Origin of the sequence: Sutcliffiella halmapala (assembly GCF_002019665.1) — a bacterium.
Classification (GTDB): Bacteria; Bacillota; Bacilli; order Bacillales; family Bacillaceae_I; genus Sutcliffiella_A; species Sutcliffiella_A halmapala.
Window position 1 is genome coordinate 4627844 of the sequence record NZ_KV917375.1, and the last position, 56365, is coordinate 4684208.

Below are 56365 nucleotides of genomic sequence, written 5' to 3' on the forward strand. Positions count from 1 at the left end.
CCCACCTGACACTGTCTCCCAGCCCGATAAGGGCTGCGGGTTAGAATTTCAATACAGCCAGGGTAGTATCCCACCGACGCCTCCACCGAAGCTAGCGCTCCGGCTTCTCAGGCTCCTACCTATCCTGTACAAGCTGTACCAAAATTCAATATCAGGCTACAGTAAAGCTCCACGGGGTCTTTCCGTCCTGTCGCGGGTAACCTGCATCTTCACAGGTACTATAATTTCACCGAGTCTCTGGTTGAGACAGTGCCCAGATCGTTACGCCTTTCGTGCGGGTCGGAACTTACCCGACAAGGAATTTCGCTACCTTAGGACCGTTATAGTTACGGCCGCCGTTTACTGGGGCTTCGGTTCAAAGCTTCGCTTGCGCTAACCTCTCCCCTTAACCTTCCAGCACCGGGCAGGCGTCAGCCCCTATACTTCGCCTTACGGCTTCGCAGAGACCTGTGTTTTTGCTAAACAGTCGCCTGGGCCTATTCACTGCGGCTCTCTCGGGCTTTAACACCCTAACAGAGCACCCCTTCTCCCGAAGTTACGGGGTCATTTTGCCGAGTTCCTTAACCAGAGTTCTCTCGCTCACCTTAGGATTCTCTCCTCGCCTACCTGTGTCGGTTTGCGGTACGGGCACCATACTCCTCGCTAGAGGCTTTTCTTGGCAGTGTGAAATCAGGAACTTCGGTACTATATTTCCCTCGCCATCACAGCTCAGCCTTATATGAGAAGCGGATTTGCCTACTTCTCAGCCTTGCTGCTTGGACGCGCATATCCAACAGCGCGCTTACCCTATCCTTCTGCGTCCCCCCATTGCTCAAACGGAGTGGAGGTGGTACAGGAATATCAACCTGTTATCCATCGCCTACGCCTTTCGGCCTCGGCTTAGGTCCCGACTAACCCTGAGCGGACGAGCCTTCCTCAGGAAACCTTAGGCATTCGGTGGAAGGGATTCTCACCCTTCTTTCGCTACTCATACCGGCATTCTCACTTCTAAGCGCTCCACCAGTCCTTCCGGTCTAGCTTCAACGCCCTTAGAACGCTCTCCTACCACTGTTCAAAGAACAGTCCGCAGCTTCGGTGATACGTTTAGCCCCGGTACATTTTCGGCGCAGAGTCACTCGACCAGTGAGCTATTACGCACTCTTTAAATGGTGGCTGCTTCTAAGCCAACATCCTGGTTGTCTAAGCAACTCCACATCCTTTTCCACTTAACGTATACTTTGGGACCTTAGCTGGCGGTCTGGGCTGTTTCCCTCTTGACTACGGATCTTATCACTCGCAGTCTGACTCCCATAGATAAGTCTTTGGCATTCGGAGTTTGACTGAATTCGGTAATCCGATGAGGACCCCTAGTCCAATCAGTGCTCTACCTCCAAGACTCTAACATATGAGGCTAGCCCTAAAGCTATTTCGGAGAGAACCAGCTATCTCCAGGTTCGATTGGCATTTCACCCCTACCCACACCTCATCCGCTCACTTTTCAACGTGAGTCGGTTCGGGCCTCCATTCAGTGTTACCTGAACTTCACCCTGGACATGGGTAGATCACCTGGTTTCGGGTCTACGACCACGTACTCATTCGCCCTATTCAGACTCGCTTTCGCTACGGCTCCGTCTCATCGACTTAACCTTGCACGGGATCGTAACTCGCCGGTTCATTCTACAAAAGGCACGCTATCACCCATTAACGGGCTCTAACTACTTGTAGGCACACGGTTTCAGGATCTATTTCACTCCCCTTCCGGGGTGCTTTTCACCTTTCCCTCACGGTACTGGTTCACTATCGGTCACTAGGGAGTATTTAGCCTTGGGAGATGGTCCTCCCTGCTTCCGACGGGATTTCTCGTGTCCCGCCGTACTCAGGATCCACTCAGGAGGGAACGAAGTTTCAACTACAGGGTTTTTACCTTCTACGACGGACCTTTCCAGGTCGCTTCATTTACCCCGTTCCTTTGTAACTCCATGTTGAGTGTCCTACAACCCCAAGAGGCAAGCCTCTTGGTTTGGGCTAATTCCGTTTCGCTCGCCGCTACTCAGGAAATCGCATTTGCTTTCTCTTCCTCCGGGTACTAAGATGTTTCAGTTCCCCGGGTCTGCCTTCAGTACCCTATGTATTCAGGTAAAGATACTACTCCATTACGAGTAGTGGGTTTCCCCATTCGGAAATCTCCGGATCAAAGCTTACTTACAGCTCCCCGAAGCATATCGGTGTTAGTCCCGTCCTTCATCGGCTCCTAGTGCCAAGGCATCCACCGTGCGCCCTTAATAACTTAACCGTTGACAAACTTAATTGTCGTGTTTTTCGATAACAGCGATGTTATCTAAAAGAAAATTACTAAGATGAACGATACTTGTGAATGTATCTTGATATTACTTACGTTATCTAGTTTTCAAAGAACATACATAGCGACTGATTTCCATCATATTAAGGAGGAATTTCAGTGCGTATATAATCATTTGAGAGAATGCTCTCTCAAAACTAAACAAAACAAACAGCGTCTTTTTCCTTAGAAAGGAGGTGATCCAGCCGCACCTTCCGATACGGCTACCTTGTTACGACTTCACCCCAATCATCTGTCCCACCTTAGGCGGCTGGCTCCAAAAGGTTACCCCACCGACTTCGGGTGTTACAAACTCTCGTGGTGTGACGGGCGGTGTGTACAAGGCCCGGGAACGTATTCACCGCGGCATGCTGATCCGCGATTACTAGCGATTCCGGCTTCATGCAGGCGAGTTGCAGCCTGCAATCCGAACTGAGAACGGTTTTCTGGGATTGGCTCGACCTCGCGGTTTTGCTGCCCTTTGTACCGTCCATTGTAGCACGTGTGTAGCCCAGGTCATAAGGGGCATGATGATTTGACGTCATCCCCACCTTCCTCCGGTTTGTCACCGGCAGTCACCTTAGAGTGCCCAACTGAATGCTGGCAACTAAGATCAAGGGTTGCGCTCGTTGCGGGACTTAACCCAACATCTCACGACACGAGCTGACGACAACCATGCACCACCTGTCACTCTGTCCCCCGAAGGGGAACGCCCTATCTCTAGGGTTGGCAGAGGATGTCAAGACCTGGTAAGGTTCTTCGCGTTGCTTCGAATTAAACCACATGCTCCACCGCTTGTGCGGGCCCCCGTCAATTCCTTTGAGTTTCAGTCTTGCGACCGTACTCCCCAGGCGGAGTGCTTAATGCGTTAGCTGCAGCACTAAAGGGCGGAAACCCTCTAACACTTAGCACTCATCGTTTACGGCGTGGACTACCAGGGTATCTAATCCTGTTTGCTCCCCACGCTTTCGCGCCTCAGTGTCAGTTACAGACCAGAAAGTCGCCTTCGCCACTGGTGTTCCTCCAAATCTCTACGCATTTCACCGCTACACTTGGAATTCCACTTTCCTCTTCTGCACTCAAGTTCCCCAGTTTCCAATGACCCTCCACGGTTGAGCCGTGGGCTTTCACATCAGACTTAAGAAACCACCTGCGCGCGCTTTACGCCCAATAATTCCGGACAACGCTTGCCACCTACGTATTACCGCGGCTGCTGGCACGTAGTTAGCCGTGGCTTTCTGGTTAGGTACCGTCAAGGTGCGAGCAGTTACTCTCGCACTTGTTCTTCCCTAACAACAGAGCTTTACGACCCGAAGGCCTTCATCACTCACGCGGCGTTGCTCCATCAGACTTTCGTCCATTGTGGAAGATTCCCTACTGCTGCCTCCCGTAGGAGTCTGGGCCGTGTCTCAGTCCCAGTGTGGCCGATCACCCTCTCAGGTCGGCTACGCATCGTTGCCTTGGTGAGCCGTTACCTCACCAACTAGCTAATGCGCCGCGGGCCCATCCATAAGCGATAGCCGAAACCATCTTTCAATAAAGAACCAGGAGGTTCTTTATATTATCCGGTATTAGCTCCGGTTTCCCGAAGTTATCCCAGTCTTAAGGGCAGGTTGCCCACGTGTTACTCACCCGTCCGCCGCTAACTTACAAAAGCAAGCTTTTGTAAGTCCGCTCGACTTGCATGTATTAGGCACGCCGCCAGCGTTCGTCCTGAGCCAGGATCAAACTCTCCAATAAAGAGTTTGAGCATTTGCTCAAAATTTAACTAGCTTGTGTTACTTTTTCGTTCTTTGTTAATCATTATAGATTAACGTGGACGCTGTTGTTTTGTTTAGTTTTCAAAGATCATTTCAATCGCTTAGTCGCTCAGAGGCGACTTTATTAATATAACATGTTTCATTGTTTCGTGTCAACATGTTTTTTTATTTTCTGTCTTGCGAGCGTTTGTCTCTCGCAGCGACAAGTAATAATATATCATGGATCTCAAATAACCGTCAACCACTTTTTCAAAAAAATATAAAAAACTACTTTCATGTTGAAATTAAGCTTGAAAGTTAAGCTCCATCTATCTAATTTCTTCAATATAACAAAAAAGAAAACCTTCGTATAGGTCCCACTCCCTTCTCCTACAATCGATAGGTATCAGGGAATGCAGGAAGTTCGTAGTTCGCTTTCGTTACGCAAAGTGCAAACTATTTATTACTGCTGGTATACAGTTCTCAACTTATACACCCTTAGCAGCTTCAATTTCCTTATAATGTTTCCCTTTCCCAATTAACAGCCCTAGAACGAATATACTTTATGCATTCAGTCGGCGGAGCAACTCTCTTGAATATATTATAAAGAATTTTATAGCGTTCCTCCATGGCATGCTTTACTATCCTATCTATACGTTTATCTTCAAAATCGTGAAGCAGTTCCTCTAACTCTCTTTTTAACAAGTACTCCAATTCTTTTACTTCTTTATTATTGAACAACATTCCAATCATTTTTTCACCTCAAGTTAAAAATCGTTATATTGTATTTTTTTCCATAAAACTATTTTTTATGAAACATTTTCTCGAATTTTTTTATCATAAGTTTTGTCCCATTGAATATTTATTAGTAGATACCGTGGACAAGGGGGAAAAGTATGAATTTTTTCTATGTGATTAACGGAAGAAAGTTCAAGCAATTATCAATCATCATTTTGGCATCTTTCTTTACCGCTGGGATCTTATATATAGAGAATTTTTCTAATCTACCGGTATTTTCAGCGAAGGATGTTCCAAAAGCGATTTATAAAGGAGAAGGGAAAATAAAAGAGGTCGCTTTATCGTTTGATATCAGCTGGGGAGATGAAAAGGCGCTTCCTATCCTCGATACGTTAAAAGAAAATAATGTTGTAGGCGTTACATTCTTCTTGTCTGCTTCTTGGGCAGAGAGACATCCCGAAATCGTTAAACGAATAGTAGAGGATGGTCACGAAATAGGTAGCATGGGGTATGCTTATGAAAACTATAAGGATTTAGAGGACTTAAAGATGAAAAGGGATATATTAAAGTCATTGGAGGTTTTTGAGAAACTTGGGGTTAAAGAGGTTTCTTTACTACGCCCTCCTAAAGGGGATTTTGATAAGAGAGTCTTAAAAATCGCTAATTCATTAGGGTTTACAATTGTGCATTGGAGCATCGATTCTCATGATTTAATTAATCCCGGGAAAGAAATTATTGTGGATAATGTGACAAAGCATATAAGCAATGGGGATATCGTTCTTCTCCATGCATCAGATTCCGCCAAACAAACAGAGGATGCCCTACCTGAAATCATTCAACATATTAAAAACAAAGGATTAGAAATTAGCTCAGTAACGGAGCTAATAAATAATACGAAAGCAGAAAGCAAAGAAATTCAATAAAAAAGGCGTCCTTCAATATTTAGAAGGACGCCTCTTTTTATTTTGCAGTAACTGCTTTTCCTCTCGGTTGATTAAGCTTATGTAAAATCAACATCTGATAGGAATTACATGCTAGCAGTGGGAACAACATAAGCAAAAGCCACGCTGGTTCATTTTCACGAAGTACCGGGAACCATTCAACCGTTGTTACTACTACCATGAAAAATAACGCTGGAATAAATGCATGTCGATTCGTTTGTGCTTTTTTTACAAATGCCACCATTAACCCATAAATCAGTAGGAAAATGGGGAATGCAAAGTAAGGAAACAAGGAATCCCCTTCATTTGCAAATGCAATATATCGGAAATACACTAAATCGAATAAAACAAAGATAATCAAGACTACTTGTACAGTACTCCAATACGATTTGAAAATACCTAAACCAAAACGATGGAGCGTTAGATAGGCAAAGAAGCCCATTTGACTGATGACGCTAAAGATTAATCCGATCCCGATATACCAAAACGTGACAGATAAGAGCTCCATCACATCTCCGGAAGCAACTATTTCACTATGTTTATGCCAATCCACAACGAAAGCTACAATAACTGTACTAATTCCACCAACAAATAATGTGGAGAGAAATAATCGAACCCAATTACGACTGTTCACTTTTCTTTTCCTCCATTAAAAACAGATTAAAGACACCAATTATGATTGTATCAATTGACGAGTGAAAAATCTATATTGTGCCACATTCAAATTTGTATATTTCATTAAAAATGTCACATATTAAGTGTATGCAAAACCTGTTGAAAGGAGTTTTCTAATGAAAAACTACCTTTTGCCGTTCCTTTTTATCTGTTTCGCACTTTCTGGGTGTGCACAGGGGGAAAATGGTAGCGGCCAAATGGATTATGAAGAAACCAAAAAAATGGTTGTGGATATATTAAAGACAGACGATGGTAAAAAAGCCATTGAAGAGATTATGACCGACGAAAAAATGAAGCAGAACTTTGTATTAGACCAAGAAATTGTTACAGGTGCTATTCAACAAACACTTGATAGTGAAAAAGGTGCAAAGTTCTGGAAGAAGACATTTGAGGATCCAAAGTTTGCCGAGACATTTGCAAAAAGTATGCAAAAAGAGCACGAAAAGCTTATTAAGGATTTAATGAAAGATCCCGAATATCAAGGCTTAATGGTTCAAGTGTTACAAGATCCAGAAATGGAAAAACAAATGGTAGCTGTTTTAAGTGGCAAGGAATTCCGTACACACCTACAAAAGGTTATTACGGAAACCTTTGAAAGTCCTCTATTTAAAGCAAAACTTCAAGCTCTCCTTCTAAAAGGTGCCGAAGAGATGCAAAGTGGCCAAAAAGAGCAAGGTGGAGGCTCTGAAGAAGGCAGCGGAAGTGAAGGTGGAGAAGAATCTGCTAACGGCGGAGGAGAAGAATAACTACTAACACAAAAGGCAGACCTAATTTAGGTCTGCCTTTCATTTATGTTAACTCTACTACTTTAGACGCTATGTCTAAATATATTTTCCCTAGGTCATGATCATTTTGATAAATAGATGGCGCAAAGTCTTCCTCGCTCCAATCCGGCTGTTGAAGAGGTAATTGTCCGAGCAGTGGAGCTTGAAGCTCTTCTGATAACTTTTTCCCTCCACCTTGACCGAATACATACTCTTTTTCACCCGTCTTTTTGCTTTCAAAATATGCCATATTTTCGATAACACCAATAACTTCATGATTGGTTTTTAGCGCCATCGCGCCTGCACGTGCCGCTACAAAAGCTGCCGTTGGATGTGGAGTAGTTACGATTAGCTCTTTACATGCTGGTAACATGGAATGAACATCAAGCGCGACATCTCCCGTTCCTGGTGGTAGATCCAACAATAGATAGTCTAGATCTCCCCATTCCACCTCATTAAAGAAGCTGTTTAACATTTTCCCAAGCATCGGCCCTCTCCATATTACAGGCGAATTATCTTCCACGAAGAAGCCCATTGAAATTACTTGTACCCCAAAACGTTCTACTGGAATGATTTTTTCGCCGCGAACAACTGGACGCTTCGTTATCCCCATCATATCCGGTACACTAAAGCCGTAAATATCCGCATCAATAAGTCCTACTTTTTTTCCAAGGCGAGCTAATGAAACCGCTAAGTTTACAGATACCGTTGATTTACCAACGCCACCTTTTCCACTGGCAATAGCCAAGAAAGTTGTTTTATTACTTGAAAGTAACGTCTCTTCCTGTTGGGTTGTGGTTGTTGCGCCGAACTTGTCGACCACTTCTTTTGGAAGCTCTGTAAAACGCAGTCCTACCGTTGCCGCTCCTGCCTCTTTTAAAAGATTAACGACGGTACCTTGCAATTGCATTTGCTCAGCTGTACCAGTTTTGGCTAATGCAATCTTCACGCTAACATGATTCTTTTCTTCCTTTATAGAAATCTCTTCTATCGCATTCGTCTCTTCAAATGTTCTATGTAAAATTGGATCTTGAAGTTCTTTTAATAGTTGTACCACCTTTGATTCTGTTAACACCATTGACCCCACCCCTGCACATTATAGTCTTTATAAGAATGAATTCGTTTACACTCTTAGTATAACATATCTCCATTTCGAAGAGTGTAGATTACACAAATGCTTAAAGCATGAAAGAACCCCCTATTATTCAGGAGGATCTTCCGGGTCTTCTTCTAATGTATAATGCCGTAATATCCCATTGTAAATGGATGCTGCGAGGGTCCTTTGATAGTCTTCCGTACTTAACAACGCCCGTTCAGACGGATTAGATAAAAATCCTACCTCCACTAGTGCTCCAGGGATTTTCGCTTGCTTTAATATATAAATACCGTTTATCGATTTTGCCAGTCGGTCCGTATTCTCTAAGTTGATACGCAGCTCATCTTGGATAAACCGAGCGACTCGTTCATTTTCTTTTGACTCGGAACGCTGATAAAAGGTTTGAGCACCTTTCCATCTTGGGGAGGGAATCGCATTTAAATGAATGCTAATAAATAAATCTCCATCCGACTCATTTACCATCTCTACACGTTTTCGTAAATCCTCTACCTTTCGTCTACTGTAACCCTTAGTATTCGGATTCGCGAGGTCTACATCCTCTTCTCGCGTCATTAATACTAGCGCACCTTGTTCCTGTAGATAGTCCTTTAAATACAGAGAAACTTGCAGCGCCACGTCTTTTTCTAAAATATCTCCACCGACAGCACCTCCATCCGGACCGCCGTGACCTGGATCGAGAATAATTATCTTTCCACTTAGTGGGAGATTCCATTGTTCCCATGTTTTTTCATTAAAGACTTGAAATTGAAATAAAAATAAAAGGGTAAGGCCTGCCGTCATAAAAGCCCAGAACTTCCACCTTCGCATATGTATCCCTCCCGCATGTCCGCTCTTTAACACTATATGGGACAAGAAGGAAGTTTATGATAATTAGTGAAGCCTCAAGCGATACCTTTTTTCACCTTTATGAAATCCCTCTCGCCACCAATAATCAATAAAGGACTCACAAGTGAGATAAAAGGATTCATGTACCAGATCATTATCGCCGATAGAACCCCAATATAGAAAATAATCGTATAACGTATCAATCAAGTATTTCTCTTCCACATGGCAACGCGTTTTCACCTTTTCTACTGATTCGCCATAATAACCAAATTTGCTATAGGATGCACCAAGAAGATAAGCTTCAATTGCAACATCTAAACAGCCTTCTTCAATCGCAGTTATTTGTTGTTGTTTGTTTTTTAAGTATGGGGAGAAAAAATCCTTTACCTTTGTTCTCAATACTTCCAAAGATATTTCGCGAAGCATTTTACGTTCATATTTCATCTGTTTTTCTCTTCGCTTTTCTTTAAAGGTTGTTAGTACCGTCATTTCCTTCACACCCTTTCCTTCATTAGTTTCCTAAGGGGGATGTCCTTTCATGCGTGAAATGAATGAGTACGTTTTTCCAAGTAAGAAAATGGATGCGGAGGTAAGTTTCCGAATTACGAGGGAATACAAAGAGGAGATTACTTTAAAAAGGAGGGACGGCTTTCATGACATATCGTAGAAGCTTTCACTCCCCTGTACTATCAGAAACTCCCCGATCCCCCATTTCCACCATTTGTTGTTTAGCAAGCTCCACAATCGTATCTAACTCGACTAAAAACTCTTCCTTATCCACCTCGGAACTAAACTCTGTGTTTTGAATTAGTTCATCGGTATACCTTTTGAGCTCCAACAGACGAGCTTCTATTTCGGTATCGGTAAATTCCTTTAGCTTTTGCTCCGAATCCTTTAACTTTACTTGTAACTCTTCCTTCAAGCGACTTGTTTGTTTTTCTTGCTCTATCGCAATTGTCTCCTCGATCCTGGTGATTGATTCGTTCTTTTTCTTATCAAACCAACTTGTAAGCAGAGAGCCAATGTCTTGATTAGCAAAAGCGATGTTCATGCTCCCCCCAATGAGTATACAAATAAAAAGTGCCCCAACTGAGAGTTTAAAGAAAAATCCTCTTCGCTTGCTCATTCCTTTCCCTCCTAAAGTTAGGACTCCACCGCGGCGAAGCCCTAACCATATAACTTGTCCCTTTAATTTCCTAATCCAGAAACGACTGCATCTAAGCTTGCTTTTGCCTCATCCTCAAGCTCCTGGGCCTTCGCTATGATAATTGCCTGTTGCTCTTCTAAAAGACCAGCTGTAATAACTTTTATCGCCTCCCGTAAGTCGCCTACCTTCCAATTAATTTGACTCTGGAGATTCCGTGTACTAATTTCCGTTTCTCGGTCGAGCTCTGCCAAAAGTTCTCGTTTCGCAGTGTCAATTGCTTCTTGTAATTCACTCACCGCATTTTCTTTGGCAGCATTAAGCTGCTGGGTAACCTCATTTACCGCTACTTCCCCGGCTGAAGCTGTATAGGATGCATAATCAGCACCTGCCGCTAATAACGCCTCATCCCCCAGCCTATTAATCGCCAGATACCCTTCAAGAAAGACTTCACTGTAAAATTGATAATTCATGTTTTCCAACAATTCTTCTTTCTTAGCTTCGAGTGAATGAATATGAGCCTCTTTTGCCGTTGTTATCTCTGCGTCCACCCTGTTGATTTGTTGATTTTTTGTCGTATTAATAGCGACTGCCGCTTTTTCCTTCAACCCTTCATTTTCACTGCCCCATTGTTCAAAGGCTTCTTCTGCTTGATTTAACGACTCCGCCTGCACAGTTGCCTTTGTCTCATTGAATACTCCATCATACCAACTCTTTAACGAACCGCCTGCATCACTATTAGCAAAAGCAAAGCCAGCTCCTGACAATATCCCTATCGCTACTGCACCCGCAATCAACTTCTTTTTCATGGTCATCTTTTATCTCCCTCTCTTTTTCCTATTTTTTCAAAACTTTCTCTACTTACACTTATTCGCCTATCAATTCTGTTAAAAATTCCGCTAGCTCATTTTCCATTTCTATATGGATGGTTCCTTCCTTCCTTTCTGTATAGTGAATAAGAGCACCTTGTTTTAAATGCTCTTTCGTTTTTGACAAATCATTTAGGTAATTTTCTAGATGGATGAGTATTTCTTCTTGTGTTTTTGTGGTTGAAGTCTCGAGGATGGAATGAAGCTCCTGATCTTTATGAGTGAAGTCTGTAAAATGAAAACTGTTCATAAAAACTGATAATGTAGAGGTGGTTAAATCTAATTTCTGTTGCAAGTTCGTTTGGAGCCAGTGCGAAAGATTATTATCTGGGCCATGTGCTTTGACATATATATTGGCGAATCCAAAAAGGAAACCGGTACTCCCAAAAACTAGCACAACCTTTTTCCATTTCATCTTATCCCCTCCAAGCTATAATGGGATGCTTTGAAAACCTCCTCCCTCCTAGTAGAAAAAGATACAAATTCGAATTTTCATTATTAAGAACAACCTAGTTTTAGTATAGGACAAGCCTGTTGATTAAAAAAGTTCCCTATTACCTATTTTGTTTAATTTTGTAAATAGTCGTTTTTTGAAAAATTACCAACTTTTCACTTATTAATTCTTCGCTTTAAAGAACATTTTTACCTATTATAGGGTGTCTATCCTTTTAGTCATTGGGAATAAAGTCGGGTGGAGGAAGGAAATTTGAGAAGAGTGGATTAAAGGATCCCCAACACCAAAAAAAGACCCCCAACCAAATCGGTTGAGAGTCTTTGAAACGTAATAGAAATTAACGTTTTGAGAACTGAGGTGCACGACGCGCGCCTTTAAGTCCGTATTTTTTACGCTCTTTCATACGTGCGTCACGAGTTAATAGACCCGCACGTTTTAAAGAAGCACGGAACTCAGGATCAGCTTGTAATAATGCACGAGCGATTCCGTGACGGATTGCACCAGCTTGACCAGTGTAACCACCACCGTTAACGTTTACTAATACATCATAGTTACCTTCTGTTTCAGTAACTGCTAATGGTTGTTTAACAACGTTACGTAGAGCTTCGAATGGAATATAGTTTTCGATATCACGATCGTTGATTACGATTTGTCCGTTCCCAGGAACTAGACGTACGCGAGCAACGGAGCTTTTACGACGACCTGTGCCGTAGTATTGTACTTGTGCCAAAGTTATACCCTCCCTTTTAATTAACCGCGAAGTTCGTAAACTTCAGGTTGTTGTGCTTGGTGTGGATGCTCACTACCAGCATATACGTTTAATTTTTTAGCCATTTGACGACCAAGACTTCCTTTTGGAAGCATGCCTTTGATTGCAAGTTCTAACATCTTTGTAGGATAGTTAGTACGCATTTCTAAAGCCGTTCTTTGCTTTAATCCACCTGGGTGCATAGTGTGACGGTAGTAGATCTTTCCGTTTAACTTGTTACCAGTTAAGTGAATTTTTTCTGCGTTAATGATAATTACATGATCTCCAGTATCTACATTTGGAGTAAATGTTGGTTTATGTTTACCACGTAAAATGGTTGCAACTTCACTTGCAAGACGACCTAAAGTTTTACCTTCAGCATCTACCACGTACCATTTACGATTGATTTCGCTAGCTTTCGCCATAAACGTTGTACGCATTGATTTCCCTCCTAAAAAATAAATCTTTTATTTTTCGTATCATATATTTTATTCTACACGATGAAACTCTTCCGGGGCTTAATCGTGGGGTTAAAATACATACCATGTGATATCTTATAACTTTTCTTTCATATTGTCAAGAAAATGTTACACCAGGATTAGTTGTCATTGTAAATCACGCTCCACAAATATAAACCTTGAGCTGGTGCCGTTTTCCCAGCGGCCTTTCTATCCTGCTCCTGGAGAATTTCCAAAATTTCCTTTGGCTGTTTTTTTCCTTGTCCAACTTCTAATAATGTTCCTACAATTATCCGCACCATATTGTATAAAAAACCATTGCCTACTACGCGAAACACTAGCTCATCGTCCATTACGCATGCTTCTAATTCATAAATTGTTCGTACCTTATCCACTACCTCTGTCTTAACAGAACAAAAGCTGGTGAAATCATGTGTCCCTAGTAAGAATTTTGTCGCTTCTTGAATCGCATCCACATCCAATTTATAAGGGTAGTGAAAGACATGATGGCGAGTAAACACGTTAAAATCCTTACATAAGGAGACTTTATAGCGATATTCCTTTTGCACTACATCAAAGCGTGCGTGGAAAGTAGATGCTGCTTCTAAAACCTGCTTTACCCATATATCTTTCGGTAGATGAGCATTTAATGCTTTCTGCCACGCTTGGGTTGGGATGGTTAGCGGGGTGTCAAAATGCAGTACTTGTCCCACTGCATGTACCCCAGCATCCGTTCGGCCCGATGCGAATACCTTCATCTCAGCTCCTTTATGAATACGAGCTAATGCCTTCTGTACTTCTAGCTGGACCGTCCGCTTCTCTTTTTGTATTTGATAGCCCTCAAATTGAGTTCCATCATATGAAATAACACATTTTATTCTATTCATCGCATCCTGACTCCATTATGTTCGAATCATAAATAATATAAACGTCATTATAGCTAATAACACCATGAGCAACGTATCCTTGATTTGCCACTCAAGCAAGCGGAATTTCGTTCGACCTTCTCCGCCCTTATACCCACGTGCCTCCATCGCTGTAGCAAGCTCCTCTGCGCGTTTAAAGGCGCTAATGAATAATGGGACAAGCAAAGGGACAAGCGCCTTTACACGCTCTTTTAATGGGCCTGTGGTGAAATCCACACCTCTTGCACTTTGCGCTTTCATAATCTTATCTGTTTCCTGCATTAAAGTAGGAATAAAACGCAAGGAAATCGACATCATTAAAGCTAACTCATGAACAGGCACACCTAGTTTCTTAAAAGGACCAAATAGTGTCTCCATCCCATCGGTTACCTCAATTGGAGTAGTAGTTAGAGTCAGGATAGTCGTAATGGTAATTAAAAATAGAAAGCGCATGGAAATAAAGACAGCTTGAATAATTCCTTCCTCATACACTTGAAGAAACCCAAATTGGAATAATAAATTTCCTTCTTTTGTTAAAAAAACATGAAAGAACATCGTAAAAATGATAATCCACAAAATTGGCTTTAAGCCTTTTAAAATAAATAGAAGAGGTATCCTCGTCAAAAGAACAATGGTTAACGTAAATGCCCCCAGCAGTGAGTATCCCCATACATTATTAGCAAGAAACACAATCATGACAAAAATAAACACTAATAAAAGTTTCGCTCTAGGATCCATTCGGTGGACGATAGAACTACCTGGCACATATCTTCCAATAATCAAGTTATTCACTCTATTGTTCCCCCTTTTTCTAACTGGGAAACAATTGCGTTAGCAACTTCGTCTACAGTTAAACATACTCCGCCTACCTTAGTACGCAAACGAGACTCCAATGCTTTCATAAACAGAACAGTTTCTGGAACATCCAAACCAAGCTCTTGGATTATCTCTGCGTTAGCAAAGATTTCTCTAGGCTCTCCTTTAAGTCCAACCGTTCCCTTATTCAATACCATAATTGAATCCGCATATTTTGCGGCATCTTCCATGCTATGTGTTACTAGGATGGTGGTGAGCTTTTTTTCTTTGTGTAAATGGTAAAAAAGATCCATTATTTCTTTACGGCCTCTCGGATCTAAACCTGCTGTTGGTTCATCTAATACCAGCACCTCTGGCTCCATCGCAAGAACTCCTGCAATCGCCACTCGACGCATTTGTCCGCCACTTAAATCAAATGGAGAAACTTCTAAATACTTTTCTGGCAAGCCTACAAGCTTTAACGCCGTCCTCGCTCTTTTCTTTGCATCTTCTTCTGAAACACCAAAATTAATTGGTCCAAAACAAATGTCCCTTTCTACCGTTTCCTCAAAAAGCTGATGCTCAGGAAACTGAAAAACAATACCCACTTTTTTGCGGAGCGCTTTGATGTTTTTCTCTTTAACAGTGGCTTTTAACGTAAAATCCCCTAATTGTATTATTCCTTTTGATGGGCGCAGTAATCCGTTTAAATGCTGGAGCAGAGTTGATTTACCAGAACCTGTATGTCCGATAATCGCTGTGTAAGAACCATCTTTAATATCCATATTCACGTCAAAAAGGGCTAGGCGCTCAAATGGTGTTTTTTCTTGATAGCGATGCTCTAAATCTTTAATTGTAATTTGCATAACTCTTCAATCAGCCTTTCACTTGTTGTTGGATTGGTCTCAAGTTTGACACCTAACTGCTTTAATTTGTTTGCTAATATAATGGTAAAAGGTAGATCTAATCCAATCTCAACAAGCTGATCACCTAGTTGGAATATTTCACTTGGAGTTCCTTCTGCAAACACTTTCCCTCCATTTAAAACAATCATGCGGTCCGCTTTTGATGCTTCTTCTAAATCATGGGTAATAGATAAAACAGTAACTCCAACTTCTCTTCGAAGTTCTTCAATCGTCTGTATGACCTCCCGACGGCCTATTGGATCAAGCATGCTGGTTGCTTCATCTAGAATAATTATGGCTGGACGCAATGCAATTATCCCTGCAATTGCCACTCGCTGCTTTTGACCGCCTGAGAGTTGATGTGGTTCTTGGGTTAGAAAAGATTTCATCCCAACTCTTTCTATACCTTCTTCCACTCGCTGGATCATTTCATCGCGCGGAATTCCAATATTTTCTAAACCAAACGCAACATCATCCTCCACCGTGGAGCCTACAAATTGATTATCAGGATTTTGAAATACCATACCTACTTGGCGACGGATATCCCAAAGTGTATCCTCCGACAATTTCATTCCATTAATAGTAACCGAACCTTCTGTTGGGAACTGTAATCCATTTAAAATTCGAGCAAGCGTGGATTTCCCTGATCCGTTATGACCTACAATTGCAGTCCATTCTCCTTGCTTTATTTCTATATTAATATCTTTTAATGTATCTTCCTCTTGATTGGCATATCGGAAATATAAATTTTTCACTTCTAGGATTTTCATAGCCATGTACCTTACTCCTCTCTTCTCATCTTTTCTCTTCTACCTCTATAAACGATATTATAATATAAAAACGAACACGTTTTTAGTCTCTTCTCTCAGCCGCGAGTAGAGAAGAGACTTCGAACTGTTTTTTGGCAAAAAAATAAAGGGCATAGATCAGTCATTACAACTGTCCGCCCTTATTTATGACTGACTATAGGGGATATTCAAAAAGTCGTTGCCTCCTTTTTGAAACCACTATAAATTAAACTAACTCGATGATAACCATTGGTGCTCCGTCACCGCGACGAGGTCCAAGTTTCATAATACGAGTGTATCCACCTTGACGCTCATCATAACGTGGAGCGATATCAGCAAATAATTTTTGAACTGCGTCTTGACCAGTTTCTACGTTCGCAACTTCATGACGAACATAAGAAGCTGCTTGACGGCGAGCATGTAAATCTCCACGCTTACCAAGAGTGATCATTTTTTCTACAACAGAACGTAATTCTTTCGCACGTGCTTCTGTAGTTTCAATGCGCTCACTGATGATTAAATCAGTTGTTAAGTCACGTAACATCGCTTTACGCTGTGCGCTAGTACGACCTAATTTTCTGTATCCCATGTTGATGTTCCCTCCTTCTGTAGAAAGTAATGAAACGTTCAAACACATAAAGATGCCTAGTTTTACGAATAAAAACTAGTCATCTTTACGCAGGCCTAAACCAAGCTCTTCTAATTTGTGCTTGACTTCTTCTAAAGACTTACGGCCTAAGTTGCGAACTTTCATCATATCTTCTTCTGTTTTATTTGCAAGTTCTTGAACAGTATTAATTCCAGCACGCTTTAAGCAGTTATATGAACGAACAGATAAGTCTAGTTCTTCGATAGTCATCTCTAGAACTTTTTCCTTCTGATCTTCTTCTTTTTCTACCATAATCTCTGCGTTTTGGGCTTCATCTGTTAAGCCAACAAATATATTTAAGTGCTCAGTTAAAATCTTTGCCCCAAGTGCTACTGCTTCTTGTGGACCGTTGCTACCATCTGTCCATACATCAATTGTAAGCTTGTCATAGTTAGACACTTGGCCTACACGTGTATTTTCAACATAATAAGAAACACGAGAAACTGGTGTAAAGATAGAATCAATTGGAATAACACCAATTGGTTGATCTTCACGCTTGTTTCCGACCGCTGGTACATATCCACGACCGCGCTTTGCAGTGAAACGAATACGTAAGTGAGCGTTTTTCGCTAAGGTAGCGATATGAAGGTCAGGGTTTAGGATCTCAACATCGCTATCATGTGTAATGTCAGCAGCTGTTACAGCTCCTTCTCCTTGAACATCAATCTCTAACGTTTTCTCATCATCTGAATAGATTTTTAATGCTAGCTTCTTAACGTTCAAAATAACTGTTGTAACATCTTCAACGACGCCTTCAATTGTTGAGAACTCATGCAGTACACCATCTATTTGGATAGATGTTACAGCGGCACCAGGAAGTGAGGATAAAAGAATACGACGTAAGGAGTTACCCAAAGTTGTTCCATATCCACGCTCAAGTGGCTCGACGACGAATTTACCATAGTTGGCGTCATCGCTGATTTCAACCGTTTCGATTTTTGGTTTTTCGATTTCTAACATTCATAACCCTCCTTCAAAACGTCGAAACCCCGGAAAGACATGAAATGTCTAACCGAAATTCCCCATAGGTATGTCCCGATTGTGCACAACAACAACATTTAATTATCTGTATGTTTTAAAACTGTATCATAAGCCATTATTGACATGTATACAAATTCTATACAGACAAATTAAACACGGCGACGTTTTGGTGGACGGCAACCGTTATGAGGTACTGGGGTTACGTCTCTAATAGCAGTTACTTCAAGACCAGCTGCTTGTAAAGCACGAATTGCTGCTTCACGACCAGCACCAGGGCCTTTAACTGTAACTTCTAAAGTTTTTAAACCGTGCTCCATGCAAGACTTTGCAGCAGTTTCAGCTGCCATTTGTGCTGCGAATGGAGTAGATTTACGAGAACCTCTGAAGCCAAGAGCACCTGCACTAGACCACCCAATTGCATTTCCGTGAGAGTCAGTAATCGTTACGATTGTGTTATTGAATGTAGAACGGATATGCGCGATACCAGTGTCAATATTCTTTTTCACACGGCGTTTACGTGTATTAGTTTTGCGTGCCATATTTAACTTACCTCCTTACTTACTTAAAATTATTTCTTTTTATTCGCTACTGTACGACGTGGACCTTTACGTGTACGAGCATTGTTTTTAGTATTTTGACCACGAACTGGTAAACCACGACGGTGACGAAGACCACGGTAGCAACCAATTTCGATTAGACGCTTAATGTTAAGAGATACTTCACGACGAAGATCACCTTCAACTTTAATTTTGTCTACGATGTCACGAATTTTTCCTAATTCTTCTTCCGTTAAGTCGCGTACACGAGTTTCCTCAGATACACCAGCTTCAGCTAAAACTTTTTCAGCTGTTGGACGACCAATACCGAAAATATATGTTAATGAAATTACAACGCGCTTGTCGCGAGGAACATCAACACCAGCAATACGTGCCATATATGCGCACCTCCCTCAAGTTATCCTTGTTTTTGTTTGTGTTTCGGATTTTCACAAATAACCATAACTTTACCTTTTCTACGAATAACTTTACATTTTTCGCAGATTGGCTTAACAGATGGTCTCACTTTCATCTTATATTACCTCCCTGATAGTACGGAGTGCTAAAATAGGTTTATTTAAAACGATACGTAATTCTACCGCGTGTTAAATCGTATGGAGAAAGCTCCACCGTTACTTTATCTCCTGGCAGGATTCGAATAAAGTGCATACGTATTTTCCCAGAAACATGAGCCAATACCGTATGACCATTTTCCAATTCTACTTTAAACATTGCATTTGGTAAAGTCTCTTGGACAGTACCTTCTACTTCAATTACATCGTCTTTCGCCATTAATTAAGTTCTCCCTTCTTCAAATCAGTAACAAGCTCATTGACAAACTTTGTTAGCGCAAAACGCAATTTCCCATTTGTCACACGGCCCGTTTCCATCATACTGTTCTGAACTTCTGGAGATACGTAATCAAAAAATTCAAGATGATGAATGTTCTTCTTCTTAGGGCGGTCATACTTCCGCTTGTCTCCATCCGCTAGGACGACAAAACGCTCATCAAGAATTTTAATAATTACGGCATACTGTCCGGCATCTCTGCCTTGAGTAATCAAAACAAATTGCCCCACTTGCAAAGTCGAATTAGATTCGATCATGCAATCTCACCTCTTAGGGTTTTGTTAAGATCTCGTAACCTGTTTCTGTAATCGCGACCGTATGTTCGAAATGAGCACACATTTTACCGTCAACAGTAACAACAGTCCAGTCATCTGCTAGCGTTTTAACGTAGCGAGTTCCTGCATTGACCATTGGTTCAATTGCTAGGACCATACCAGGTTTTAACCGTGGACCTTTGTTAGGAGGTCCGTAATGTGGAATTTGGGGATCTTCATGTAAGTCTTGACCAATTCCATGCCCTACATACTCTCTCACGATTGAAAAATCATGTGCTTCTGCATACGTTTGAATCGCATGTGAAACATCTGAGAGACGAGCGCCCGGTTTTACTTCCTTGATGCCTTCATACAATGATTGTTCCGTGACTTCAAGTAATCGCTTTGTTTCATCGGATATGCTACCAACAGGATACGTCCAAGCGGAGTCACCGTGGTAACCATTATACTTTGCACCAATATCTATGCTAATGATATCGCCGTCTTTAAGTACTCTATCTCCGGGAATACCATGAACTAGTTCTTCATTAACAGAAGCACAAATGCTTCCGCGAAAACCATTATACCCTTTGAACGAAGGAATTGCATCATGTTTGCGAATGAATCTTTCAGCAATATCATCCAATTGTTTCGTCGTTACGCCAGGTACAATATGTTTTTGTAATTCTTGATGAGTAAGTGCCACGATCTTACCTGCTTCTCTCATGATTTCAAGCTCACGAGCAGTTTTACAGATAATCATTACGCACGACCTCCAAGAAGCTTTTCTATATCGTTAAAAACTTTTCCAATCGGTTGTTGTCCATCAATGTTTTGAAGATACCCTTTAGACTTATAAAAGTCCAGTAAAGGCTTGGATTGTTTCACATTAACTTCTAAGCGGTTCCCAACAGTTTCTTCGTTGTCATCAGCACGCTGATAAAGTTCCCCGCCACACTTATCACAAACACCATCTTCACTTGGAGGATTGAATACTAAATGATAAGTTGATCCACAATCTTTACAAATACGTCTTCCAGTTAAACGCTCCATCAAAATACTTTGATCGACATCAACATTGATTACATAATCAATTTTCCGTCCAAGCTCTTCTAACATTTGCTCTAAAGCATCTGCTTGAGGAACAGTTCTTGGGAAGCCATCTAATAGAAAACCGTTTTTGCAATCTTCTTTTTCCAGTCTTTCACGAACGATACCGATCGTTACTTCATCAGGAACAAGCTGTCCTTGGTCCATAAAAGACTTAGCTTTAAGGCCTAGTTCAGTTCCTTCCTTCATTGCAGCACGAAACATATCTCCGGTTGAGATATGAGGGATATTGTACTTTTCGACAATTCGTTCTGCTTGAGTACCTTTACCGGCACCCGGAAGTCCCATTAGAACTAAATTCATCTTAATGCCCCCTCAGTCTCTTGTGAAGTATATTGGGATAATGTTATCCCAATTACTTCATTACTTGATAAACCCTTTATAATGACGCTTTACTAACTGACTTTCTAGTTGCTTCATCGTTTCTAGTGCAACACCAACTACGATGAGGATACCAGTTCCACCAATCTGTACGGCTGGAGGAAGATCAGCTAATTTCATAAAGATAACAGGTAGGATAGAAATCCCTGCTAAGAATAGAGCCCCAACAAAAGTAAGTCGGAAGATAATCTTTGTCAGATATTCCTGTGTATTTACCCCAGGTCGTATACCTGGAATATATCCACCTTGTTTCTTTAAGTTTTCTGCCATCTGCTCAGGATTGGACTGAACAAATGTATAGAAATACGTAAAGGCAATAATAAGAGCTACGTAAACTACCATACCTATCGGATTAGTATAATCAAATGTCCTCTGGATCCATTCAGTAACATTGTTTGGACCAAAGAAAGACGCGATAGTTGGTGGTGTGATGATAAATGATACTGCAAAGATAACCGGGATTACCCCTGCTGCATTAACTTTTAACGGTAAGTGTGAAGAATGTCCTCCAACTGGATTACGCCCTGATAATTTCTTTGCATACTGGATCGGGATTTTACGTAATGCTTGTTGAATAAAGATAACACCGACTATAACAGCTAATATTGCAAGAATAATTAAAGCAACAACAACGAGATTTAGGAACAATTGATCTCCAGCACCCTCAATTTGTTTTGCATAAATCTGGTTTGCTCCATTTGGAATGGCAGCAACGATACCCGCGAAGATAAGAATAGAAATACCATTCCCAACTCCATGCGCAGTGATTTGCTCACCAAGCCACATTAAAAATGCAGTTCCAGCTGTTAACACTACCGCGATTAACAGATAAGTAGCGATGGTAGGGTTACTAATTAGCTGACCTTCAGCTAAGTTATTAAACCCTATAGACATACCAATTGCCTGGATAAATCCAAGCACGATTGTAAAGTATCTAGTGAATTGAGCTAATTTGCGACGTCCAACTTCTCCTTGTTTTGACCACTCCGTAAACTTAGGAACAACATCCATTTGTAACAACTGTACAATAATGGACGCTGTGATGTATGGCATTACACCCATGGCAAGAATTGAGAAGTTTTCCAAAGCTCCACCACCAAAGGTATTCATGATACCGAACACACTAAACTCATCTTGGAATTTCAATATGTCAGAGTTTACCCCTGGTACTGGGATAAACGTACCGATACGGAATATGACTAACATTAATAGGGTGAAAACAATTTTCTTTCTTATATCACCCACGCGCATAAAATTGGAGAATGTCTGGAACATTAAATCACCTCAACTGAACCGCCAGCTGCTTCTATAGCTTCCTTAGCGGCTGAGGAGAATTTATGAGCACGAACTGTAAGCTTTTTCTCGATCGAACCGTTACCTAATACTTTTAATCCAGCATTTAATTTGCTAACTAAACCTGTTTCAAGAAGTAATTCAGGTGTAACTTCTGTTCCATCTTCAAAGCGGTTTAACGTATCAAGGTTGATAATTGCAAACTCTTTACGATTGATGTTCGTGAATCCGCGCTTTGGTAAGCGTTGGAATAGAGGTGTTTGACCACCTTCAAATCCAGGACGAACGCCACCGCCAGAGCGTGCATTTTGACCTTTATGACCTCTACCAGAAGTTTTTCCGTTACCAGAACCTGTTCCGCGTCCAACGCGATTACGCTCTTTACGAGATCCTTCTGATGGTTTTAACTCATGAAGTTTCATTGTGGCACCTCCTTATTTAATAACCGTATCTATTTATTGCTCGTTCACAGTAACAAGGTGAGATACCTTGTTAATCATTCCACGAATAGCTGCGTTATCCTCATGGATAACCGTTTGGTTCATTTTTTTCAAACCAAGCGTTTGAACAGTCACACGTTGGTCTTGTGGACGACCGATTACACTGCGAGTGAGGGTGATTGCTAATTTGTTTGCCATTTTGTTTCCCTCCTTATCCTAACAGTTCTTCTACCGTTTTACCACGCAATTTAGCAACGTCCTCTGCACGTTTCAATTGCTTTAATCCATCTAATGTAGCACGGATCATGTTGATTGGTGTGTTAGATCCTAGAGATTTAGAAAGGATGTCTTGAACACCTGCTAATTCTAGTACCGCACGAACTGGACCTCCAGCAATAACCCCAGTACCTTCAGAAGCTGGTTTTAATAGGATTTCTCCAGAACCAAATTCTCCAAGTACTTGGTGAGGAATTGTTGTACCAACGATAGGTACAGCAACTAAGTTCTTTTTCGCATCTTCAATTGCTTTACGGATTGCTTCAGGTACTTCTTGAGCTTTACCAGTACCAAAACCAACATTACCGTTTTTGTCACCTACTACTACTAGAGCAGCAAAGCGGAAACGACGTCCACCTTTTACTACTTTCGCAACGCGGTTAACCGTAACAACGCGTTCTTCAAGTTCTAATTTGTTTGGATCAATACGACGCATCAGTGTCCCTCCTTTGTCGATTAAAATTCTAAGCCAGCCTCACGTGCAGCATCTGCTAATGCTTTTACACGGCCATGATATAAGTATCCTCCGCGGTCGAATACTACGGATTTAATACCTTTTTCGATTGCGCGCTTTGCAACTAATTCTCCAACTAATACCGCTGATTCTAAGTTACTCCCGTTAGCAGCAGTTAACTCTTTATCAAGAGTAGATGCACTTACGATTGTTACAGAGTTACTATCATCGATAACTTGTGCATAAATGTGTTGGTTTGAACGAAACACGTTTAAACGTGGACGAGTTGCAGTTCCTGATAACTTAGCACGAACACGAGTGTGTCTTTTCTTACGAGTAGAATTTTTATCAGGTTTTGTAATCATCTTGCAGTCACTCCTTTCTATCGGCTATGCGCTATTACTTCGCAGTTTTACCTTCTTTACGACGTACATGTTCTCCTTCATAACGAATCCCTTTACCTTTGTAAGGTTCTGGCGGACGAACGTCACGAATGTTTGCTGCAAGAGCACCTACGCGTTCTTTATCAATACCTTTAATAACGATCTTTGTGTTTGCTGGAACTTCCACTTCAATACCTTGCTCAGGTGTGATTTCTACTGGATGAGAGTACCCTACGTTCAGAACTAGCTTATTACCTTGCTTGGAAGCACGGTAACCAACCCCGATAAGTTCTAACCCTCTTTCGAAACCAGTTGTTACACCTACAACCATGTTGTTTAATAGAGCACGAGTTGTTCCGTGGATAGTACGATGTTCCTTACTATCTGAAGGACGTACTACTGTTAATACGTTCTCTTCTAAAGTGATAGTTAAATCTTGGTTAAAAGTACGAGTTAACTCGCCCTTAGGACCTTTTACAGTTACTGTATTATTGTCATTTGTAATTGTAACCCCAGTTGGGATTTCAATAGGTTTTTTACCTACACGTGACATGAGTTACACCTCCGTTCATTTAAAGAAATTATTACCAAACGTATGCTAATACTTCTCCACCAGCTTGTTTCTGACGAGCTTCTTTATCAGTGATAACACCTTGAGAAGTAGAGATGATCGCAATACCTAAACCATTTAATACACGTGGTACTTCGTTAGCTTTTGCATATACACGAAGACCTGGCTTACTGATACGCTTAAGACCAGTAATTACACGCTCATTATTAGCTCCGTATTTTAGGAAAATACGAATGATACCTTGTTTATTGTCTTCGATAAATTCTACATCACGAACGAAACCTTCACGTTTTAAGATTTCAGCAACTTCTTTTTTGATTTTAGAAGCAGGAAGTTCAAGCTTCTCGTGACGTACCATATTCGCATTACGGATGCGAGTAAGCATATCTGCAATAGGATCTGTCATAACCATTTAAATTTACCTCCTTCCCAATTATCGGGTTTTACCAACTTGCTTTTTTAACGCCAGGAATTTGGCCTTTATAAGCTAATTCACGGAAACAAATACGGCAAAGCTTAAACTTACGTAACACAGAGTGTGGACGCCCACAACGTTCACAACGAGTGTAAGCTTGCACGTTATGTTTAGGTGTACGCTTTTGTTTCGCAATCATTGATTTTTTAGCCACAATTTCGCCTCCCTCTACTAATCGTCGGTATTATTTTTGGAATGGCATACCGAATGAGGATAAAAGCTCACGAGCTTCTTCGTCTGTGTTAGCAGTTGTAACAATAACGATATCCATGCCACGTACTTTACTGACTTTATCGTAATCAATTTCAGGGAAGATAAGTTGCTCTTTTACACCAAGAGTGTAGTTTCCACGGCCATCAAAAGACTTCTTGGAGATTCCACGGAAGTCACGAACACGTGGTAAAGAAACAGATACTAACTTATCTAGGAATTCATACATACGCTCACCGCGTAATGTAACTTTCGCACCAATTGGCATACCTTCACGAAGACGGAAACCAGCGATAGATTTTTTCGCTCTTGTAACAACAGGTTTTTGACCAGTGATAGAAGATAACTCTTCAACAGCGCTATCTAACGCTTTTGAGTTTGCTACAGCATCACCAACACCCATGTTAATAACGATCTTTTCAAGCTTTGGAGCTTGCATAACAGATTTATAGTTAAACTTGCCCATTAGAGCAGGAATAATTTCGCTTTGATACTTTTCTTTTAGGCGGTTCATCAAAAGTACCTCCTTTCTACAACGGTCTATTTATCTAATTGTTCACCTGATTTTTTTGCAACACGTACTTTTTTACCGTCTACTACCTTGTATCCTACACGAGTCGGTTCACCGGACTTAGGATCTAAAGGCATAACGTTTGATACATGAATAGGCGCCTCACGGTTAATGATTCCACCTTGAGGGTTTTCTTGTGATGGTTTAGCATGTTTTTTCACGATGTTAATACCTTCTACAAGAACACGGTCTTTCTTAGGAAAAGATTCAAGGATAACTCCTTGCTTACCTTTGTCCTTACCAGAGATAACTACAACTTTATCACCTTTTTTTACATGCATCCTTTCGCACCTCCTTGACACATCATTTCTTTATATTAGAGAACTTCTGGAGCTAAAGATACAATCTTCATGTAGTTGTTATCACGTAATTCACGTGCAACTGGTCCGAAGATACGAGTTCCACGAGGGCTCTTATCATCTTTGATAATTACGCATGCGTTCTCATCAAAACGGATATATGAACCGTCATTACGACGAACTCCACGTTTAGTACGAACTACTACAGCTTTAACTACGTCACCTTTTTTAACAACGCCTCCTGGTGTTGCTTGTTTTACTGTACAAACAATAACATCACCAATATTCGCGTAACGACGACCAGATCCACCTAATACTTTAATTGCTAGTACTTCACGAGCACCTGAGTTATCAGCAACTTTCAAACGAGATTCTTGTTGAATCATGCATGGTACCTCCCTTCGGAATTTATCATCCGAACTTAAATATTAGATAATTACAGCTTTTTCTACTACTTCTACTAAACGGAAACGCTTTGTTGAAGATAATGGACGAGTCTCCATGATTTTAACGATATCGCCAGTCTTAGCAACACTATTTTCATCATGCGCCTTGTACTTTTTAGAGTACTTAACACGTTTGCCGTAGAGTGCGTGAGTTTTGTAAGTTTCTACAAGAACTGTGATTGTTTTGTCCATTTTATCAGACACAACACGTCCAGTGTAAACTTTACGTTGGTTACGTTCACTCATTTCGCGAACCTCCTCTTAATTATTTGTTAGAAGCGATCTCTCTCTCGCGAACTACTGTTTTCATACGAGCGATTGACTTACGTACTTCGCGAATACGAGCAGTGTTTTCTAATTGACCAGTCGCTAATTGAAAGCGTAGGTTGAATAGCTCTTCTTTTAAAGATTTAACTTTTTGTTCAATCTCGGCAGTGGTTAAATCACGTAGTTCATTAGCTTTCATTAGTTTCACCACCAATTTCTTCACGTTTTACAAACTTACATTTAACTGGCAATTTGTGTGCAGCTAAACGTAATGCTTCACGAGCTATTTCTTCAGATACACCTGAAATTTCAAACATAACCTTTCCAGGTTTTACAACAGCTACCCATCCTTCTGGTGCACCTTTACCGGAACCCATTCGGACCTCAAGAGGTTTTGCTGTATATGGTTTTGAAGGGAAAATTTTAATCCAAACTTTACCGCCACGTTTCATATAACGAGTCATCGCACGACGTGCAGCTTCGATTTGACGGTTAGTGATCCAAGAAGCTTCAGTAGATTGTAAACCGAACTCTCCGAAGTGTACTTCTGTACCGCCCTTCGCTTTTCCACGCATTTTCCCACGATGTTCGCGGCGATATTTTACGCGTTTTGGTAATAACATATTATTTTCCTCCTTCCTCTTTTTTCTTCTTTGTAGGAAGGACCTCTCCACGGTAGATCCAAACTTTCACACCTAATTTACCGTAAGTTGTATCAGCTTCTGCTGTACCATAGTCAATATCAGCGCGAAGAGTATGAAGTGGAACTGTACCCTCACTATAATGTTCAGAACGAGCGATATCTGCTCCGCCTAAGCGACCAGAAACCATTGTTTTAATACCTTTCGCACCAGCACGCATAGCACGTTGAATTGCTTGCTTTTGAGCACGACGGAAAGATACACGATTTTCTAATTGACGAGCGATGTTTTCAGCTACTAATTTAGCATCTAAATCTGCTCTTTTAATTTCTAAGATGTTGATGTGTACACGTTTACCTGTTAACTGGTTTAGTGCTTTACGAAGTGCTTCAACTTCAGTACCACCTTTACCAATAACCATACCTGGTTTAGCAGTGTGAACTGTTACGTTTAAGCGGTTTGCAGCACGTTCGATTTCAACTTTAGAAACAGATGCGTCATTTAGACGTTTTGCAATATATTCGCGAACTTTGATATCTTCATGAAGCAGGTTAGCATAATCTTTTCCTGCGTACCATTTAGACTCCCAATCGCGAATAATACCTACACGAAGACCGATTGGATTTACCTTTTGACCCACTGATTATCCCTCCTTCTTTTCTGATACCACGATTGTAATGTGGCTAGTACGTTTGTTGATTTGACTCGCACGACCCATTGCACGAGGGCGGAAACGTTTTAAAGTTGGACCTTCATTTACGTATGCCTCTGTAATGATTAGCGCGTTAGCGTCCATTTCATAATTGTGCTCTGCGTTAGCAATAGCGGACTTTAGAACTTTTTCGATTACTGGTGAAGCAAATTTTGGAGTTAACTTCAAAATTGATACTGCTTCGCCTACTTGCTTGCCTCGAATTAAATCCATAACTAGACGAGCTTTACGAGGAGCAATACGAACTGTTCTTGCAACAGCTTTAGCTTGCATGTAAAAGCCTCCTCTCTAATTAGCGTTTTGTTTTCTTATCATCATTTGCATGACCTTTGTAAGTACGAGATGGAGCAAATTCTCCAAGCTTGTGACCTACCATGTCTTCTGTCACATACACTGGTACGTGTTTACGGCCATCATATACAGCGATTGTATGTCCGATAAATTGTGGGAAAATAGTAGAACGACGAGACCAAGTTTTAACAACTTGTTTACCCTCAGTTTCATTTAACTTTTCAATCTTGTTAATTAAATGATCATCTACAAAAGGCCCTTTTTTCAAGCTGCGACCCATGTGGAAACCTCCCTTCGTGATTGCTCTACGGTCCTTGTGAACCGTAGTACAACCCCGTTATTTTTTACGACGACGAACGATGAATTTGTCTGACTTGTTTTTCTTCTTACGAGTTTTATAACCAAGAGTTGGTTTACCCCAAGGAGTCATTGGTGACTTACGTCCGATTGGTGAGCGACCTTCTCCACCACCGTGTGGGTGATCGTTAGGGTTCATTACAGAACCACGAACTGTTGGACGAATACCTAACCAACGAGAGCGTCCTGCTTTACCAATGTTGATAAGTTCGTGTTGTTCATTACCAACTTGACCTACAGTTGCACGACAAGTGGAAAGAATCATACGAGTTTCACCAGAAGTTAAACGTACAAGTACGTATTTACCTTCTTTACCAAGTACTTGTGCAGATGTACCTGCAGAGCGAACTAATTGTCCACCTTTACCCGGTTTTAATTCGATGTTGTGAATAACAGTACCTACTGGAATGTTGATTAGTGGCAATGCATTACCCACTTTAATATCAGCTTCTGGTCCAGACATTACTTGCATTCCTACTTCTAAATTCTTAGGAGCTAGGATGTAACGCTTTTCTCCATCCGCATAGTTGATTAACGCGATATTAGAAGAACGGTTTGGATCATACTCAATTGTAGCAACGCGTCCTGGTATACCATCTTTATCACGTTTGAAGTCGATGACGCGGTATTGACGTTTGTGTCCTCCACCTTGGTGACGAACTGTCAGTTTACCTTGATTATTACGACCACCTTTTCTGTGTAACGGTTGTAGCAAGCTTTTTTCTGGTTTGTCAGTAGTGATCTCTGCGAAATCAGAAACTGTCATGCCACGACGTCCATTTGAGGTTGGTTTGTATTTTTTAATCGCCATCTTTTTCCCTCCTTTTCAATGATGATTGTATTTTTTAAGCTTCGAAGAATTCGATTTCTTTGCTGTTTTCTTTTAACGTAACAATAGCTTTTCTACGACGGTTAGTTAATCCGCTGTGACGACCTACACGACGGAATTTACCTTTGTAGTTCATGATGTTAACTTTTTCAACAGTAACGCCAAAGATTGCCTCAACAGCATCTTTAACTTCTGTCTTGTTAGATCTAACATCTACTTCAAAAGTATATTTCTTTTCGCTCATTAAGTCAGTAGAACGCTCAGTAATTACGGGGCGCTTAAGAACATCACGATGATCTCTCATTATGCAAGCACCTCCTCTAATTTTTGAACAGCGTCTTTCGTAAAGATTACTTTATCATGGCTTACAACGTCTAATACGTTCACACCATTTGCAGTAATAACAGTTACTCCAGGGATATTACGAGCAGATAAAGCTACGTTTTCGCTGTCGTCAGCTGTTACGATTAACGCTTTACGGTTGATTTCTAAGCCTTTTAATACAGAAGTCATTTCTTTTGTTTTTGGTGCATCAAAAGCTAATCCTTCTAATACTAATAACTCGTTTTCTAATACTTTAGATGATAATGCAGATTTGATAGCTAAGCGACGTACTTTCTTAGGTAACTTGTAGCTATAGCTTCTTGGTGTAGGACCGAATACGATACCACCACCACGCCATTGTGGAGAGCGGATAGACCCTTGACGAGCACGACCAGTACCCTTTTGACGCCATGGCTTACGTCCACCACCTGCTACTTCAGAACGTCCTTTTACTTTTGCATTACCTTGACGTTGAGATGCTCTTTGCATAACGATCGCATCGAACAATACGCTGTTATTTGGCTCAATACCGAACACAGCATCTGCTAATTCAACTTCACCGACTTGAGAGCCAGCTTGATTGTATAATGCTACTTTAGGCATTTGTAGTTCCTCCTTTCCTAGACAATTAGTTTGCTTTTACCGCACTTTTAATTGTAATTAATGCTTTTTTAGGACCAGGTACGTTACCTTTTACTAATAATAGGTTACGTTCTGTGTCTACTTTCACGATTTCAAGGTTCTGGATAGTAACACGCTCTCCACCCATGCGACCAGGTAATAATTTACCTTTGAATACACGGTTTGGAGCAACAGGTCCCATAGAACCAGGACGACGGTGATAACGAGAACCATGAGACATTGGGCCGCGAGATTGGTTATGGCGCTTAATTGAGCCTTGGAAACCTTTACCCTTTGAGATTGCCGTTACATCTACTACATCGCCTTCTGCGAAAATATCAACTTTGACTTCCTGACCAACTTCGTAAGTTTCTAAGTCAACTCCATTAATTTCACGAATGAAGCGCTTAGGTGCTGTGTTAGCTTTAGCAACATGTCCTTTTTCGGGCTTGTTTGCTAATTTATCACGCTTGTCAGCAAAACCGATTTGAATTGCTTCATAACCGTCTGCTTCTACAGTTTTAACTTGAAGTACTACGTTTGGAGTTGCTTCAATTACTGTTACAGGGATAAGATCGCCATTAGCAGCAAAAACTTGAGTCATACCTATTTTTTTTCCTAAGATTCCTTTGGTCATTAGTCACACCTCCTGATTTATTAAGTATTTATTGATTAAAGCTTGATTTCGATGTCCACACCAGATGGAAGATCTAAACGCATTAAGCTATCAACCGTTTGTGGTGTTGGGTTAATGATATCGATTAAGCGCTTATGAGTGCGCATTTCGAATTGCTCACGAGAATCTTTATATTTGTGTACCGCACGTAAGATTGTGTATACAGATCTTTCAGTTGGTAACGGAATCGGACCAGAAACAGTTGCGCCTGAACGTTTTGCAGTTTCAACGATTTTTTCTGAAGATTGATCAAGAATTCTGTGATCATAAGCTTTTAAACGAATGCGAATCTTTTCTTTTGCCATTATTTTTCCCTCCTTTTTTCGCCTATATTATTGATAGACATTCTCCGTGAAAATTAACCTGTCACACTCGCCATGGCAAAGCGGCCGGGTGTGCCAGCAACCTTTCACATCATCGCAGTCAAAGACCAACATTATCTATTATACATTCCATCGCTAGACAATGCAACTATTATTTCAAATAAATCTCTGAGCACTTTTCATATTATATCGGGAAGTAATCTATATTGCAATATATGACGACAGAAATATTCATTTCATTTTTTTCCAGTGATGGAATAGATGATTTCGTTCACTGATTTAGTGTGGTTGATTCTATGTTAACTAAAAATTATAGAGGAGGGGACTAAGGTGTCTTTTATATAGAAGATAGTCGTCTGTAATTATGAATAACATGAAATTTAGAAAGGAACCAAAAGGACAATTAACCTATAAATCAGAACTAACCTCAACTCGAAACTAAAAACTACTCCCACCCCAAGTTTTTCCTCATCATCTTAATTCAATTATAAAAATCACACTACGCTCATAAAACATTAAAAACGGCTCATATATTAGCGATACCGGATTATATAATACCAAGAGTGGCTCATAAATCAGAGGTACCGGCTCACAAAAAACAAAAAGATGGTTCATAAACCAAAAAATCGACTGATAACACTAAGAATGAATATTTTCTAGAAAAATTCATTCTAATTTTGATCTTAACCATCAGAAAGTATTCGTCTCCAATAAAAAAACCAGCACACTAAGAAAGTGTACTGGTTTTATTTTAATAATGATTACTCAGTGATAGTAGCAACTACGCCAGCGCCTACTGTACGTCCACCTTCACGAATAGAGAACTTAGTTCCTTCTTCGATCGCGATTGGAGAGATAAGCTCAACAGTCATCTCAACGTTGTCACCAGGCATTACCATTTCTACTCCCTCAGGAAGTTGGCAGATACCAGTTACGTCAGTTGTACGGAAGTAGAACTGAGGACGGTAGTTAGTGAAGAATGGAGTGTGACGTCCACCCTCTTCTTTAGATAATACGTAAACTTCAGCTTTGAACTTTGTGTGTGGAGTGATAGTACCAGGCTTAGCTAATACTTGTCCACGTTGGATGTCATCACGAGCAACCCCACGAAGAAGTGCACCGATGTTGTCTCCAGCTTCAGCATAGTCAAGAAGCTTACGGAACATTTCTACTCCAGTTACAGTAGTAGATTTAGGCTCTTCAGTTAAACCGATGATTGCGATAGTGTCACCAACTTTAACTTGTCCACGCTCAACACGTCCAGTAGCAACTGTTCCACGACCAGTGATAGAGAATACGTCCTCAACTGGCATCATGAATGGCTTTTCAGTGTCACGAGCTGGTGTTGGGATGTACTCATCAACTGCATTCATAAGTTCAACGATTCTTTCTTCCCAATCTGCTTCTCCTTCAAGAGCTTTAAGAGCAGAACCTTTGATTACAGGAACATCGTCTCCAGGGAAATCGTACTCAGAAAGAAGGTCACGAACTTCCATTTCAACTAATTCTAGTAATTCTTCGTCGTCAACCATGTCACATTTGTTTAAGAATACAACTAGGTGAGGAACACCAACTTGACGAGAAAGAAGGATGTGCTCACGAGTTTGTGGCATTGGACCATCAGCAGCAGATACTACTAAGATTCCGCCGTCCATTTGAGCAGCACCAGTGATCATGTTTTTAACATAGTCAGCATGTCCTGGGCAGTCAACGTGTGCATAGTGACGGTTTTCAGTTTCGTACTCAACGTGAGCTGTAGAAATAGTGATTCCACGCTCTCTTTCTTCTGGAGCTGCGTCGATCATGTCATAAGCCATTGCAGCACCTTTTCCACTGCGCTTAGCAAGAACAGTAGTGATTGCAGCTGTTAAAGTTGTTTTACCATGGTCAACGTGTCCGATTGTACCGATATTAGCATGAGTCTTGGATCTATCGAATTTCTCTTTACCCATTAGTATATCCTCCTTAGAGTTTCATTAATTTTTATTTGATATGAGATATGAATAAGTGGAACCACTTATTCACCTACATACTATTTATAAAACAAGATTAGGTGAAAATCAATTATTCACCTTTATTTTTTTTGATGATTTCTTCAGAAATTGATTTTGGCACTTCTTCATAGTGGTCGAAATGCATAGTGAATACTCCGCGTCCTTGTGTGTTAGAACGTAAAGATGTAGCATATCCAAACATTTCAGATAGTGGAACCATAGCGCGAACAACTTGAGCGTTACCGCGAGCTTCCATACCTTCAACGCGTCCACGACGAGATGTGATTCCACCCATGATATCTCCCATGTATTCCTCTGGAGTTACTACTTCAACTCTCATAACTGGCTCCAGAATTACAGGGTTACATTTAGAAACTGCGTTTTTAAGAGCTAAAGAAGCAGCTACTTTAAACGCCATCTCAGAGGAGTCAACATCATGGTATGAACCATCAACTAATGCAGCTTTCACATCAATTAGTTGGTAACCAGCAAGTACACCGTTTTTCATTGAATCTTCTAGTCCAGCTTGTACAGCAGGAACGTATTCACGAGGTACTACTCCACCTACGATTTTGTTTTCAAATTCAAAGCCTTTTCCTTCTTCGTTTGGTTCGAATTCGATCCAAACGTGTCCGAATTGACCGCGTCCACCTGATTGACGAGCAAATTTACCCTCAACCTTAGCAGAGCCACGGAACGTTTCACGGTAAGCTACCTGAGGAGCACCAACGTTTGCTTCTACTTTGAATTCACGTCTCATACGGTCAACTAGGATATCAAGGTGAAGTTCACCCATACCTGCGATGATTGTTTGACCTGTTTCAGGGTCAGTATGAGCACGGAAAGTAGGATCTTCCTCTTGAAGCTTTTGAAGAGCAGTTGTCATTTTATCTTGGTCAGCCTTAGACTTAGGCTCAACTGATAATTGAATAACTGGTTCTGGGAAGTCCATTGATTCTAAGATAACTTGGTGTTTATCATCACAAAGTGTGTCACCAGTAGTAGTATCTTTTAATCCAACAGCTGCTGCGATATCCCCAGCATACACTACAGGAATCTCTTCACGGCTGTTTGCGTGCATTTGAAGGATACGTCCTACACGCTCACGCTTACCTTTTGTTGAGTTGATAACGTAAGATCCAGAGTTTAATGAACCAGAGTAAACACGGAAGAACGTTAATTTACCAACATAAGGATCCGTCATAACTTTGAATGCTAATGCAGCGAAAGGACCATCATCAGTAGAGTCAAGAGTTACTTCTTCCTCAGAATCTGGAAGTGTACCTTTAATAGCTGGTACGTCTGTTGGTGCTGGTAAGTAATCAATAACAGCGTCAAGCATTAACTGAACACCTTTGTTTTTGAATGCAGATCCACAAATAACTGGATAAAAATCAACGTTACAAGTACCTTTACGGATAGTTGCTTTTAACTCTTCAGTCGTAAGCTCTTCTCCCTCTAAGTACTTCATCATTAATTCTTCATCTAGTTCAGCAACTGCTTCAACTAAACGTTGGCGATACTCATCAGCTTGTTCTTTGTATTCCGCTGGAATTTCAACCGCATCAGAACGAGTACCTAGATCATCTTCATAGAAGTAAGCTACCATTTCTACTAAGTCAATGATTCCCTCATACTCATCTTCAGCTCCGATTGGAAGTTGAATTGGGTGAGCATTTGCTTGAAGGCGGTCATGAATAGTACCTACAGAGTAAAGGAAATCAGCACCGATTTTGTCCATTTTATTAACGAACACGATACGTGGTACTCCATAAGTTGTTGCTTGGCGCCAAACTGTTTCTGTTTGAGGCTCTACTCCTGATTGTGCATCAAGAACTGCTACCGCACCATCAAGTACACGTAGGGAACGTTCTACTTCAACAGTGAAGTCTACGTGACCAGGTGTATCGATAATGTTTACGCGGTGGCCTTTCCATTGAGCTGTTGTCGCAGCAGATGTGATCGTGATTCCACGCTCTTGCTCCTGCTCCATCCAGTCCATTTGAGATGCACCTTCATGAGTTTCACCGATTTTGTGAATACGTCCTGTGTAGAACAAAACACGCTCAGTTGTAGTTGTTTTACCAGCATCAATGTGTGCCATGATACCGATATTACGTGTCTTATCTAAGGAGAACTCTCTTGCCATATGGTATTTCTCCTTCCTAAGTATCGATTTAGTTTGTTTTATACCTAAAGCTGTTAAGAACAATGCTTAACAGCTTTAGATAATATGTGATTTTACCAACGGTAGTGAGCAAACGCTTTGTTCGCTTCTGCCATTTTGTGCATATCTTCACGCTTTTTAACAGATGCTCCAGTGTTGTTAGCTGCATCTAGGATTTCATTAGCTAAACGCTCTTCCATCGTTTTCTCTCCACGAAGACGAGAATAGTTAACTAAATAACGAAGTCCAAGTGTAGTACGACGATCTGGGCGCACCTCTACAGGTACTTGGTAGTTCGCTCCACCTACACGACGTGCTCTTACTTCAAGAACAGGCATGATGTTTTTCATTGCTTGTTCGAACACTTCCATAGGTTCTTGTCCAGAACGCTCACCAACTAGTTTGAATGCATTGTAGATGATAGCTTGAGATTTCCCTCTTTTACCATCGATCATTAATTTATTAATAAGACGAGTTACTAACTTAGAGTTATATAACGGATCTGGTAATACGTCTCTTTTTGCAACAGGGCCTTTACGTGGCATATAATTTTCCTCCTTTCGGGTAACTTAATTTTAAGCTATACGCTTTGTATTATTTCTTTGGCGCTTTAGGTCTTTTTGTACCGTATTTAGAACGACCTTGCATACGGTTGTTAACTCCCGCAGTATCAAGTGCTCCACGTACGATATGATAACGTACTCCCGGTAAATCCTTTACACGACCACCGCGAATTAAAACTACGCTATGCTCTTGTAAGTTATGACCAATACCAGGGATATAAGCAGTTACCTCAATTTGGTTTGTTAAACGAACACGAGCATATTTACGTAATGCGGAGTTCGGTTTTTTCGGAGTCATTGTACCAACACGAGTACATACACCACGTTTTTGAGGTGAAGACACATCAGTTTGTGACTTTTTGAAACTGTTATAACCTTTGTTTAAAGCTGGAGATTTAGACTTTACAACTTTACTTGTACGACCTTTACGTACTAACTGGTTAATAGTAGGCATTTAAATTTCCTCCTTCCTCATGTTTTAAGACCACATATCCAGGTGGTTCATTTTAAGGTAAAAAACAAAGTTTTTGCGAATCCACACTCACAAAAACAGTTTTTATTGAATGATCGCAACAGCTGAGGCACCAACTTCAATCCCGCAAGCTCTTCCAAGTTTTTTCATGGAATCTACTTTTACGATTGGAATATTGTGTTCTCTTGCAGTTTGAACAACTTTTTGTGTAACAATCACATCAGCGTCCTCTGCAATAACAACCTCTTTTACTGTTCCGGATTTCAGCGCCTTCACTGTTTGTTTAGTACCTACAATGAAGGTGTTTGCCTGCATCACTTTTTCATAAGACATTAATATATCCTCCAAAGCAACAGGTTATATAAGCACCTTTGCTATATTACCATCTCTATATTCGAATGTCAACCGTAATTTCAATAACAATGAAAAGATTGTCGAGAGGTCCCGACAATCTTCCTTTTATTCTACAGTTACAGGCTCTTCTTGCCCAACTTGTTTTGTTAGATCAAACTTACGATATCGGTTCATACCTGTACCAGCTGGAACTAGTTTACCGATGATAACATTCTCTTTAAGTCCTAGTAACTCGTCGCGTTTTCCTTTAATTGCAGCGTCTGTTAAGACTCTTGTAGTTTCCTGGAAGGAAGCTGCAGATAAGAAGGAATCCGTTTCAAGAGAAGCTTTAGTGATACCTAGTAAGACTGGTCGACCAGTGGCTGGTGTTCTACCATCAATAAGTACACGTTCGTTTGCATCAGTGAATTGGTGGACATCAAGCAGAGTTCCTGGTAGTACATCTGTATCACCAGCGTCGATGACACGTACTTTACGTAACATTTGACGAACCATAACCTCTACGTGTTTATCTCCGATTTCTACCCCTTGCATACGGTATACTTTTTGAACTTCAAGCAGTAGATACTCCTGAACAGAAACCATATCTTTTACTTTTAGTAGTTCTTTTGGATCGATAGAACCTTCTGTAAGCTCTTGACCACGAACCACTTCAGTGTTAACGCCAACCTTTAGGCGGGCAGTATATGGTACTGTGTAGTTTCTCGTTTCTACTTCACCTTGTACAGTGATTTCTTGCTGGCGATCACGGCCTTCGTTGATGGCAGTTACAACCCCATCAATTTCAGAGATAACCGCTTGACCTTTCGGGTTACGCGCTTCAAAGATCTCTTGGATACGCGGTAAACCTTGAGTGATATCGTCTCCCGCAACTCCACCTGTATGGAAAGTACGCATCGTTAACTGAGTTCCTGGCTCTCCGATAGATTGAGCAGCAATAATACCAACTGCTTCTCCTACCTCTACCTCAAGACCAGTTGCTAGGTTACGACCATAACATTTCTTACATACACCATGTCGAGTATTACATGTGAATACAGAGCGGATCCATACATCTTCCACGCCTGCTTCTACAATTATTGTCGCGATATCTTCTGTAATCAAATCGTTTTCAGCTACTAATACTTCCCCAGTTTCAGGATGCTTCACAGCTTTTCTTGCGTGACGTCCAATTAGACGTTCTTCTAATTTTTCTACTACCTCTGTACCATCTTTAAGTGATGAGATGTGCAGTCCACGATCTGTACCACAATCCTTTTCACGAACGATAACATCTTGTGCAACGTCTACTAGACGACGAGTTAAGTAACCTGAATCGGCTGTTTTTAACGCTGTATCAGCAAGACCTTTACGCGCTCCATGGGTAGAGATAAAGTATTCTAGTACCGTTAAACCTTCACGGAAACTAGATTTAATTGGAAGTTCAATAATACGTCCAGACGGATTGGCCATTAGTCCACGCATACCTGCTAACTGTGTAAAGTTAGATGCGTTACCACGGGCACCGGAATCACTCATCATGAAAATGTGATTTAGGCTTGGCAGGGACTGCATTAGCTTCGTCTGTATAACATCCTTCGCAGCACTCCAGATAGAAATAACACGATCATATCGCTCTTCTTCTGTTATTAAACCACGACGGAATTGTTTTAGAACTGTATCTACTTTTGTTTGTGCTTCAACTAAGATTTCTTCTTTCTCTTTAAGAACTACGATATCTGCTACACCAACTGTGATACCAGCTTTTGTAGAATAACGGAATCCTAAGTTTTTCATGCGATCAAGCATTTTGGACGTTTCTGTAATCTTGAAGCGTTTAAATACTTCCGCGATGATGTTCCCAAGGATTTTCTTCTTAAATGGATCGATAAGTTCTTGTTGTTGAATTGCTTCTTTTACATTTGCTCCCTTAGCGACGAAGTACTTCTCTGGAGTATCAACCTCTAAATTGTGCTTCGTTGGTTCATTAATATAAGGGAACGATGTTGGTAAAATCTCGTTAAAGATTAATTTACCTACAGTTGTAATAAGAAGCTTTTGTTTTTGCTCTTCAGTAAAAGTTACGTTATTTAAAGATCCTGCATGAACAGCTACACGAGTATGCAAATGTACATATCCATTCGCATATGCGATTAACGCTTCATTCGTATCTTTAAATACCATTCCTTCACCTACAGCATTTTCACGCTCTAATGTTAAGTAATAGTTACCAAGTACCATATCCTGTGAAGGAGTAACTACAGGCTTACCATCCTTAGGGTTCAGGATGTTTTGGGCAGCAAGCATAAGAATGCGCGCTTCCGCCTGAGCTTCTGCAGAAAGTGGAACGTGAACTGCCATTTGGTCACCATCAAAATCCGCGTTGTATGCTGTACATACTAACGGGTGAAGACGGATTGCACGACCTTCTACTAAAGTAGGTTCAAACGCTTGAATTCCTAGTCTATGAAGGGTTGGTGCACGGTTAAGTAATACCGGATGTTCTCTGATAACAGATTCCAATACATCCCAAACCTCTGGCTGTACTCGTTCAATCTTACGCTTCGCACTCTTGATGTTGTGCGCAAGACCACGTTCTACTAGTTCTTTCATAATAAATGGTTTGAAAAGCTCTAAAGCCATTTCTTTTGGTAAACCACATTGGTACATTTTTAAATTGGGTCCTACTACGATAACGGAACGACCAGAATAGTCAACACGTTTACCTAGTAAGTTCTGACGGAAACGTCCTTGTTTCCCTTTCAGCATATGAGAAAGTGACTTTAACGGTCTGTTACCAGGACCAGTTACAGGACGACCACGACGACCATTATCAATCAGTGCATCTACTGCTTCTTGAAGCATACGTTTTTCGTTTTGAACGATGATGCTTGGTGCACCAAGGTCTAATAAACGTTTTAAACGATTGTTACGGTTGATTACACGACGATATAAGTCATTCAAATCAGAAGTTGCAAAACGACCACCATCTAATTGAACCATCGGACGTAATTCAGGTGGGATAACAGGAAGAACATCTAAGATCATCCAAGATGGTTCATTTCCTGATCCTCTGAAGGATTCCAACACTTCTAAACGTTTAATCGCTCTTGTACGACGTTGTCCTTGAGCCGTTTTAAGTTCTTCTTTTAACGCCTCTACATCTCTTTCCAAGTCAATGTCATGCAAAAGTTTTTTAATCGCTTCAGCACCCATTGCCGCTTGGAATGTTTGACCATATTTTTCACGATAAGCACGAAACTCTTTTTCTGAAAGCAATTGCTTCTTTTCTAAAGGAGTGTCGCCTGTTTCCGTTACTACATATGACGCAAAATAGATAACTTCTTCTAACGCACGTGGAGACATGTCAAGAACAAGGCCCATGCGGCTAGGAATTCCTTTGAAATACCAAATGTGGGATACAGGAGCAGCAAGTTCGATGTGACCCATACGTTCACGACGAACTTTCGCTCTTGTTACTTCTACTCCACAACGGTCACAAACAACGCCCTTGTAACGGACGCGCTTGTATTTACCGCAATGACATTCCCAGTCCTTTGTCGGACCAAAAATACGTTCGCAGAATAACCCATCTTTCTCAGGTTTTAATGTACGATAGTTTATCGTTTCAGGCTTCTTTACTTCTCCGAAAGACCAAGATCTGATCTTATCTGGAGAAGCAAGGCCTATCTTCATATACTCAAAATTGTTAACATCTAGCAAGGGGCCTACCTCCCTTATAATCTACAGGTTCTACCCAAATGCTTATCTTTAAAGTCCTGTTAGTCATTAGTCTTTAGCTACAGTTTCTTTAACTTCTACGGCCTGTTCTGAATCTAACGCAATTCCATCAGATGATTGTACTTCGTCATCTTCTAAATCTCTCATTTCAATCTCTTTTTCATCGCCAGAAAGGATCTTAACATCCATACCTAAGCTTTGAAGCTCTTTGATTAATACTTTGAAAGATTCAGGAACTCCTGGTTCAGGAACATTTTCACCTTTAACAATCGCCTCGTACGTTTTCACACGTCCTACTACGTCATCTGATTTAACAGTTAAGATTTCTTGAAGTGTATAAGCAGCTCCATACGCTTCAAGCGCCCAAACTTCCATCTCTCCGAAACGCTGTCCACCAAATTGCGCTTTTCCGCCAAGTGGTTGTTGTGTAACAAGAGAGTAAGGTCCTGTTGAACGAGCATGCAATTTATCATCAACCATGTGAGCAAGTTTAATCATGTACATAATTCCTACTGACACACGGTTATCGAACGGTTCACCAGTTCTTCCATCATAAAGGACAGTTTTTGCATCACGAGCCATACCAGCTTCTTCTAAAGTGCTCCATACGTCTTCCTCGCGCGCACCATCAAATACGGCAGAAGCAACATGAATACCTAGCGTTCTAGCAGCCATACCTAAGTGAAGCTCTAATACCTGTCCGATGTTCATACGAGAAGGTACCCCTAAAGGATTTAACATAATATCGATTGGAGTGCCATCTGGTAAGTACGGCATATCTTCTTCTGGTAAGATTCGAGAGATTACCCCTTTGTTACCATGTCGTCCTGCCATTTTATCTCCTTCAGAAATTTTACGCTTCTGAACGATATACGCACGAACTAATTGGTTTACACCTGGTGGTAGTTCATCTCCGTCTTCACGGTTAAACACTTTAACATCAAGTACGATACCGCCACCACCATGAGGAACTCTCAGTGATGTATCACGTACTTCTCTTGCTTTTTCTCCGAAAATTGCATGTAAAAGACGTTCTTCAGCTGTTAGTTCTGTGACACCCTTAGGCGTTACTTTACCTACAAGTAAGTCTCCGTCCTTCACTTCTGCACCGACTCTGATAATTCCACGATCATCTAGATTCTTAAGTGCATCTTCACCTACATTCGGAATATCGCGAGTAATTTCTTCTGGTCCAAGCTTTGTATCACGAGCTTCAGATTCATATTCCTCGATATGAATAGAAGTGTATACATCATCTTTTACTAGACGCTCACTCATGATAATAGCATCCTCGTAGTTATATCCATCCCACGTCATGAAACCAACCATTACGTTACGGCCAAGTGCTAACTCGCCCTTTTCCATGGATGGACCATCTGCCAGGATTTCACCTTTTGTAACCTGATCTCCAACAGAAACGATTGGACGTTGGTTATAACAAGTTCCTTGGTTTGAACGAATGAATTTCTGCATTCTATACTTATCAAGGTTCCCTTTAACCTGTTGACCATCTACTTCTTCCATACGACGAACCCAAACTTCACGAGCTTCTACGCGTTCTACAATACCTGGGTACCTACAAATTACAGCTGCACCTGAGTCTCTTGCAGAAACGTGTTCCATACCTGTACCAACAATCGGTGATTCTGGTTGCATTAATGGAACAGCTTGACGTTGCATGTTTGCGCCCATAAGTGCACGGTTGGAGTCATCATTTTCTAAGAAAGGAATACATGCTGTTGCAGCAGAAACAACTTGTTTAGGAGATACATCCATATAGTCGATTCTTTCACTTACAACAACCGTGTTCTCTCCACGGAAACGAGCAACAACATTTACATCTAAGAATGTACCATCTTCACCTAAGCGAGCATTCGCTTGGGCTACTACATAGTTATCTTCTTCATCAGCAGTTAAGTAATCAATTTGGCTTGTTACCTTACCCGACACATGGTCTACTCTACGGTATGGCGTTTCAATGAAGCCGAATTTATTTACTTTTGCAAAAGAAGAAAGGGAGTTGATTAATCCGATGTTTGGTCCCTCTGGTGTCTCAATCGGGCACATACGTCCATAGTGAGAGTAGTGAACGTCACGTACTTCAAATCCTGCACGTTCACGTGTTAAACCACCAGGTCCAAGGGCAGATAATCTTCGTTTATGCGTTAACTCAGCTAATGGGTTCGTTTGATCCATGAACTGAGAAAGCTGTGAGCTTCCAAAAAACTCTTTAATAGATGCAATAACAGGACGAATATTGATTAACTGTTGGGGTGTAATCGTGTTTGTATCTTGAATAGACATTCTTTCACGAACTACACGCTCCATTCTAGATAAACCGATACGGAACTGATTTTGAAGAAGTTCTCCAACAGAACGTAAACGACGGTTACCTAAATGATCAATATCATCGGTGTCCCCAACTTGGTGTAAAAGGTTAAAGAAGTAACTGATAGAAGCGATAATGTCCGCAGGAGCAATGTTCTTCACTTTTTCTTCAATAAAGCCATTACCTAATACCAGAATTTCTTTTTCGCCTTCAGCATCATTTGGTGCATATATCTTAATAGATTGCATTGCTACTTCCTCTTGAACTACTCCACCATGTGGGTGGAAAGAAGTCAGTCCGATACCGTCTTCAATGTTAGGGAGAATACGGTCTAGCGTTCTACGATCTAATAAGGTACCCTTTTCTACGATAATTTCCCCGGTTTCAGGGTCTACTAACGTTTCAGCAATACGCTGATTGAAAAGTCTATTTTTGATATGAAGCTTTTTATTAATCTTGTATCTTCCAACACTTGCCAAGTCATAGCGTTTCGGGTCGAAAAATCTAGACTCTAACAAACTTTTTGCGTTTTCTACCGTTGGTGGTTCACCAGGGCGTAGACGCTCATATATTTCTAGTAATGCCTTTTCAGAGCTTTCTGTGTTATCCTTATCTAAAGTATTTCGCAGATACTCGTTTTCCCCAAGAAGATCAATGATTTCTTGGTCGGATCCAAATCCAAGAGCACGCAAAAGAACCGTTACTGGTAGTTTACGAGTACGATCTATACGAACATATACAACATCTTTTGCATCAGTCTCGTATTCTAACCACGCACCACGGTTTGGAATAACAGTAGCCGAATAGCCTCTTTTACCATTTTTATCTAATTTACCGCTGTAATACACACTTGGTGAACGTACTAATTGAGATACAATTACACGTTCTGCACCATTAATAACGAACGTACCTGTATCCGTCATCAATGGGAAATCACCCATAAATACATCCTGGTCTTTTACTTCACCAGTTTCTTTGTTAATGAGACGAACCTTCACACGTAAAGGAGCTGAGTATGTAACATCTCTTTCCTTTGTTTCTTCAACGGAATATTTAGGTTCCCCTAAGCTATAGTCGATGAACTCTAACGATAGATTTCCAGTGAAGTCTTCAATAGGAGAAATATCATGAAACATTTCTCTCAAACCCTCATCAAGGAACCATTGATAAGAAGAGGTTTGAATTTCTATTAGATTTGGTAATTCTAATACTTCACTAATGCGAGCATAACTTCTGCGTTGGCGGTGTCGTCCATATTGAACTAGTTGACCTGTCAACTGATTCACCCCTCGTATCAAGCGTTATTAAAGCCAAACAAAAAAATTTTTAACAAAGTATAAAAGAACCATGTTAAAAAAGAAAAATGGTTTCAATACAGAAAACCACATTTTTTTTACATTCGCTCTATTGATTTTACTATCATTTCCAAGCGTGCTAATTTTATACATGTGAAATACATAAAATTATTATTGCTCAGAAAAATACATATTGGCATTAAACAATGCTATCACAACAAAAATGCATCGTCAACCTTTTTTTGATTTAATAATATAGTAACCTTTTTTCTTGGTTACCACTTCTACTTCTTCAAATATTTCTTCTAACTTTTCGACAGCTGATGGTGCCCCTTGCTTTTTTTGAATGACAATCCACAGCTCACCATGTGGAGCTAAATGTTGATATGCTTTTTCTAAAATTTCATGCACCACTTTTTTTCCCGCACGGATCGGTGGATTAGAAAGAATCGCCGCATAATTAGAAGAAGTTACATTCGCATAGATATCACTAGCAAAAATGTTCACATTTTCAATTCTATTTTTACTAGCATTTTCTTTAGCAAGTTCGATAGCTCTCTCATTAACATCTATCATTTCTACTTTTCGAGCAGGAAAAGCTTTTGCTAGTGAAAGCCCTATCGGTCCATAGCCACAACCAACATCCAGAATATCACCGGATACACTAGGTTCTGCAAACTCTTCGATGAGAACTCTAGAACCAAAGTCTACTTCTTTTTTCGAAAAGACTCCTGTATCAGTAGTAAACGTGAATTTATTTCCTTTTAATTCAAATTCCCATTGTTGACGATTACTTTCTACAGAAGGTTTATTTGTATAATAATGATCCGCCATAGTAATCCTCCTTACCAGAAAAGTGAAAGCGGCTCGTTCAGCTCCGACAAGCATAAGACGAATTCCTCCAGAGGTCATGCACCACGACCTCTGGAGAAATTTGACTTATGACTCGAGGAGCTAGCCGCTGGAACTAGACACCAAGAAAAGTGAAAGCAACATACTGATAGTTTAAAAAAAAGCTCGCTATTAAATAGCGAGCTTTTTTAGAGCCTGTATTACTTAACAGCTACAGCTGCTCCAACTTCTTCAAGTTTACCTTTGATTTCTTCTGCTTCTTCTTTAGTAACGCCTTCTTTAAGTGCTTTAGGAGCGTTATCTACTACTTCTTTAGCTTCTTTTAAGCCAAGGCCAGTGATTTCACGTACCACTTTGATAACCTTGATTTTTTGTCCGCCAGCAGACTCAAGGATTACGTCGAATTCAGTTTGCTCAGCAACAGCTTCAGCAGCTCCGCCAGCAACAGCTACAGGAGCTGCAGCAGTTACACCAAATTCTTCTTCGATTGCTTTTACTAGGTCGTTTAATTCTAAAACAGTCATGTTTTTAACCGCTTCAATGATTTGTTCGTGTGTCATTGTTATTTTCCTCCTTAATAATATGTGAGTTTTTTATTTTCCTTACTTAACTTACTAGATGAAAATTAAGCGCCTTGCTCTTCTTTTTGATCTGCAACTGCTTTTGTAACAAGAGCGAAATTGCGGATTGGAGCTTGAAGGACACTAAGCAACATAGAAAGTAAACCTTCGCGAGATGGAAGTTCAGCAAGAGCTTTCACTTCTTCAACTGTCGCTACATTTCCTTCGATGACACCAGCTTTGATTTCTAATGCTTCATGCTTTTTAGCGAAGTCATTTAAAATTTTAGCAGGAGCTACAACATCTTCAGTAGAGAATGCGATAGCGTTTGGTCCTGTTAGTGCATCATTTAGTCCGTTGATTTCAGCGGCTTCTGCAGCACGGCGAGTTAAAGAGTTTTTGTATACCTTGAACTCAACACCTGCTTCACGAAGTTGTTTACGAAGTTCTGTCACCTCAGATACGCTAAGTCCACGGTAGTCAACTACGATAGTAGAAACGGATCCACGGAACTTGTCAGCGATTTCTCCAACAACATGTTTCTTTAATTCAACTGCTTTGCTCATCGTTACACCTCCTATAAAGTTGGTTACTACTTATACCGACCGGTGTACATAAAGAATGCCTCCACGCAAATGGAGGCAGAAATTTTTCGTTTAAAAGCTATTAAGCCTTTTATCGTAAAATCTACACCTCGGCAGGAATATTAAGCCCATACGAGCACCTACTGTCTACGGTACAAACAATATTATTTTATAAACACAACGATTATTATAACCGTGTAATCATCTTATGTCAATATGTTAGTTTTTTACAGCAACGAAAGTAGAAGGATCTACTTTTACTCCAGGTCCCATTGTAGAAGTAACAGCTAAGTTCTTCACGTAAGTTCCCTTTGCAGCAGCTGGTTTAGCTTTTAATAATGTTTCATAGATTGTACCGAAGTTCTCAACAAGTTTCGCATCATCAAAAGATAGTTTACCAATTGGAACGTGGATGTTTCCGGATTTATCAAGACGGTATTCAACTTTACCAGCTTTGATTTCGTTAACAGCCTTCGTTACATCAAATGTTACTGTACCAGTTTTAGGGTTTGGCATTAAACCTTTAGGTCCTAATACACGACCAAGTTTACCAACTTCACCCATCATGTCTGGAGTTGCTACGATTACATCAAAGTCAAACCAACCTTGGCTGATCTTTTGAATCATCTCTGCATCTCCTACATAATCAGCGCCAGCAGCTTCCGCTTCTTTTGCTTTTTCGCCTTTAGCAAATACTAAAACGCGTTGAGTTTTACCAGTTCCATGAGGAAGTACTACTGCTCCACGGATTTGCTGGTCATTTTTACGAGGGTCAACTCCAAGACGGAATGCAACTTCCACAGTAGCGTCAAACTTCGCAGTGTTTGTTTTCTTAACTAATTCGATAGCTTCGTTTACAGCGTAAGCCGTTGAACGGTCTACTAACTTAGCAGCTTCGATATACTTTTTACCTCTTTTAGCCATTTTAAATGTCCTCCTTATGTGGTTTTAGCGGAATAACCTCCCACGAATAAAGGTTGCGAATTGGCAAAAAACCGAATCCGCAACCCAGAACAGCAGTTAAATCAAAAGCAATGGGATTAATCTTCGATTACGATACCCATGCTACGAGCAGTACCTTCAACCATGCGCATTGCAGCTTCTACACTAGCAGCGTTAAGGTCTGGCATTTTCGTTTCCGCAATCTCGCGTACTTTGTCACGCTTAACTGTTGCAACTTTATTACGATTTGGTTCACCAGAACCAGACTCAATTCCAGCTGCTTTTTTAAGTAAAACTGCAGCAGGTGGAGTTTTCGTAATAAATGTAAATGAACGGTCTTCAAAAACCGTAATTTCAACAGGGATAATTAATCCAGCTTGATCTGCTGTACGAGCGTTAAACTCTTTACAGAAACCCATGATGTTAACACCTGCTTGACCTAGTGCTGGTCCAACTGGTGGTGCTGGGTTAGCTTTCGCTGCTGGAATTTGTAGCTTTACCAATTTAATTACTTTTTTAGCCACGAGACACACCTCCTTAAGTCCGTGATGTGGTATCTGGGATTACTCCCTCCCACTCAACTCATTCTTTATATATGGAATAAAGAATATTTTTTTTATTAATAGTCTCTTTTCAAAGACATACTGACCTTTGAAATGATAACACTTTTTCAAAACTATTTCAAGTTTTTTTACATTATAATTTTTCGATCTGTGTAAAGTCAAGTTCTACCGGTGTTTCACGGCCGAACATATTAACGAGTACTTTCACTTTTTGCTTATCTTTATCCATTTCGTCTATATGACCTGTAAAGTTCGCAAATGGACCTTCTTTTACTCGAACAGTTTCTTTTAATTCGAAATCAACCTCAATAAGTTTCTCGACCATACCCATTCTTTTCAATATGAATTGGATTTCATCATCTAGTAAAGGAGTTGGTTTTGAACCGGATCCGCTTGATCCAACGAAGCCTGTAACACCAGGAGTATTACGAACAACATACCATGAATCGTCTGTCATCACGATTTCCACAAGTACATAACCTGGGAATACCTTTTTCTTCGTTACTTTCTTTTTACCGTTTTTGATATCAGTTTCTTCTTCTTCTGGAACTACAACACGGAATATCTTGTCCTGCATCCCCATAGACTCTACTCTTTTTTCTAAGTTCGCTTTAACTTTATTCTCATATCCAGAATAAGTATGAACGACGTACCAGTTTTTCTCCATCTATATGGACTTACTGTCCGTCCCTCCCCATTAATAAAGTATTTTTTCTCCAAATGAAAAAACCCGTTGACCGGGTTTTTTTGTAAACAGTATTATTCACATTATACCATGATATAACATGACTTATTCAAGTGCAAAAAGAATTAGTACGAATTTTATCGTATTACTAGTCGAATAAGCTCGGAAATCCCAAAATCCACAACATAGAAGAACACCGCTGCAAAAGCAACCGTTGTTACTACAGTAATGGTATAGCGAGTTAATTCCTTACGTTTCGGCCAAGAGACCTTTTTCATTTCGCGATTTACGCCACGAAAGAAATTTATTAAACGTTTCATCCACGTAACCTCCAGCTCCAGAAATACTGATCTATTTTGTCTCCCGATGAACGGTATGAGCATTACAAACCTTACAAAACTTCTTTATTTCTAAACGCTCGCTACTTTGCGTTTTACCTTTTACAGTGGAATAGTTACGGGAACCACATTGCGCGCAAGCAAGCACTAATTTACTCTGCATGAGTACACCACCACAATTAAGCATAGATATCCCTAAAAATGTAACATACCTGTAACAATTGTGTCAATGAAGAAAAGCAGAACCGACTCGAGGAGCTAGCCGGTGCAACCGGACAACAAGAAAAGTGAAACCGGCTCGTTCAGCTCCGACAAGCATAAGACAGTTTCCGCAGGAGGTCATGCTTTTCGACCTCTGGAGGAAAATGGCTTATGACTCGAGGAGCTAGCCGGCGCAACTAGACAACAAGAAAAGCGGAACCGGCTCGTTCTGGCCCGATTTTATAAAGTTATCTCTCGCAATTCTAGATATCTCTCTAACTTTCGTTTCACTCGCTGTAAGGCATTGTCAATAGACTTTACATGCCGGTTTAAATCTTCTGAAATCTCTTGATAGGAACGTCCATCTAGATAGAGCGCAAGTACCTTTCTTTCGAGGTCACTCAATAGCTCAGCCATTTTGACTTCGATATCGTCGAATTCTTCTTGATTAATAATCAGTTCCTCTGGGTCCATTACTTTGGCCCCTGAAATAACATCCATTAACGTACGATCTGATTCTTCATCGTAAATAGGCTTGTCCAGTGAAACGTATGAATTAAGTGGGATATGCTTTTGTCTCGTTGCTGTTTTAATCGCTGTAATGATTTGGCGCGTAATACACAACTCCGCAAATGCTTTAAAAGAAGTAAGCTTGTCCTCTTTGAAATCACGGATTGCTTTGTAAAGACCTATCATTCCTTCTTGCACAATATCTTCGCGATCTGCACCAATGAGAAAATAGGATCTAGCCTTCGCTCTTACGAAGTTTTTATACTTGTTGATTAAATAGTCTAGCGCTTCACTATCACCTAAATGTACAAGTACTACCACTTGCTCATCATCCATTAACTCTAATACCCTGCTAGTTTTTCTTGGGTCGCTCACTATCACACCTATCCCTCCGAACAAAACAGTAGATAGAAATATTATACAGTAGTCTTAAATTCAACGTCAACCACTCATCGCTGTCCTCGACGCCATTTTTCGAAAATTGCAGAAAGTTCTGTATCTAATTCAATACGTTTAGAAGGCTTTTCGTTAGTGAAATTGGTTACTCTTTTTTTTATTCTAGTTTCTATTGCTTGTGTCTCATTCAATAATTCACGGGCTGATTTCCTAAGTGCACCTTGGCCAAAAATAGCCCATTGCTCGGTGAAATCTGATGTCGCTACATGAATTTGCGTTCGAATATCATTTAAGCTGATTGCTAGCTTCTCAATTCTTTCATCCGCTGTTTCATTTTCTCGAGTATAAATGACTTCCACTCGATGATTTTTATATTTCGTTTCAATTCCTTGTGAAAGGTGGGCATCAAAAACCACCATTACTCGATAACCCGTATATGCTTGGTATTCTGCCATTTTTGATATGAGGATATCACGTGCCAAAGCTAAGTCTTGATCCTTTAGGTTTCTTAACTCTGGCCACGCACCAATAATGTTGTATCCATCAACAAGCAAGATATCCATTGCTTGTTATTCTCCCGCCGGCTGTCTTTTACGGAAAACCTCATACATTAACAGGCTAGCAGCTACCGAAGCATTCAAGGATGTAACCTTTCCAACCATCGGTAACGAGACTAGAAAATCACATTTGTCTTTTAATAGCCTTGCCATCCCTTTTCCTTCACTACCTATAATCAAGCCAGTAGGTAACGTTCCATCCATATTCCGATAGTCAATCGTTCCCTTTGCATCTGTACCAAATATCCAAAGTCCTTTTTCTTTTAGCTCGTCCACTGTGCGAGCCAAATTCGTCACACGTACAACTGGTATATATTCAATTGCACCCGTAGAAGCCTTTGCTACAGTGGCAGTTAACCCTACTGCTCTCCGCTTTGGAATAATTATTCCATGAGCTCCCACTGCATCTGCAGTTCTCATAATGGAACCAAGGTTATGCGGATCCTCTATTTCATCTAGTATTAAAAAAAACGGGGTTTCGTTCCGCTTCTCTGCTAAGTGAAAAAGATCATCTAATTCTGCATAGTCATACGCAGCGACCGAGGCCACAACCCCTTGGTGATTTCCTTCTGCCATTTGGTCAATCTTTTTTTTCGGAACAAACTGTACTAATACGTTTGCTTCCTTTGCCAGGGTAATGATTTGTTGCATTGAGCCCTTTTGTGAACCTTCAGCAACCCAGAGCTTATTTATTTCTCGATTCGATTTTATAGCTTCTAATACGGGATTTCTCCCAATAATAAATTCTTTAGACATCCTTACTCACCTCTCTCGTCATCTATAATTTGAATACATGCTTTGAATATCTGTTCCATTCTTTCCGTTTCATCCGTTAAGTATAGATGTCCGATTAACGCTTCGAATGCTGTTGAATAACGATATGTTTGAACATCCGTGTTTTTCGGGACAGTGCCAGATTTCGCATTTCTTCCTCTTCTAATGACGCCTTCCTCTAATTCACTAAAATACGCCTCTCCTGCTAATTGGTGTAGCAGTCGTGCTTGCGCCTTAGCGGACACATAACTTGTAGCAGCGCGATGTAATTGATTCGGTCTGATTTTGCCTTGCTTCAAAAGGTGATGACGAACGTACGTTTCGTACACAGCATCACCCATATAAGCAAGCGCCAAACTATTTAATTGTTTTGCGTCTATTTTGATGGTACTCATTGCTTTGTTACCCTCTTTTCCATCTAGTACCTTGTGCTGTATCTTCTAAGATAATATTTTTGTCTTTTAACTCATCTCGAATTTGATCCGCTAAAGCAAAATCGCGATTTTTTCTAGCGTCAATTCGCTTCTGAATAAGAGCATCTATTTCTTCATCTAACAACTCATCCTTAGATATGGATACACCTAAAACGCCGAACAGCTCTTCAAACTGAGAAATAAAGGCTTGTAAAACTTTTTCAGATGTATTCTTTTCACTTACATAAAGGTTCGCCTGTTTTGCCATGTCAAAAAGTACAGCAATGGCATTCGCAGTATTAAAGTCATCATCCATGACTTTGATAAATTCATTCTTTAAAGTTGCTACACTTTCAAGCCATTGTGTGTCTTCTGTTTCCGTCGTTAAATTCACACTGCTTTCTAGTCGATGCTTTAAGTTAGAGTATGAAGTACGTAATCTCTCTAATCCATTATTAGTACTCTCTAATAATTCATCATTATAGTTGATTGGATGACGGTAATGAACCGATAGCATGAAGAAACGGATTAATTGTGGATCATGTTTCTTAATAATGTCATGTACTAGAATAAAGTTCCCTAAAGACTTCGACATTTTCTCGTTATCAATATTAATATACCCGTTATGCAACCAATACTTCGCAAACGTTTTGCCTGTTAAAGCTTCCGATTGAGCAATTTCATTTTCATGATGTGGAAAGGATAAATCTTGACCACCTGCATGAATATCAATAGTGTCCCCTAGATATTTTCGTGCCATAGCTGAGCACTCAATGTGCCAACCTGGGCGACCTTCCCCCCAAGGGCTACTCCAAGATATTTCTCCTTCTTTAGCAGCTTTCCAAAGTACAAAGTCTAGAGCATCTTGTTTCTTTTCTCCCACTTCGATTCGCGTTCCTAGTTGCAAATCCTCGATTGGCTGATGGGATAACTTCCCGTATTCTTTGAATTCGCGCGTTCTATAATAGACGTCTCCACCTGACTCATAAGCAAAGCCTTTTTCAATCAACGCTTCAATAAATTCTAAAATAATATCCATGCTCTCTGTAACTCTTGGGTGAACCGTAGCTTGTTTGCACCCTAATGCAGAGACATCTTCATGGTATGCCGCTATAAAGCGCTCAGCAATGGTTGGAACATCTTCCCCAAGTTCATTGGCTGCTTTGATAAGCTTGTCATCCACGTCAGTGAAATTGGATACATAATTAACTTCATAACCTCGGTACTCTAAGTATCTTCTTACTGTATCAAAAACAATCGGTGGTCTCGCATTTCCAATATGAATATAGTTGTAAACAGTTGGTCCGCACACATACATTTTTACCTTACCCTCTTCTAATGGTACGAACATTTCCTTCTGTCGAGTTAATGTATTATAAAGATGAATGGTCATCTATGTTCTTCCTCTCTTTTAAAAGTAACAATTCATGCTGCAATTGAGCGATTTGCTTTTCTAATGCGACAAAGCGATCTCCTGTTGGATCTGGCATATTCTGATGGTTGAAATCCTTCTTCACTCTTATCCCATCTTGAATAACAATTTTCCCAGGAATTCCAACGACTGTTGAGTTATTAGGAACATTCTTTAACACAACCGATCCAGCCCCTACTTTAGAATTCTCTCCAACAGTTATCGAACCTAAAACCTTGGCTCCAGCCGCTATTAATGCATTATCTAATATAGTGGGATGCCTTTTTCCTTTTTCTTTTCCTGTACCACCTAAGGTGACACCTTGAAAGACAGTTACATTATTCCCTATTTCACATGTTTCACCTATTACCACACCCATACCATGGTCGATAAAAAAGCGGCTTCCTATTTTAGCCCCTGGATGGATTTCAATTCCTGTGAAAAAACGACTTACCTGGGAAATAACTCTGGCAATAAAAAATAATTTCCGCTTAAAAAATGTATGGGCTAATCGATGCGCCCATATGGCATGTAACCCTGAATAAGTTAAAATAACTTCAAAATAACTTCGTGCTGCTGGGTCCTGTTCAAAAATAACATCGATATCTTCCTTTAACGTACGAAACATTCAAGATCCCCCTTTCACTCTATTTCACAAATAAAAAAGTCTCTGTGTCCTAAGACACAGAGACGCTTATGGCGCGGTTCCACTCTGTTTAGATATACACCGATATCTCCACTCATCCTCGTAACGGGAGGTAGCCGCTATTACTTACTAAGCAACTTGCTGTTTAGCAATAGACTCCGAGGTGCACTTCAAAGAATTCATCACATGAATCGTTTTCAGCCATCGACGATTCTCTCTAAAAAGGATTAAATTCTTTTACTCTCCTCATCTACATTCATTTTAATTATTTATATCTCTTATCATATTATGTTTTGTTAGAAATGTTAACTAATTAGTTTCTCTAAGCGTGCGATAACTGTTTCTTTTCCTAATAAATGAATCGCCTGTGGTAACTCTGGTCCGTGAGTTTGTCCAGTTGTTGCTACACGAATCGGCATGAATAGCTTTTTCCCCTTGTGACCAGTAGCTTTTTGGACTGCTTTAATAGAAGCCTTGATGCTATCCGCTGAGAAATCCTCGAGCTCTGCTAACTGCTCACGGAAAGCAGCCATTACTTCCGGAACTTGCTCCTCATTTAATACTGTTTGTGCTTCTTCGGTATACTCAATATGCGTTTTGAAGAACATTTCTGTTAGCTCAACAATTTCCGCTCCATAGCTCATTTGCTCTTGATAGAGAGAAATTAATTCTTTTGCCCAATGCTTCTCGTCTTCTGTCATTGAATCTTGGAAGCGACCAGCCTTTACTAAATGTGGTAAAGAAAGTGCTACAATTGTATCAAGGTCCAGCTTCTTCAAATATTGATTATTCATCCACGTTAATTTCTGTGTATCGAACACAGCAGGAGATTTAGATAAGCGATCTGCATCAAATATTTTAATGAATTCTTCTTTAGAGAAGATTTCCTCTTCCCCAACAGGTGACCAGCCTAACATCGCAATAAAATTAAACAATGCTTCAGGTAAATAGCCAAGCTCCTCATACTGCTCAATAAATTGAATAATAGACTCATCACGCTTACTCAATTTTTTACGACTCTCATTCACGATCAATGTCATATGACCAAAGATAGGAACATCCCACCCTAGCGCATTAAAAATCATAATTTGTTTTGGCGTATTAGAGATGTGATCATCTCCACGAAGCACATGAGATATCTTCATCAAATGATCATCTACCGCAACTGCAAAATTGTAAGTTGGTGTACCATCTTTTTTCACAATAACAAAGTCACCAATACCGTCTGATTCAAAGGATACGTCACCTTTTACCATATCATTAAACTTAATTTCGGATCCTTCAGGAACGCGAAAACGAATACTTGGCTCTCTACCTTCATTTTCAAAAGTAGTTTGCTCTTCCGTTGATAAGTTACGGTGTTGACCAGAATAACGAGGCATTTCACCACGTGCAATCTGCCCTTCTCTTTCTGCTTCTAATTCCTCTTCTGTACAGTAACATTTATAAGCGAATCCCTTTTCAAGGAGTTCATTGTAATATTTTTTATAAATATCATTACGCTCTGATTGACGATATGGACCGTATTCGCCACCAACATCGACGCTTTCATCCCATTCGATTCCAAGCCATTTCAAATATTTAAGCTGGCTTTCTTCTCCACCTTCAATATTACGCTTCTTGTCCGTATCCTCTATACGAATAACAAATTGTCCATTCTGGCTACGTGCAAAAAGATAATTAAATAATGCGGTACGAGCATTTCCTATATGTAAGTGCCCTGTTGGACTTGGGGCATAACGTACGCGAACTGTCATATGGTTACCTCCAATGTTCCGTCAGCTTCCGAGCTTAGACGGGGATAGTTTTTCAAAATCCAAGCATTATTCTATCATAAAACAGTGATAAAAGTCCTTATTTCTTTATTATGACTACCCTGAAAATAGGTAAGGTTCCGTTAGACACCCTTTCGATTTCCGCTCCTGCCACTTGCTTTCCGCGGGCGGTCTTGGGAGGACAGGGATACTTAACATGCCGCATTTTCATCATCCATGGTGCGAAAATTTCATTGCATGTGTGTGTCTACCCTGATCATAAGTAGCTTAACTTTTATTAGAGTTTTATTAATAACACGACGGCTTGGGCTGCAATTCCTTCTTCTCTTCCAGTAAATCCAAGCTTTTCCGTTGTCGTTGCTTTTACATTTACTTGCTCTTCACTTGCTTCTAGTAGTTCAGCAATTCTTGCACGCATTGTTTCAATATGTGGTGCCATTTTGGGTTTTTGGGCAATAATCGTACAGTCTACATTTCCCAACTTATAGCCTTTTTCTTTTACTATTTCCCATACCCGCTGCATTAAAACAGCAGAATCTGCATCTTTGAATGCTGGATCTGTGTCCGGAAAATGCTTACCAATATCTCCTTCTCCAATTGCCCCTAAACATGCATCTGAGATTGTATGTAGCAAGACATCCGCATCAGAATGACCTAATAGTCCCTTCTCATAAGGAATGGTAATGCCTCCAATTATCAACGGTCTTCCTTCTGCAAATTGATGCACATCAAATCCTTGTCCTATTCGAAACATACGGGTTCTCCTTCTTATATTTATTTTTGTAAAATAGCGTTCGCTATTAATATATCTTCTGGTGTAGTTAATTTAATGTTTTCATAATCGCCTTCTACAATATGTACTG

At 40.4% G+C, this 56365-nt stretch carries 71 protein-coding genes, 2 rRNA genes and 2 other annotated features (2 of these 75 cut by a window edge); of the genes, 2 read left to right on the forward strand and 71 right to left on the reverse strand.

Annotated features, from left to right (window positions below; genetic code table 11):
• The 3 genes from BK580_RS22760 to BK580_RS22770 form a co-directional block, all read right to left on the reverse strand.
• Nucleotides 1-2272 (reverse strand): 23S ribosomal RNA (locus tag BK580_RS22760); it reaches 660 nt to the left of the window's first position.
• 235 nt (nt 2273-2507) lie between these two features.
• Nucleotides 2508-4057: ribosomal RNA gene (locus BK580_RS22765) — 16S ribosomal RNA — on the reverse strand.
• The 16S and 23S rRNA genes sit together here, the layout of an rRNA operon.
• A 515-nt stretch (nt 4058-4572) precedes the next feature.
• Complete coding sequence (locus BK580_RS22770; RefSeq protein WP_078382520.1) at nt 4573-4809, reverse strand: hypothetical protein; 237 nt, start codon at nt 4807-4809, stop codon at nt 4573-4575.
• Between the two features lie 143 nt (nt 4810-4952).
• On the opposite strand from BK580_RS22770, the gene pdaB reads away from it, so the two are divergent.
• Nucleotides 4953-5717, forward strand: a complete 765-nt coding sequence (gene pdaB / locus BK580_RS22775; protein ID WP_078382521.1) for a polysaccharide deacetylase family sporulation protein PdaB — start codon at nt 4953-4955, stop codon at nt 5715-5717.
• Between the two features lie 37 nt (nt 5718-5754).
• Here pdaB and BK580_RS22780 read toward each other — a convergent pair whose 3' ends face one another.
• Nucleotides 5755-6369: a KinB-signaling pathway activation protein gene (locus tag BK580_RS22780; RefSeq protein WP_078382522.1), complete on the reverse strand. Its 615-nt coding sequence runs from the start codon at nt 6367-6369 to the stop codon at nt 5755-5757.
• Nucleotides 6370-6526: 157 nt separating this feature from the next.
• Between BK580_RS22780 and gerD the strand changes: the two genes are divergently transcribed.
• Complete coding sequence (gene gerD / locus BK580_RS22785; RefSeq protein ID WP_078382523.1) at nt 6527-7156, forward strand: spore germination lipoprotein GerD; 630 nt, start codon at nt 6527-6529, stop codon at nt 7154-7156.
• A gap of 43 nt (nt 7157-7199) precedes the next feature.
• On the opposite strand, the gene BK580_RS22790 is transcribed toward gerD, so the two are convergent.
• The 67 genes from BK580_RS22790 to ispD all read right to left on the reverse strand — a co-directional run.
• Nucleotides 7200-8249: an Mrp/NBP35 family ATP-binding protein gene (locus tag BK580_RS22790; protein WP_078382882.1), complete on the reverse strand. Its 1050-nt coding sequence runs from the start codon at nt 8247-8249 to the stop codon at nt 7200-7202.
• 126 nt (nt 8250-8375) lie between these two features.
• Nucleotides 8376-9098, reverse strand: a complete 723-nt coding sequence (gene cwlD, locus BK580_RS22795) for an N-acetylmuramoyl-L-alanine amidase CwlD (RefSeq protein WP_139364955.1) — start codon at nt 9096-9098, stop codon at nt 8376-8378.
• 63 nt (nt 9099-9161) lie between these two features.
• A complete protein-coding gene (locus BK580_RS22800; protein ID WP_078382524.1) occupies nt 9162-9605 on the reverse strand; it encodes a YbaK family protein in 444 nt (147 codons plus the stop codon).
• Nucleotides 9606-9789: 184 nt separating this feature from the next.
• The gene (locus BK580_RS22805) at nt 9790-10242 is read right to left on the reverse strand and encodes a hypothetical protein (RefSeq protein ID WP_078382525.1); all 453 of its coding nucleotides are present in this window, start codon (nt 10240-10242) and stop codon (nt 9790-9792) included.
• A gap of 62 nt (nt 10243-10304) precedes the next feature.
• Nucleotides 10305-11075 (reverse strand): hypothetical protein, encoded by a 771-nt coding sequence (locus BK580_RS22810; RefSeq protein WP_078382526.1) that lies wholly within the window; start codon nt 11073-11075, stop codon nt 10305-10307.
• Between the two features lie 52 nt (nt 11076-11127).
• Nucleotides 11128-11544, reverse strand: coding sequence for a hypothetical protein (locus tag BK580_RS22815; RefSeq protein WP_078382527.1), 417 nt, complete (start codon nt 11542-11544; stop codon nt 11128-11130).
• A 376-nt stretch (nt 11545-11920) separates the two neighbouring features.
• Nucleotides 11921-12313, reverse strand: a complete 393-nt coding sequence (gene rpsI / locus BK580_RS22820; RefSeq protein WP_078382528.1) for a 30S ribosomal protein S9 — start codon at nt 12311-12313, stop codon at nt 11921-11923.
• Nucleotides 12314-12333: 20 nt separating this feature from the next.
• Nucleotides 12334-12771, reverse strand: coding sequence for a 50S ribosomal protein L13 (gene rplM, locus BK580_RS22825; protein WP_078382529.1), 438 nt, complete (start codon nt 12769-12771; stop codon nt 12334-12336).
• 158 nt (nt 12772-12929) lie between these two features.
• Complete coding sequence (truA, locus tag BK580_RS22830) at nt 12930-13676, reverse strand: tRNA pseudouridine(38-40) synthase TruA (RefSeq protein WP_078382530.1); 747 nt, start codon at nt 13674-13676, stop codon at nt 12930-12932.
• Nucleotides 13677-13691: 15 nt separating this feature from the next.
• Nucleotides 13692-14486, reverse strand: a complete 795-nt coding sequence (locus BK580_RS22835) for an energy-coupling factor transporter transmembrane component T family protein (RefSeq protein WP_078382531.1) — start codon at nt 14484-14486, stop codon at nt 13692-13694.
• Nucleotides 14483-15355 carry an energy-coupling factor ABC transporter ATP-binding protein gene (locus tag BK580_RS22840; RefSeq protein WP_078382532.1) on the reverse strand — a complete coding sequence of 291 codons (873 nt, stop codon included), beginning with the start codon at nt 15353-15355 and terminating at the stop codon, nt 14483-14485. Before BK580_RS22840 ends, BK580_RS22835 begins: the two co-directional genes overlap by 4 nt.
• Nucleotides 15331-16170, reverse strand: coding sequence for an energy-coupling factor ABC transporter ATP-binding protein (locus BK580_RS22845; protein ID WP_078382533.1), 840 nt, complete (start codon nt 16168-16170; stop codon nt 15331-15333). Before BK580_RS22845 ends, BK580_RS22840 begins: the two co-directional genes overlap by 25 nt.
• Nucleotides 16171-16408: 238 nt before the next feature.
• Nucleotides 16409-16771, reverse strand: a complete 363-nt coding sequence (gene rplQ, locus BK580_RS22850; RefSeq protein ID WP_078382534.1) for a 50S ribosomal protein L17 — start codon at nt 16769-16771, stop codon at nt 16409-16411.
• A gap of 75 nt (nt 16772-16846) precedes the next feature.
• Nucleotides 16847-17791: a DNA-directed RNA polymerase subunit alpha gene (locus BK580_RS22855; protein WP_078382535.1), complete on the reverse strand. Its 945-nt coding sequence runs from the start codon at nt 17789-17791 to the stop codon at nt 16847-16849.
• 170 nt (nt 17792-17961) lie between these two features.
• Nucleotides 17962-18351, reverse strand: a complete 390-nt coding sequence (gene rpsK, locus BK580_RS22860; RefSeq protein ID WP_078382536.1) for a 30S ribosomal protein S11 — start codon at nt 18349-18351, stop codon at nt 17962-17964.
• A 29-nt stretch (nt 18352-18380) separates the two neighbouring features.
• Nucleotides 18381-18746 carry a 30S ribosomal protein S13 gene (rpsM, locus tag BK580_RS22865; protein WP_078382537.1) on the reverse strand — a complete coding sequence of 122 codons (366 nt, stop codon included), beginning with the start codon at nt 18744-18746 and terminating at the stop codon, nt 18381-18383.
• 20 nt (nt 18747-18766) lie between these two features.
• The gene (gene rpmJ / locus BK580_RS22870; protein ID WP_003156543.1) at nt 18767-18880 is read right to left on the reverse strand and encodes a 50S ribosomal protein L36; all 114 of its coding nucleotides are present in this window, start codon (nt 18878-18880) and stop codon (nt 18767-18769) included.
• A 41-nt stretch (nt 18881-18921) separates the two neighbouring features.
• A complete protein-coding gene (gene infA / locus BK580_RS22875) occupies nt 18922-19140 on the reverse strand; it encodes a translation initiation factor IF-1 (protein WP_028390440.1) in 219 nt (72 codons plus the stop codon).
• Complete coding sequence (locus BK580_RS22880) at nt 19140-19454, reverse strand: KOW motif-containing protein (RefSeq protein WP_139364956.1); 315 nt, start codon at nt 19452-19454, stop codon at nt 19140-19142. Before BK580_RS22880 ends, infA begins: the two co-directional genes overlap by 1 nt.
• Before the next feature lie 13 nt (nt 19455-19467).
• Nucleotides 19468-20214, reverse strand: a complete 747-nt coding sequence (gene map / locus BK580_RS22885; RefSeq protein ID WP_078382538.1) for a type I methionyl aminopeptidase — start codon at nt 20212-20214, stop codon at nt 19468-19470.
• Nucleotides 20214-20864: an adenylate kinase gene (locus BK580_RS22890; RefSeq protein WP_078382539.1), complete on the reverse strand. Its 651-nt coding sequence runs from the start codon at nt 20862-20864 to the stop codon at nt 20214-20216. Before BK580_RS22890 ends, map begins: the two co-directional genes overlap by 1 nt.
• A gap of 60 nt (nt 20865-20924) precedes the next feature.
• Entirely contained in the window at nt 20925-22217 is a 1293-nt protein-coding gene (gene secY / locus BK580_RS22895) for a preprotein translocase subunit SecY (protein ID WP_078382540.1), read from the reverse strand.
• Entirely contained in the window at nt 22217-22657 is a 441-nt protein-coding gene (rplO, locus tag BK580_RS22900; RefSeq protein WP_078382541.1) for a 50S ribosomal protein L15, read from the reverse strand. Before rplO ends, secY begins: the two co-directional genes overlap by 1 nt.
• A gap of 33 nt (nt 22658-22690) precedes the next feature.
• Entirely contained in the window at nt 22691-22873 is a 183-nt protein-coding gene (rpmD, locus tag BK580_RS22905) for a 50S ribosomal protein L30 (RefSeq protein ID WP_078382542.1), read from the reverse strand.
• Nucleotides 22874-22886: 13 nt separating this feature from the next.
• Entirely contained in the window at nt 22887-23387 is a 501-nt protein-coding gene (gene rpsE, locus BK580_RS22910; protein ID WP_078382543.1) for a 30S ribosomal protein S5, read from the reverse strand.
• Nucleotides 23388-23407: 20 nt separating this feature from the next.
• A complete protein-coding gene (gene rplR / locus BK580_RS22915; protein ID WP_078382544.1) occupies nt 23408-23770 on the reverse strand; it encodes a 50S ribosomal protein L18 in 363 nt (120 codons plus the stop codon).
• A gap of 34 nt (nt 23771-23804) precedes the next feature.
• A complete protein-coding gene (gene rplF / locus BK580_RS22920; protein WP_078382545.1) occupies nt 23805-24341 on the reverse strand; it encodes a 50S ribosomal protein L6 in 537 nt (178 codons plus the stop codon).
• Nucleotides 24342-24372: 31 nt separating this feature from the next.
• Nucleotides 24373-24771 carry a 30S ribosomal protein S8 gene (gene rpsH, locus BK580_RS22925; protein WP_010191507.1) on the reverse strand — a complete coding sequence of 133 codons (399 nt, stop codon included), beginning with the start codon at nt 24769-24771 and terminating at the stop codon, nt 24373-24375.
• Between the two features lie 31 nt (nt 24772-24802).
• Entirely contained in the window at nt 24803-24988 is a 186-nt protein-coding gene (locus BK580_RS22930) for a type Z 30S ribosomal protein S14 (RefSeq protein ID WP_016429895.1), read from the reverse strand.
• Between the two features lie 30 nt (nt 24989-25018).
• The gene (gene rplE, locus BK580_RS22935; RefSeq protein ID WP_078382546.1) at nt 25019-25558 is read right to left on the reverse strand and encodes a 50S ribosomal protein L5; all 540 of its coding nucleotides are present in this window, start codon (nt 25556-25558) and stop codon (nt 25019-25021) included.
• Between the two features lie 26 nt (nt 25559-25584).
• Nucleotides 25585-25896 carry a 50S ribosomal protein L24 gene (gene rplX / locus BK580_RS22940; RefSeq protein WP_078382547.1) on the reverse strand — a complete coding sequence of 104 codons (312 nt, stop codon included), beginning with the start codon at nt 25894-25896 and terminating at the stop codon, nt 25585-25587.
• A 35-nt stretch (nt 25897-25931) separates the two neighbouring features.
• A complete protein-coding gene (gene rplN / locus BK580_RS22945; RefSeq protein ID WP_010191501.1) occupies nt 25932-26300 on the reverse strand; it encodes a 50S ribosomal protein L14 in 369 nt (122 codons plus the stop codon).
• A 42-nt stretch (nt 26301-26342) separates the two neighbouring features.
• Nucleotides 26343-26606 (reverse strand): 30S ribosomal protein S17, encoded by a 264-nt coding sequence (gene rpsQ / locus BK580_RS22950; protein WP_078382548.1) that lies wholly within the window; start codon nt 26604-26606, stop codon nt 26343-26345.
• A 19-nt stretch (nt 26607-26625) separates the two neighbouring features.
• Nucleotides 26626-26826, reverse strand: coding sequence for a 50S ribosomal protein L29 (gene rpmC / locus BK580_RS22955; RefSeq protein ID WP_010191499.1), 201 nt, complete (start codon nt 26824-26826; stop codon nt 26626-26628).
• Nucleotides 26816-27250, reverse strand: a complete 435-nt coding sequence (gene rplP, locus BK580_RS22960; protein ID WP_078382549.1) for a 50S ribosomal protein L16 — start codon at nt 27248-27250, stop codon at nt 26816-26818. The genes rpmC and rplP overlap by 11 nt, the downstream gene beginning before the upstream one ends.
• A 1-nt stretch (nt 27251) precedes the next feature.
• Nucleotides 27252-27908, reverse strand: coding sequence for a 30S ribosomal protein S3 (gene rpsC / locus BK580_RS22965; RefSeq protein WP_078382550.1), 657 nt, complete (start codon nt 27906-27908; stop codon nt 27252-27254).
• Between the two features lie 3 nt (nt 27909-27911).
• Nucleotides 27912-28253 carry a 50S ribosomal protein L22 gene (rplV, locus tag BK580_RS22970; protein WP_078382551.1) on the reverse strand — a complete coding sequence of 114 codons (342 nt, stop codon included), beginning with the start codon at nt 28251-28253 and terminating at the stop codon, nt 27912-27914.
• Between the two features lie 19 nt (nt 28254-28272).
• A complete protein-coding gene (gene rpsS / locus BK580_RS22975; RefSeq protein WP_078382552.1) occupies nt 28273-28551 on the reverse strand; it encodes a 30S ribosomal protein S19 in 279 nt (92 codons plus the stop codon).
• Nucleotides 28552-28608: 57 nt separating this feature from the next.
• Nucleotides 28609-29439 (reverse strand): 50S ribosomal protein L2, encoded by an 831-nt coding sequence (rplB, locus tag BK580_RS22980; RefSeq protein WP_078382553.1) that lies wholly within the window; start codon nt 29437-29439, stop codon nt 28609-28611.
• Between the two features lie 34 nt (nt 29440-29473).
• Nucleotides 29474-29761: a 50S ribosomal protein L23 gene (rplW, locus tag BK580_RS22985; protein ID WP_078382554.1), complete on the reverse strand. Its 288-nt coding sequence runs from the start codon at nt 29759-29761 to the stop codon at nt 29474-29476.
• Nucleotides 29761-30384: a 50S ribosomal protein L4 gene (rplD, locus tag BK580_RS22990; RefSeq protein ID WP_078382555.1), complete on the reverse strand. Its 624-nt coding sequence runs from the start codon at nt 30382-30384 to the stop codon at nt 29761-29763. Before rplD ends, rplW begins: the two co-directional genes overlap by 1 nt.
• A 25-nt stretch (nt 30385-30409) precedes the next feature.
• Entirely contained in the window at nt 30410-31039 is a 630-nt protein-coding gene (gene rplC, locus BK580_RS22995) for a 50S ribosomal protein L3 (protein ID WP_078382556.1), read from the reverse strand.
• A gap of 35 nt (nt 31040-31074) precedes the next feature.
• Nucleotides 31075-31383 (reverse strand): 30S ribosomal protein S10, encoded by a 309-nt coding sequence (gene rpsJ, locus BK580_RS23000; protein ID WP_010191483.1) that lies wholly within the window; start codon nt 31381-31383, stop codon nt 31075-31077.
• A 779-nt stretch (nt 31384-32162) separates the two neighbouring features.
• Nucleotides 32163-33353, reverse strand: a complete 1191-nt coding sequence (gene tuf / locus BK580_RS23005) for an elongation factor Tu (RefSeq protein ID WP_078382557.1) — start codon at nt 33351-33353, stop codon at nt 32163-32165.
• 112 nt (nt 33354-33465) lie between these two features.
• Nucleotides 33466-35544: an elongation factor G gene (gene fusA / locus BK580_RS23010; protein ID WP_078382558.1), complete on the reverse strand. Its 2079-nt coding sequence runs from the start codon at nt 35542-35544 to the stop codon at nt 33466-33468.
• Between the two features lie 92 nt (nt 35545-35636).
• Nucleotides 35637-36107 (reverse strand): 30S ribosomal protein S7, encoded by a 471-nt coding sequence (rpsG, locus tag BK580_RS23015; protein WP_078382559.1) that lies wholly within the window; start codon nt 36105-36107, stop codon nt 35637-35639.
• A 49-nt stretch (nt 36108-36156) separates the two neighbouring features.
• Nucleotides 36157-36579, reverse strand: coding sequence for a 30S ribosomal protein S12 (gene rpsL, locus BK580_RS23020; RefSeq protein WP_078382560.1), 423 nt, complete (start codon nt 36577-36579; stop codon nt 36157-36159).
• A gap of 102 nt (nt 36580-36681) precedes the next feature.
• Complete coding sequence (locus tag BK580_RS23025) at nt 36682-36930, reverse strand: 50S ribosomal protein L7ae-like protein (protein WP_078382561.1); 249 nt, start codon at nt 36928-36930, stop codon at nt 36682-36684.
• A gap of 126 nt (nt 36931-37056) precedes the next feature.
• A complete protein-coding gene (gene rpoC / locus BK580_RS23030; protein ID WP_078382562.1) occupies nt 37057-40653 on the reverse strand; it encodes a DNA-directed RNA polymerase subunit beta' in 3597 nt (1198 codons plus the stop codon).
• Between the two features lie 66 nt (nt 40654-40719).
• Nucleotides 40720-44277: a DNA-directed RNA polymerase subunit beta gene (rpoB, locus tag BK580_RS23035; protein ID WP_078382563.1), complete on the reverse strand. Its 3558-nt coding sequence runs from the start codon at nt 44275-44277 to the stop codon at nt 40720-40722.
• Between the two features lie 249 nt (nt 44278-44526).
• Nucleotides 44527-45129 carry a class I SAM-dependent methyltransferase gene (locus BK580_RS23040; protein ID WP_078382564.1) on the reverse strand — a complete coding sequence of 201 codons (603 nt, stop codon included), beginning with the start codon at nt 45127-45129 and terminating at the stop codon, nt 44527-44529.
• Nucleotides 45130-45347: 218 nt separating this feature from the next.
• Nucleotides 45348-45707 carry a 50S ribosomal protein L7/L12 gene (gene rplL, locus BK580_RS23045; RefSeq protein ID WP_078382565.1) on the reverse strand — a complete coding sequence of 120 codons (360 nt, stop codon included), beginning with the start codon at nt 45705-45707 and terminating at the stop codon, nt 45348-45350.
• 65 nt (nt 45708-45772) lie between these two features.
• Nucleotides 45773-46273, reverse strand: a complete 501-nt coding sequence (rplJ, locus tag BK580_RS23050; RefSeq protein WP_078382566.1) for a 50S ribosomal protein L10 — start codon at nt 46271-46273, stop codon at nt 45773-45775.
• 42 nt (nt 46274-46315) lie between these two features.
• Nucleotides 46316-46462 (reverse strand) — a sequence feature (ribosomal protein L10 leader region).
• 48 nt (nt 46463-46510) lie between these two features.
• Nucleotides 46511-47215, reverse strand: a complete 705-nt coding sequence (rplA, locus tag BK580_RS23055) for a 50S ribosomal protein L1 (RefSeq protein WP_078382567.1) — start codon at nt 47213-47215, stop codon at nt 46511-46513.
• Nucleotides 47216-47331: 116 nt separating this feature from the next.
• Nucleotides 47332-47757 (reverse strand): 50S ribosomal protein L11, encoded by a 426-nt coding sequence (gene rplK, locus BK580_RS23060; RefSeq protein ID WP_047972333.1) that lies wholly within the window; start codon nt 47755-47757, stop codon nt 47332-47334.
• A 172-nt stretch (nt 47758-47929) separates the two neighbouring features.
• On the reverse strand, nt 47930-48463 hold the full coding sequence (nusG, locus tag BK580_RS23065; protein ID WP_078382569.1) for a transcription termination/antitermination protein NusG: 534 nt from the start codon (nt 48461-48463) through the stop codon (nt 47930-47932).
• A gap of 155 nt (nt 48464-48618) precedes the next feature.
• On the reverse strand, nt 48619-48801 hold the full coding sequence (secE, locus tag BK580_RS23070) for a preprotein translocase subunit SecE (RefSeq protein ID WP_078382570.1): 183 nt from the start codon (nt 48799-48801) through the stop codon (nt 48619-48621).
• A gap of 31 nt (nt 48802-48832) precedes the next feature.
• On the reverse strand, nt 48833-48982 hold the full coding sequence (gene rpmG / locus BK580_RS23075) for a 50S ribosomal protein L33 (RefSeq protein WP_078382571.1): 150 nt from the start codon (nt 48980-48982) through the stop codon (nt 48833-48835).
• 278 nt (nt 48983-49260) lie between these two features.
• Nucleotides 49261-49866, reverse strand: a complete 606-nt coding sequence (gene sigH, locus BK580_RS23080) for an RNA polymerase sporulation sigma factor SigH (protein ID WP_235864152.1) — start codon at nt 49864-49866, stop codon at nt 49261-49263.
• Nucleotides 49867-49979: 113 nt separating this feature from the next.
• Nucleotides 49980-50489, reverse strand: coding sequence for an NYN domain-containing protein (locus BK580_RS23085; protein WP_078382573.1), 510 nt, complete (start codon nt 50487-50489; stop codon nt 49980-49982).
• A 6-nt stretch (nt 50490-50495) separates the two neighbouring features.
• A complete protein-coding gene (rlmB, locus tag BK580_RS23090; protein ID WP_078382574.1) occupies nt 50496-51239 on the reverse strand; it encodes a 23S rRNA (guanosine(2251)-2'-O)-methyltransferase RlmB in 744 nt (247 codons plus the stop codon).
• Nucleotides 51240-51241: 2 nt separating this feature from the next.
• Complete coding sequence (locus BK580_RS23095) at nt 51242-51652, reverse strand: Mini-ribonuclease 3 (RefSeq protein ID WP_078382575.1); 411 nt, start codon at nt 51650-51652, stop codon at nt 51242-51244.
• Between the two features lie 7 nt (nt 51653-51659).
• Nucleotides 51660-53063 (reverse strand): cysteine--tRNA ligase, encoded by a 1404-nt coding sequence (gene cysS, locus BK580_RS23100; protein ID WP_078382576.1) that lies wholly within the window; start codon nt 53061-53063, stop codon nt 51660-51662.
• Nucleotides 53044-53709, reverse strand: a complete 666-nt coding sequence (gene cysE / locus BK580_RS23105; RefSeq protein ID WP_078382577.1) for a serine O-acetyltransferase — start codon at nt 53707-53709, stop codon at nt 53044-53046. Before cysE ends, cysS begins: the two co-directional genes overlap by 20 nt.
• Nucleotides 53710-53764: 55 nt before the next feature.
• Nucleotides 53765-53989: a binding site (T-box leader), on the reverse strand.
• A 43-nt stretch (nt 53990-54032) separates the two neighbouring features.
• Entirely contained in the window at nt 54033-55484 is a 1452-nt protein-coding gene (gltX, locus tag BK580_RS23110; RefSeq protein WP_078382578.1) for a glutamate--tRNA ligase, read from the reverse strand.
• Nucleotides 55485-55779: 295 nt separating this feature from the next.
• Nucleotides 55780-56256: a 2-C-methyl-D-erythritol 2,4-cyclodiphosphate synthase gene (gene ispF, locus BK580_RS23115; protein WP_078382579.1), complete on the reverse strand. Its 477-nt coding sequence runs from the start codon at nt 56254-56256 to the stop codon at nt 55780-55782.
• A gap of 20 nt (nt 56257-56276) precedes the next feature.
• Nucleotides 56277-56365, reverse strand: the final stretch of a protein-coding gene (ispD, locus tag BK580_RS23120) for a 2-C-methyl-D-erythritol 4-phosphate cytidylyltransferase (RefSeq protein ID WP_078382580.1). Its footprint extends 589 nt past the window's final position; 89 of the gene's 678 nt are visible here — the last part of the coding sequence; its start codon lies off the right edge, out of view; it ends in the stop codon at nt 56277-56279.

Bases quoted from the DNA above. Each gene is read 5' to 3' on its own strand.
- BK580_RS22770 (WP_078382520.1), bottom strand. From the start codon at position 4,809: ATGATTGGAATGTTGTTCAATAATAAAGAAGTAAAAGAATTGGAGTAC.
- pdaB (WP_078382521.1), top strand. From the start codon at position 4,953: ATGAATTTTTTCTATGTGATTAACGGAAGAAAGTTCAAGCAATTATCA.
- gerD (WP_078382523.1), top strand. From the start codon at position 6,527: ATGAAAAACTACCTTTTGCCGTTCCTTTTTATCTGTTTCGCACTTTCT.
- cwlD (WP_139364955.1), bottom strand. From the start codon at position 9,098: ATGCGAAGGTGGAAGTTCTGGGCTTTTATGACGGCAGGCCTTACCCTT.
- BK580_RS22800 (WP_078382524.1), bottom strand. From the start codon at position 9,605: ATGACGGTACTAACAACCTTTAAAGAAAAGCGAAGAGAAAAACAGATG.
- BK580_RS22805 (WP_078382525.1), bottom strand. From the start codon at position 10,242: ATGAGCAAGCGAAGAGGATTTTTCTTTAAACTCTCAGTTGGGGCACTT.
- BK580_RS22810 (WP_078382526.1), bottom strand. From the start codon at position 11,075: ATGACCATGAAAAAGAAGTTGATTGCGGGTGCAGTAGCGATAGGGATA.
- BK580_RS22815 (WP_078382527.1), bottom strand. From the start codon at position 11,544: ATGAAATGGAAAAAGGTTGTGCTAGTTTTTGGGAGTACCGGTTTCCTT.
- rplM (WP_078382529.1), bottom strand. From the start codon at position 12,771: ATGCGTACAACGTTTATGGCGAAAGCTAGCGAAATCAATCGTAAATGG.
- truA (WP_078382530.1), bottom strand. From the start codon at position 13,676: ATGAATAGAATAAAATGTGTTATTTCATATGATGGAACTCAATTTGAG.
- BK580_RS22840 (WP_078382532.1), bottom strand. From the start codon at position 15,355: ATGCAAATTACAATTAAAGATTTAGAGCATCGCTATCAAGAAAAAACA.
- BK580_RS22845 (WP_078382533.1), bottom strand. From the start codon at position 16,170: ATGGCTATGAAAATCCTAGAAGTGAAAAATTTATATTTCCGATATGCC.
- rplQ (WP_078382534.1), bottom strand. From the start codon at position 16,771: ATGGGATACAGAAAATTAGGTCGTACTAGCGCACAGCGTAAAGCGATG.
- BK580_RS22855 (WP_078382535.1), bottom strand. From the start codon at position 17,791: ATGTTAGAAATCGAAAAACCAAAAATCGAAACGGTTGAAATCAGCGAT.
- rpsK (WP_078382536.1), bottom strand. From the start codon at position 18,351: ATGGCACGCAAAACTAATACACGTAAACGCCGTGTGAAAAAGAATATT.
- rpsM (WP_078382537.1), bottom strand. From the start codon at position 18,746: ATGGCACGTATTGCTGGTGTTGATGTTCCTCGCGACAAGCGCGTTGTA.
- rpmJ (WP_003156543.1), bottom strand. From the start codon at position 18,880: ATGAAAGTGAGACCATCTGTTAAGCCAATCTGCGAAAAATGTAAAGTT.
- infA (WP_028390440.1), bottom strand. From the start codon at position 19,140: ATGGCGAAAGACGATGTAATTGAAGTAGAAGGTACTGTCCAAGAGACT.
- BK580_RS22880 (WP_139364956.1), bottom strand. From the start codon at position 19,454: ATGATCGAATCTAATTCGACTTTGCAAGTGGGGCAATTTGTTTTGATT.
- map (WP_078382538.1), bottom strand. From the start codon at position 20,214: ATGATTATCTGTAAAACTGCTCGTGAGCTTGAAATCATGAGAGAAGCA.
- BK580_RS22890 (WP_078382539.1), bottom strand. From the start codon at position 20,864: ATGAATTTAGTTCTAATGGGACTTCCGGGTGCCGGTAAAGGTACTCAA.
- secY (WP_078382540.1), bottom strand. From the start codon at position 22,217: ATGTTCCAGACATTCTCCAATTTTATGCGCGTGGGTGATATAAGAAAG.
- rplO (WP_078382541.1), bottom strand. From the start codon at position 22,657: ATGAAACTTCATGAGTTAAAACCATCAGAAGGATCTCGTAAAGAGCGT.
- rpmD (WP_078382542.1), bottom strand. From the start codon at position 22,873: ATGGCAAACAAATTAGCAATCACCCTCACTCGCAGTGTAATCGGTCGT.
- rpsE (WP_078382543.1), bottom strand. From the start codon at position 23,387: ATGCGTCGTATTGATCCAAACAAATTAGAACTTGAAGAACGCGTTGTT.
- rplR (WP_078382544.1), bottom strand. From the start codon at position 23,770: ATGATTACAAAACCTGATAAAAATTCTACTCGTAAGAAAAGACACACT.
- rplF (WP_078382545.1), bottom strand. From the start codon at position 24,341: ATGTCACGTGTAGGTAAAAAACCTATTGAAATCCCAACTGGGGTTACA.
- rpsH (WP_010191507.1), bottom strand. From the start codon at position 24,771: ATGGTTATGACAGATCCTATTGCAGATATGCTTACTCGCATCCGTAAT.
- rplE (WP_078382546.1), bottom strand. From the start codon at position 25,558: ATGAACCGCCTAAAAGAAAAGTATCAAAGCGAAATTATTCCTGCTCTA.
- rplX (WP_078382547.1), bottom strand. From the start codon at position 25,896: ATGCATGTAAAAAAAGGTGATAAAGTTGTAGTTATCTCTGGTAAGGAC.
- rplN (WP_010191501.1), bottom strand. From the start codon at position 26,300: ATGATTCAACAAGAATCTCGTTTGAAAGTTGCTGATAACTCAGGTGCT.
- rpsQ (WP_078382548.1), bottom strand. From the start codon at position 26,606: ATGAGTGAACGTAACCAACGTAAAGTTTACACTGGACGTGTTGTGTCT.
- rpmC (WP_010191499.1), bottom strand. From the start codon at position 26,826: ATGAAAGCTAATGAACTACGTGATTTAACCACTGCCGAGATTGAACAA.
- rplP (WP_078382549.1), bottom strand. From the start codon at position 27,250: ATGTTATTACCAAAACGCGTAAAATATCGCCGCGAACATCGTGGGAAA.
- rplV (WP_078382551.1), bottom strand. From the start codon at position 28,253: ATGCAAGCTAAAGCTGTTGCAAGAACAGTTCGTATTGCTCCTCGTAAA.
- rpsS (WP_078382552.1), bottom strand. From the start codon at position 28,551: ATGGGTCGCAGCTTGAAAAAAGGGCCTTTTGTAGATGATCATTTAATT.
- rplB (WP_078382553.1), bottom strand. From the start codon at position 29,439: ATGGCGATTAAAAAATACAAACCAACCTCAAATGGACGTCGTGGCATG.
- rplW (WP_078382554.1), bottom strand. From the start codon at position 29,761: ATGAGAGATCATCGTGATGTTCTTAAGCGCCCCGTAATTACTGAGCGT.
- rplD (WP_078382555.1), bottom strand. From the start codon at position 30,384: ATGCCTAAAGTAGCATTATACAATCAAGCTGGCTCTCAAGTCGGTGAA.
- rplC (WP_078382556.1), bottom strand. From the start codon at position 31,039: ATGACCAAAGGAATCTTAGGAAAAAAAATAGGTATGACTCAAGTTTTT.
- rpsJ (WP_010191483.1), bottom strand. From the start codon at position 31,383: ATGGCAAAAGAAAAGATTCGCATTCGTTTAAAAGCTTATGATCACAGA.
- tuf (WP_078382557.1), bottom strand. From the start codon at position 33,353: ATGGGTAAAGAGAAATTCGATAGATCCAAGACTCATGCTAATATCGGT.
- fusA (WP_078382558.1), bottom strand. From the start codon at position 35,544: ATGGCAAGAGAGTTCTCCTTAGATAAGACACGTAATATCGGTATCATG.
- rpsG (WP_078382559.1), bottom strand. From the start codon at position 36,107: ATGCCACGTAAAGGCCCTGTTGCAAAAAGAGACGTATTACCAGATCCG.
- rpsL (WP_078382560.1), bottom strand. From the start codon at position 36,579: ATGCCTACTATTAACCAGTTAGTACGTAAAGGTCGTACAAGTAAAGTT.
- BK580_RS23025 (WP_078382561.1), bottom strand. From the start codon at position 36,930: ATGTCTTATGAAAAAGTGATGCAGGCAAACACCTTCATTGTAGGTACT.
- BK580_RS23040 (WP_078382564.1), bottom strand. From the start codon at position 45,129: ATGGCGGATCATTATTATACAAATAAACCTTCTGTAGAAAGTAATCGT.
- rplL (WP_078382565.1), bottom strand. From the start codon at position 45,707: ATGACACACGAACAAATCATTGAAGCGGTTAAAAACATGACTGTTTTA.
- rplJ (WP_078382566.1), bottom strand. From the start codon at position 46,273: ATGAGCAAAGCAGTTGAATTAAAGAAACATGTTGTTGGAGAAATCGCT.
- rplA (WP_078382567.1), bottom strand. From the start codon at position 47,215: ATGGCTAAAAGAGGTAAAAAGTATATCGAAGCTGCTAAGTTAGTAGAC.
- nusG (WP_078382569.1), bottom strand. From the start codon at position 48,463: ATGGAGAAAAACTGGTACGTCGTTCATACTTATTCTGGATATGAGAAT.
- secE (WP_078382570.1), bottom strand. From the start codon at position 48,801: ATGAAACGTTTAATAAATTTCTTTCGTGGCGTAAATCGCGAAATGAAA.
- rpmG (WP_078382571.1), bottom strand. From the start codon at position 48,982: ATGCAGAGTAAATTAGTGCTTGCTTGCGCGCAATGTGGTTCCCGTAAC.
- sigH (WP_235864152.1), bottom strand. From the start codon at position 49,866: ATGGATGATGAGCAAGTGGTAGTACTTGTACATTTAGGTGATAGTGAA.
- BK580_RS23085 (WP_078382573.1), bottom strand. From the start codon at position 50,489: ATGGATATCTTGCTTGTTGATGGATACAACATTATTGGTGCGTGGCCA.
- rlmB (WP_078382574.1), bottom strand. From the start codon at position 51,239: ATGTCTAAAGAATTTATTATTGGGAGAAATCCCGTATTAGAAGCTATA.
- BK580_RS23095 (WP_078382575.1), bottom strand. From the start codon at position 51,652: ATGAGTACCATCAAAATAGACGCAAAACAATTAAATAGTTTGGCGCTT.
- cysS (WP_078382576.1), bottom strand. From the start codon at position 53,063: ATGACCATTCATCTTTATAATACATTAACTCGACAGAAGGAAATGTTC.
- cysE (WP_078382577.1), bottom strand. From the start codon at position 53,709: ATGTTTCGTACGTTAAAGGAAGATATCGATGTTATTTTTGAACAGGAC.
- gltX (WP_078382578.1), bottom strand. From the start codon at position 55,484: ATGACAGTTCGCGTACGTTATGCCCCAAGTCCAACAGGGCACTTACAT.
- ispF (WP_078382579.1), bottom strand. From the start codon at position 56,256: ATGTTTCGAATAGGACAAGGATTTGATGTGCATCAATTTGCAGAAGGA.